The 57,671-nt window shown below is 42.2% G+C and carries 56 protein-coding genes and 2 riboswitches (1 of these 58 running past the window's edge); of the genes, 40 read left to right on the top strand and 16 right to left on the bottom strand.

The window, feature by feature from the left end:
• Positions 1-106: 106 nt before the first annotated feature.
• Both EO126_RS04900 and EO126_RS04905 read left to right on the top strand, forming a co-directional pair.
• A complete protein-coding gene (locus EO126_RS04900; RefSeq protein ID WP_127007794.1) occupies positions 107-1,411 on the top strand; it encodes a hypothetical protein in 1,305 nt (434 codons plus the stop codon).
• Entirely contained in the window at positions 1,402-1,887 is a 486-nt protein-coding gene (locus tag EO126_RS04905) for a hypothetical protein (protein WP_127007796.1), read from the top strand. Before EO126_RS04900 ends, EO126_RS04905 begins: the two co-directional genes overlap by 10 nt.
• 122 nt (positions 1,888-2,009) lie before the next feature.
• Here EO126_RS04905 and EO126_RS04910 read toward each other — a convergent pair whose 3' ends face one another.
• Together EO126_RS04910 and EO126_RS04915 are read right to left on the bottom strand one after the other, a co-directional pair.
• Positions 2,010-2,267 carry a hypothetical protein gene (locus EO126_RS04910; protein ID WP_127007798.1) on the bottom strand — a complete coding sequence of 86 codons (258 nt, stop codon included), beginning with the start codon at positions 2,265-2,267 and terminating at the stop codon, positions 2,010-2,012.
• 82 nt (positions 2,268-2,349) lie between these two features.
• Positions 2,350-3,024 carry an HAD family hydrolase gene (locus EO126_RS04915; protein ID WP_127007800.1) on the bottom strand — a complete coding sequence of 225 codons (675 nt, stop codon included), beginning with the start codon at positions 3,022-3,024 and terminating at the stop codon, positions 2,350-2,352.
• Positions 3,025-3,185: 161 nt separating this feature from the next.
• Between EO126_RS04915 and EO126_RS04920 the strand changes: the two genes are divergently transcribed.
• On the top strand, positions 3,186-4,871 hold the full coding sequence (locus EO126_RS04920) for a glycoside hydrolase family 2 TIM barrel-domain containing protein (RefSeq protein WP_127007802.1): 1,686 nt from the start codon (positions 3,186-3,188) through the stop codon (positions 4,869-4,871).
• A gap of 125 nt (positions 4,872-4,996) precedes the next feature.
• On the opposite strand, the gene EO126_RS04925 is transcribed toward EO126_RS04920, so the two are convergent.
• From EO126_RS04925 to EO126_RS04945, 5 genes are all read right to left on the bottom strand, one after another.
• Positions 4,997-6,256, bottom strand: coding sequence for an O-antigen ligase family protein (locus EO126_RS04925; RefSeq protein WP_127007804.1), 1,260 nt, complete (start codon positions 6,254-6,256; stop codon positions 4,997-4,999).
• Positions 6,256-7,824, bottom strand: coding sequence for a putative polysaccharide biosynthesis protein (locus tag EO126_RS04930; protein ID WP_127007806.1), 1,569 nt, complete (start codon positions 7,822-7,824; stop codon positions 6,256-6,258). Before EO126_RS04930 ends, EO126_RS04925 begins: the two co-directional genes overlap by 1 nt.
• A 293-nt stretch (positions 7,825-8,117) precedes the next feature.
• Complete coding sequence (locus tag EO126_RS04935) at positions 8,118-9,428, bottom strand: L-lactate MFS transporter (protein WP_225723675.1); 1,311 nt, start codon at positions 9,426-9,428, stop codon at positions 8,118-8,120.
• A 145-nt stretch (positions 9,429-9,573) separates the two neighbouring features.
• Positions 9,574-9,655: riboswitch (ZMP/ZTP riboswitch) on the bottom strand.
• A gap of 212 nt (positions 9,656-9,867) precedes the next feature.
• Positions 9,868-10,797, bottom strand: coding sequence for a class II fructose-1,6-bisphosphate aldolase (gene fba, locus EO126_RS04940; RefSeq protein WP_127007808.1), 930 nt, complete (start codon positions 10,795-10,797; stop codon positions 9,868-9,870).
• A 154-nt stretch (positions 10,798-10,951) separates the two neighbouring features.
• Positions 10,952-11,983, bottom strand: a complete 1,032-nt coding sequence (locus tag EO126_RS04945) for an RluA family pseudouridine synthase (protein ID WP_127007810.1) — start codon at positions 11,981-11,983, stop codon at positions 10,952-10,954.
• Between the two features lie 127 nt (positions 11,984-12,110).
• On the opposite strand from EO126_RS04945, the gene EO126_RS04950 reads away from it, so the two are divergent.
• From EO126_RS04950 to EO126_RS05000, 11 genes are all read left to right on the top strand, one after another.
• Positions 12,111-12,605, top strand: a complete 495-nt coding sequence (locus EO126_RS04950; protein WP_006555026.1) for a YajQ family cyclic di-GMP-binding protein — start codon at positions 12,111-12,113, stop codon at positions 12,603-12,605.
• Between the two features lie 85 nt (positions 12,606-12,690).
• Complete coding sequence (gene cbiD / locus EO126_RS04955) at positions 12,691-13,809, top strand: cobalt-precorrin-5B (C(1))-methyltransferase CbiD (RefSeq protein ID WP_006555025.1); 1,119 nt, start codon at positions 12,691-12,693, stop codon at positions 13,807-13,809.
• Entirely contained in the window at positions 13,785-14,411 is a 627-nt protein-coding gene (cbiE, locus tag EO126_RS04960) for a precorrin-6y C5,15-methyltransferase (decarboxylating) subunit CbiE (protein ID WP_127007812.1), read from the top strand. Before cbiD ends, cbiE begins: the two co-directional genes overlap by 25 nt.
• A 70-nt stretch (positions 14,412-14,481) precedes the next feature.
• Positions 14,482-15,096, top strand: a complete 615-nt coding sequence (cbiT, locus tag EO126_RS04965) for a precorrin-6Y C5,15-methyltransferase (decarboxylating) subunit CbiT (RefSeq protein ID WP_127007814.1) — start codon at positions 14,482-14,484, stop codon at positions 15,094-15,096.
• Positions 15,097-15,196: 100 nt separating this feature from the next.
• Positions 15,197-16,009, top strand: a complete 813-nt coding sequence (gene cobM, locus EO126_RS04970; RefSeq protein ID WP_006555022.1) for a precorrin-4 C(11)-methyltransferase — start codon at positions 15,197-15,199, stop codon at positions 16,007-16,009.
• Between the two features lie 18 nt (positions 16,010-16,027).
• The gene (locus tag EO126_RS04975; RefSeq protein WP_420883047.1) at positions 16,028-17,188 is read left to right on the top strand and encodes a cobalt-precorrin 5A hydrolase; all 1,161 of its coding nucleotides are present in this window, start codon (positions 16,028-16,030) and stop codon (positions 17,186-17,188) included.
• A gap of 29 nt (positions 17,189-17,217) precedes the next feature.
• Positions 17,218-17,907 carry a precorrin-3B C(17)-methyltransferase gene (gene cobJ / locus EO126_RS04980; RefSeq protein ID WP_006555020.1) on the top strand — a complete coding sequence of 230 codons (690 nt, stop codon included), beginning with the start codon at positions 17,218-17,220 and terminating at the stop codon, positions 17,905-17,907.
• Complete coding sequence (gene cobK, locus EO126_RS04985) at positions 17,904-18,695, top strand: precorrin-6A reductase (protein ID WP_006555019.1); 792 nt, start codon at positions 17,904-17,906, stop codon at positions 18,693-18,695. The genes cobJ and cobK overlap by 4 nt, the downstream gene beginning before the upstream one ends.
• Positions 18,682-19,356, top strand: a complete 675-nt coding sequence (locus EO126_RS04990; protein ID WP_006555018.1) for a precorrin-8X methylmutase — start codon at positions 18,682-18,684, stop codon at positions 19,354-19,356. The genes cobK and EO126_RS04990 overlap by 14 nt, the downstream gene beginning before the upstream one ends.
• A complete protein-coding gene (locus tag EO126_RS04995) occupies positions 19,349-20,398 on the top strand; it encodes a FecCD family ABC transporter permease (protein WP_006555017.1) in 1,050 nt (349 codons plus the stop codon). The genes EO126_RS04990 and EO126_RS04995 overlap by 8 nt, the downstream gene beginning before the upstream one ends.
• Positions 20,398-21,225 carry an ABC transporter ATP-binding protein gene (locus tag EO126_RS05000; RefSeq protein WP_127007816.1) on the top strand — a complete coding sequence of 276 codons (828 nt, stop codon included), beginning with the start codon at positions 20,398-20,400 and terminating at the stop codon, positions 21,223-21,225. The genes EO126_RS04995 and EO126_RS05000 overlap by 1 nt, the downstream gene beginning before the upstream one ends.
• 209 nt (positions 21,226-21,434) lie before the next feature.
• Here EO126_RS05000 and EO126_RS05005 read toward each other — a convergent pair whose 3' ends face one another.
• Together EO126_RS05005 and EO126_RS05010 are read right to left on the bottom strand one after the other, a co-directional pair.
• Positions 21,435-22,385, bottom strand: coding sequence for an ABC transporter substrate-binding protein (locus tag EO126_RS05005; protein WP_127007818.1), 951 nt, complete (start codon positions 22,383-22,385; stop codon positions 21,435-21,437).
• Positions 22,386-22,662: 277 nt separating this feature from the next.
• Positions 22,663-23,682 (bottom strand): sirohydrochlorin cobaltochelatase, encoded by a 1,020-nt coding sequence (locus tag EO126_RS05010; protein ID WP_006555014.1) that lies wholly within the window; start codon positions 23,680-23,682, stop codon positions 22,663-22,665.
• 236 nt (positions 23,683-23,918) lie between these two features.
• A riboswitch (cobalamin riboswitch) is annotated at positions 23,919-24,087 on the bottom strand.
• A gap of 223 nt (positions 24,088-24,310) precedes the next feature.
• On the opposite strand from EO126_RS05010, the gene EO126_RS05015 reads away from it, so the two are divergent.
• From EO126_RS05015 to nrdG, 21 genes are all read left to right on the top strand, one after another.
• Entirely contained in the window at positions 24,311-24,628 is a 318-nt protein-coding gene (locus EO126_RS05015) for a hypothetical protein (protein WP_006555013.1), read from the top strand.
• 523 nt (positions 24,629-25,151) lie between these two features.
• On the top strand, positions 25,152-26,024 hold the full coding sequence (locus EO126_RS05020; protein ID WP_006555012.1) for a sirohydrochlorin cobaltochelatase: 873 nt from the start codon (positions 25,152-25,154) through the stop codon (positions 26,022-26,024).
• Positions 26,025-26,156: 132 nt separating this feature from the next.
• Complete coding sequence (locus EO126_RS05025; protein ID WP_127007820.1) at positions 26,157-27,011, top strand: sirohydrochlorin cobaltochelatase; 855 nt, start codon at positions 26,157-26,159, stop codon at positions 27,009-27,011.
• Between the two features lie 183 nt (positions 27,012-27,194).
• Entirely contained in the window at positions 27,195-27,902 is a 708-nt protein-coding gene (cobI, locus tag EO126_RS05030) for a precorrin-2 C(20)-methyltransferase (RefSeq protein ID WP_006555010.1), read from the top strand.
• 4 nt (positions 27,903-27,906) lie between these two features.
• Positions 27,907-29,307 carry a cobyrinic acid a,c-diamide synthase CobB gene (locus tag EO126_RS05035; RefSeq protein WP_006555009.1) on the top strand — a complete coding sequence of 467 codons (1,401 nt, stop codon included), beginning with the start codon at positions 27,907-27,909 and terminating at the stop codon, positions 29,305-29,307.
• Complete coding sequence (gene cobO, locus EO126_RS05040; protein WP_006555008.1) at positions 29,300-29,866, top strand: cob(I)yrinic acid a,c-diamide adenosyltransferase; 567 nt, start codon at positions 29,300-29,302, stop codon at positions 29,864-29,866. The genes EO126_RS05035 and cobO overlap by 8 nt, the downstream gene beginning before the upstream one ends.
• Before the next feature lie 166 nt (positions 29,867-30,032).
• The gene (locus EO126_RS05045; RefSeq protein WP_040770711.1) at positions 30,033-30,425 is read left to right on the top strand and encodes a class II SORL domain-containing protein; all 393 of its coding nucleotides are present in this window, start codon (positions 30,033-30,035) and stop codon (positions 30,423-30,425) included.
• Positions 30,426-30,595: 170 nt separating this feature from the next.
• A complete protein-coding gene (locus EO126_RS10720; RefSeq protein ID WP_006555006.1) occupies positions 30,596-30,739 on the top strand; it encodes a hypothetical protein in 144 nt (47 codons plus the stop codon).
• A gap of 246 nt (positions 30,740-30,985) precedes the next feature.
• Entirely contained in the window at positions 30,986-32,215 is a 1,230-nt protein-coding gene (locus EO126_RS05050) for an aspartate kinase (RefSeq protein WP_006555005.1), read from the top strand.
• 178 nt (positions 32,216-32,393) lie between these two features.
• A complete protein-coding gene (locus EO126_RS05055) occupies positions 32,394-35,306 on the top strand; it encodes an insulinase family protein (RefSeq protein WP_006555004.1) in 2,913 nt (970 codons plus the stop codon).
• Positions 35,307-35,469: 163 nt separating this feature from the next.
• A complete protein-coding gene (locus EO126_RS05060) occupies positions 35,470-36,873 on the top strand; it encodes an MATE family efflux transporter (protein WP_127007822.1) in 1,404 nt (467 codons plus the stop codon).
• 203 nt (positions 36,874-37,076) lie between these two features.
• The gene (locus tag EO126_RS05065) at positions 37,077-37,520 is read left to right on the top strand and encodes a hypothetical protein (protein ID WP_006555002.1); all 444 of its coding nucleotides are present in this window, start codon (positions 37,077-37,079) and stop codon (positions 37,518-37,520) included.
• 83 nt (positions 37,521-37,603) lie between these two features.
• Complete coding sequence (locus EO126_RS05070; protein ID WP_006555001.1) at positions 37,604-38,767, top strand: hypothetical protein; 1,164 nt, start codon at positions 37,604-37,606, stop codon at positions 38,765-38,767.
• Positions 38,768-38,793: 26 nt separating this feature from the next.
• Positions 38,794-40,338 (top strand): LptA/OstA family protein, encoded by a 1,545-nt coding sequence (locus tag EO126_RS05075; protein ID WP_127007824.1) that lies wholly within the window; start codon positions 38,794-38,796, stop codon positions 40,336-40,338.
• 103 nt (positions 40,339-40,441) lie between these two features.
• Positions 40,442-41,308: a UTP--glucose-1-phosphate uridylyltransferase GalU gene (gene galU, locus EO126_RS05080; protein WP_006554999.1), complete on the top strand. Its 867-nt coding sequence runs from the start codon at positions 40,442-40,444 to the stop codon at positions 41,306-41,308.
• Positions 41,309-41,531: 223 nt separating this feature from the next.
• On the top strand, positions 41,532-42,071 hold the full coding sequence (locus EO126_RS05085; RefSeq protein ID WP_127007826.1) for a hypothetical protein: 540 nt from the start codon (positions 41,532-41,534) through the stop codon (positions 42,069-42,071).
• 129 nt (positions 42,072-42,200) lie between these two features.
• Positions 42,201-42,725 carry a biotin transporter BioY gene (locus EO126_RS05090; RefSeq protein ID WP_006554997.1) on the top strand — a complete coding sequence of 175 codons (525 nt, stop codon included), beginning with the start codon at positions 42,201-42,203 and terminating at the stop codon, positions 42,723-42,725.
• A gap of 21 nt (positions 42,726-42,746) precedes the next feature.
• Complete coding sequence (locus EO126_RS05095) at positions 42,747-43,877, top strand: thiolase family protein (RefSeq protein ID WP_127007828.1); 1,131 nt, start codon at positions 42,747-42,749, stop codon at positions 43,875-43,877.
• Entirely contained in the window at positions 43,870-45,243 is a 1,374-nt protein-coding gene (locus tag EO126_RS05100) for an AMP-binding protein (protein ID WP_127007830.1), read from the top strand. The genes EO126_RS05095 and EO126_RS05100 overlap by 8 nt, the downstream gene beginning before the upstream one ends.
• Before the next feature lie 202 nt (positions 45,244-45,445).
• Complete coding sequence (nrdD, locus tag EO126_RS05105; protein WP_127007832.1) at positions 45,446-47,596, top strand: anaerobic ribonucleoside-triphosphate reductase; 2,151 nt, start codon at positions 45,446-45,448, stop codon at positions 47,594-47,596.
• Positions 47,597-47,724: 128 nt separating this feature from the next.
• Positions 47,725-48,222 (top strand): anaerobic ribonucleoside-triphosphate reductase activating protein, encoded by a 498-nt coding sequence (gene nrdG, locus EO126_RS05110; protein ID WP_006554993.1) that lies wholly within the window; start codon positions 47,725-47,727, stop codon positions 48,220-48,222.
• Between the two features lie 106 nt (positions 48,223-48,328).
• Here the strand turns inward: nrdG and EO126_RS05115 are convergent, their stop codons facing one another.
• The 3 genes from EO126_RS05115 to EO126_RS05125 form a co-directional block, all read right to left on the bottom strand.
• Positions 48,329-48,877, bottom strand: a complete 549-nt coding sequence (locus tag EO126_RS05115; RefSeq protein WP_006554992.1) for a gamma carbonic anhydrase family protein — start codon at positions 48,875-48,877, stop codon at positions 48,329-48,331.
• An 83-nt stretch (positions 48,878-48,960) separates the two neighbouring features.
• On the bottom strand, positions 48,961-49,902 hold the full coding sequence (locus EO126_RS05120; protein WP_127007834.1) for a nitronate monooxygenase: 942 nt from the start codon (positions 49,900-49,902) through the stop codon (positions 48,961-48,963).
• A 156-nt stretch (positions 49,903-50,058) separates the two neighbouring features.
• The gene (locus EO126_RS05125) at positions 50,059-51,018 is read right to left on the bottom strand and encodes an Abi family protein (RefSeq protein WP_127007836.1); all 960 of its coding nucleotides are present in this window, start codon (positions 51,016-51,018) and stop codon (positions 50,059-50,061) included.
• Between the two features lie 683 nt (positions 51,019-51,701).
• Here EO126_RS05125 and EO126_RS05130 point away from each other — a divergent pair.
• The 4 genes from EO126_RS05130 to EO126_RS05145 all read left to right on the top strand — a co-directional run bounded on the left by EO126_RS05130 (position 51,702) and on the right by EO126_RS05145 (position 54,265).
• Positions 51,702-51,836, top strand: coding sequence for a rubredoxin (locus EO126_RS05130; RefSeq protein ID WP_006554990.1), 135 nt, complete (start codon positions 51,702-51,704; stop codon positions 51,834-51,836).
• Positions 51,837-52,087: 251 nt separating this feature from the next.
• Positions 52,088-52,606: a YceD family protein gene (locus EO126_RS05135; protein WP_127007838.1), complete on the top strand. Its 519-nt coding sequence runs from the start codon at positions 52,088-52,090 to the stop codon at positions 52,604-52,606.
• 37 nt (positions 52,607-52,643) lie between these two features.
• Complete coding sequence (gene rpmF / locus EO126_RS05140) at positions 52,644-52,826, top strand: 50S ribosomal protein L32 (RefSeq protein WP_006554988.1); 183 nt, start codon at positions 52,644-52,646, stop codon at positions 52,824-52,826.
• Between the two features lie 302 nt (positions 52,827-53,128).
• On the top strand, positions 53,129-54,265 hold the full coding sequence (locus EO126_RS05145; protein WP_127007840.1) for an acyl-CoA dehydrogenase family protein: 1,137 nt from the start codon (positions 53,129-53,131) through the stop codon (positions 54,263-54,265).
• 163 nt (positions 54,266-54,428) lie between these two features.
• On the opposite strand, the gene EO126_RS05150 is transcribed toward EO126_RS05145, so the two are convergent.
• The 3 genes from EO126_RS05150 to EO126_RS05160 all read right to left on the bottom strand — a co-directional run bounded on the left by EO126_RS05150 (position 54,429) and on the right by EO126_RS05160 (position 56,611).
• Positions 54,429-54,998, bottom strand: coding sequence for a DNA glycosylase (locus EO126_RS05150; protein ID WP_127007911.1), 570 nt, complete (start codon positions 54,996-54,998; stop codon positions 54,429-54,431).
• Between the two features lie 166 nt (positions 54,999-55,164).
• A complete protein-coding gene (locus tag EO126_RS05155) occupies positions 55,165-55,992 on the bottom strand; it encodes an alpha/beta hydrolase (RefSeq protein ID WP_127007842.1) in 828 nt (275 codons plus the stop codon).
• Positions 55,993-56,080: 88 nt separating this feature from the next.
• On the bottom strand, positions 56,081-56,611 hold the full coding sequence (locus EO126_RS05160) for a phenolic acid decarboxylase (RefSeq protein ID WP_192496427.1): 531 nt from the start codon (positions 56,609-56,611) through the stop codon (positions 56,081-56,083).
• Between the two features lie 212 nt (positions 56,612-56,823).
• Between EO126_RS05160 and EO126_RS05165 the strand changes: the two genes are divergently transcribed.
• Positions 56,824-57,372, top strand: coding sequence for a PadR family transcriptional regulator (locus EO126_RS05165; RefSeq protein WP_127007846.1), 549 nt, complete (start codon positions 56,824-56,826; stop codon positions 57,370-57,372).
• Positions 57,373-57,446: 74 nt separating this feature from the next.
• On the opposite strand, the gene EO126_RS05170 is transcribed toward EO126_RS05165, so the two are convergent.
• On the bottom strand, positions 57,447-57,671 hold the end of the coding sequence (locus tag EO126_RS05170) for a DUF438 domain-containing protein (RefSeq protein WP_127007848.1). It continues 1,416 nt past the right edge of the window; only the last 225 of its 1,641 coding nucleotides appear in the window; its start codon lies off the right edge, out of view; its stop codon occupies positions 57,447-57,449.

Here is a 57,671-nt window from a genome sequence, read left to right on the forward strand (position 1 = left end):
GTGTTATGATTAATAGAGTCCATAGTGATATCGATACCTCGTGTATAAGATTTGTTTTAGCGACATTAATCATAACACAAATCGGTATTCACTATGGATTTTTTATATGTTCAATTTCAGTTTACAATTAACCATTTTAATTCCTTATTTAAAGAGCGTTCAAAAAAAGAGAATTCTGTATTACTCTTTGTATGGTAAGAAAAATTGTAATCAAATTAAAACTGAATTAGTATATCAAAAACTTTTAGGTGAAAAGGATGACGATAGTAAAAGATCTAAGATACTTTATAAAATAAAGAACCTAATTCCAAAGGGAATATCATTTAAATCTAATATTGGCATAGACATGAACATTGATGTTACATCTATGATTGGTAATTTTATTAAATTAGAAAATAGTATTATTATATTAGATGATTTTGAGCGTTGTAATTCGGATACAAAAGATATAATGGGATTAGTTGATGATTTATCTAAAGGAGATGGAAATTTTCTTATTGTCGTAGGGAATAAGAAAGAATTATATTATCGTGAAAATGATATTGTAAGAAAAATATATATTAAAAATAATAACAAAAATAATAAAGAAGATTCGGAATGTGTTTTATTTCGTAAAAAGTACTTGGAGGACTTTGAAAAAGTATTTAAATTAGAAATTCATCTAGATACGGATATAGAGACTGTATACGATGAAATATTTATATCAAGTAATAATGATTTGGCAAACTTTTATAAAGAAAATAAGATTAAAGTTATTCAAGAGTGTGAAAATTTAAACTTTAAAAATATAAGGATATTAATAAGTGTAAAGAATTCCTTTGACAATATTATAATGGAATTGCAGCGACTAGATAATAGATTTAGTATTGTTCGATATAGCTATAAGTATGCGGATATATTTATTTATTTACTGGTAAGAACTATACAATTTAAATTGGGTATAATTGATTTAAATGATTGTGATAGTACTGTGAATAATTTTCAAGTAGTAAAGAACAGTGCAGAAAAAAATTATGATATTGATAATTATATGTTTAGTTTTGGATTTATTGATTATTTTATAAAAACGGCTACATTTGATCGATTGTCGATTGAACGATTTATTGAAGAAGAACTTAGTAACAACGAAAAATCTAGATTGTCTATATATAAGTATGAAAGATGGGATATTCTTGACACCGATAGAGATATTTTAAACTTTTTAGAGGAATTATTAGTTGAAATTAATAATAATATGTATTCTGTAGATGTATTTGGTAGGATTATTAATATTTTAGTTACTATTAAATATTGGGCTAAAATAGATTTTAATATTGATGAATTTATAAATGCTTTAAAAATTTCGGCAAAAAAATTGAATATAATGAAGATGAGCTTAATAGATTTTCTTGGTCACAGCGGATGTTTATAGATGTTTACAGGGAAGAATGTAGTAATATATTTTTAGAAGTAGAAAAAATTTTAAAAGAGCGGGATAAAGTTAATAAAAATATTAAATTATCACTGATACCTTTTTTTGAGAAGCGAAGTTTATTTGATTCGGATTTTTACAAATTTTGTATAGAAAATAGGGAACTTTATTATAGTGAGCGTTCATTTGCAAATTATCTGCCAGCAAGTGATAGTGCTATTGACTTTATTAATAATTCTTGCACTGCTGAAATTGATAGTTTTTCTCATATTTTAAATTATATATATTTACAAATAAATAATTCTGATGAATACTTAATTAATGATGTAGAATATTTAAAGCAGCTTTTACAGGGAGTTAAAAAAATTATAGTAAATGAAAAGCAACAAATAGAAAAAGTAAAATTAAATCAATTGGTAGAAACAATAAAAAAATGCATTTCCAAATTATCAAAGGATGAATTATCAATTGGGTAAAAAATAGACCATAATTAAATTTTAAATTTAATTATGGTCTATTTTTAAATTTATAACTATTATAGAAAATAATGGAATGTTTTAGTATTGCTTCTTAGTGATTAAAAAATAAATACGGGAATTTAATGGCAATACGTTGAGTTTGAATTGTTGTTATAGTTCATCATATGATGATAACCATAGCCATTGTTTCCGTCATTGTTATACATCATGTTATTACGATTATTATCGTTGTTCCCATAATTATTGCCATTATATCCGTAGCATGGACCGCCGTACTGATAACCGTTCATTTGGGAGTTACCGTATGCTTGAACCATAGGATACGCTGCTAAGCCAATCACAGCGGTAAGTACTAGTGCAGATAACCATTTTTTCATAATAACAACCTCCTTATATAATACCTTCTGATTAAATTATAAGTCTTTCGGAGTTGAGAATCAAGGAGGGGGTATAGGCATTCTATTTATTTAATCTCTCTATAATCTCCAACACTTCCCCCGGCGTATGAGCCACATGTTTAGCCCCCAGTTCTCTAAGCAACTCCTCATCTCTAAATCCCCAAGTCACAGCAATAGGGAGGAGTCCGGAGTTCTTAGCGGTTTGTAGATCCACTTCGGAATCGCCGATATAAACAGCTTCTTCCGAGGTGCTGTTAAGTTCTTTCAAAGCGGCATTAACCATATCCGGCTCCGGTTTACGTTTTCGATCCGGCGTTTCGCCGATGGCTACGTTGAAGTATTCTTTGAAGTATTGGTCGTTTAAAGCGGTTACGCCTTCTTGCACTTTATTAGATACAACGGCCATTTTGTAGCCTTCTTTTTTCAAAGCAGCAAGTAGTTCATAGAGTCCGTCATAAGGAGCAGTTTTGTCGTTGTTGTGTTCAGCATAATATTCTTTCAGTTCTGTCAGCATGGTATCGAGCTTTTCTTGTGGTACGGTAAGGTCGGTGCCGGTGAGAACGCTGCGTTCTACCAATTTGCCCAGACCATTGCCGACGAAACTGCGAATTTCCGCTAATGAACGAGTCGGATAATTATGTTTTTTCAAAATATAATTCATGGAATCCATGAGATCGTCCAATGTATTTAAAATCGTTCCGTCGCAATCAAAAATTATAGTAGTATGGCGTTTCATCAATAAATCTCCTTACATTTTTTGCATAATCCCTCGAAATTGCATATTTATTTTAGTATAGGTGAAAAAATGTGCATTGTAAACAGAATTTCCTTCATAAATTCATTGAATAGATATAGGTATTTAGTATATACTTATAAGAGATATAGGAGGAGTCTTTGATGAGTACGATGGAATTATTGCAGCCTGTAGCAAACGCATTTCGAGACCGTATAGATTTGCGTGGCAATTGGTTTTTTGCCTTTGATAAATCAAAGGATAAAACCTATGAAACCGGCGTGGCGCGACAGATGTCGGTACCGGTACCGGCGGCTTTGCAGGATTTATTTGTAAGTCCTGAGGAGCGCAACTATTGCGGTACTATGTGGTATGAACGCAATATTTATATTTCGAAACGATGGCTCGGTTCGGATGTCTTTTTGCGTTTTGACGGCATCGGCAATCGTGCGGTTGTGTATGTCAACGGCATGGAGGCGGGCCGCCATGAAGGGGCGTTTGTGTCGACGGTTATTAACGTGACGCGCCAATTACGCTATGGCGAAGAAAATCGCATTATTGTAAAAGTAAATAATGAATTGTCCGCTTATACGCTGCCGGCGGGGCAGGCTGTTACATCACCTAAAGGACGTCGCATAAATCAGCCGAATTTTGATTATGAAGTACCGGCCGGTATCTATGGCAATGTTACTTTATATACTGTGCCGACAACGCGTTTGACGGATGTTATGGTTCAGACGGTTGAATTGTCTACTGAACAGGCTGTGGTGCAGTATATGGCTCATGTACAAGGCAATTGCTTGGTGACGGCAACACTACGCGATCGAGATGGTCGCATTGTAGCTACCGGTGTGGGCGGTAATTCCAAGTTGACTGTTGAAAAACCGCATATTTGGACTGTAGGCGACGGGTATTTATACACTTTGGAACTTGAAGTGAGCCGTTTGGGCAAACAGCATGATGTGTATCATCAGCGTATAGGTATTCGTACCGTAGCGGTTGAAGGCGGTAACTTGATGCTTAACGGAACCGTTGTTCGGTTAAAAGCTACTGAGTTGGTAGCGCCGAATATGGCCTTAGCTGCGAATCCCGTACAGGTTAAACAACAATTTCAACAGTTGCTCGCTATGGGCGGTAATTGTATTTTCAGTAGCGGTCGTCCGGTTTCACCGGAAGTATTACAGCTGGCTGATGAAAACGGTATTCTGGTTGTGGCGGAAATGCCGGCAGCCGGTTTATTGGCTAAAGATTTGCAACCGGGCGAGGCGAACTTCAGTAAAGCCGATGTTAAATCCAGATTATTGGATACTCATAAAGACACGATAGACTCCTTAATAACTCGTGATAAAAATCATCCGTCCATTATTAGTTGGTCATTGTTATATACTCCGTTAACGATGATGAAAGAGGATGAAACATACTTTACCGATATTGCCGAGACGGCTCTTCAATGTGATTGGGAAAAACGCCCATTGGCGCTTACTATTACTCAATCCCTCAGCGATATTTGGGCCGGGAATATGAAAGCATACTCCTTATTAATCTTAAAAACTTGGACTAAGCAATGGAGTGCTGATGTTGAGATCTTGCAAAGTACCATGTATAAAGAATTGGTTGATTGGGAAGCTAAGCAGCCGGAGAAAGCTCTTGCGGTAGTAATGGGGGCAGATTTATCTTCTGAGTGTTTCGGCATGGAACATTCCTTTGGCTCGTATGCAACTTACCGCGTAGTTTCTGAAAAAGTACAGGAATTGATTACCATGTTAAGTTCAATGCCGAATGTACAGGGGCATTTTCTACAAGGTGATGCGGCAAAATTAGCCGACACATTGAAACAAAGTTGGAATTAAATATATTGAAACGCTATAATTTTTAAATTTTATATTTCTTAATAAACTAAAAGAGGAAAGATAAGTTTTGATTCTTATCTTCCCTCTTATTTTTTTATTCTGTTTTTTATTTCTATAAGTAGATTTTAAGCTTTTTCCAAAACCCTATCGTCAGATTTAGAAGGTTTGTTTTCTGCAATTTCGGCAACAGAATTATCTTCAGCTAATGCCTCTAAACTCAAGCTGATAGCGATATAGTACCAGTAAAGCTTCATGATGGCTGAAGCATCAAAGGTATAATCGATAAGACCGAAAAGCAAATAGAACGTGGTAGCAGCCAGACGCATGTATGCATATGGATTGCCTTTAAAGGTATCTTTTAGCGCACGTACTTCAATGTAGCCGAATAAGATTAAGAAAGCTAAAAGTCCGATAACACCGGATTCTGTTGTAACCTGAATGAAGTTGTTATGGGTATGTACCATCCGTTGTGTATTTTCAGGCAATTCATAATGTGCTTTATATATTTCGGTGAACTCCCCGGGGCCAACGCCAAGGAGAGGATAATCATGTATCATCATGGCGGCGGATTCCCATACAACGATACGATCCGCATTAGAACGGTCTGTCGTCATATTGGTAGTCGATATAATTCGTTGTTGCATGCTCGGGCTGGAAGCTACATAAGCACCGATAATGGCTGCTATTACGAGATAGGCAATCGGGAAGTATTTATTTTTACGCCAATACTTAAACGAGAAGAACGGTGTGAATGCTAACAGTAACCAACTGCCGCGGCTTTGACCACCGAACAAACCAAGGATATTTGTAAAAATAGAAACAACTGCTAATTTTCGTAAGCCCATAGGGAAGATAGTTTCCGCCATAATAATTACCTGTACCGGAATGGTCATGGCGAGAATCGCAGCTAAGTTCAATGGGTTATTACTAAAGCCCGAAGGACGCGGATTTTTCAAAAATACATGCTGGTAGAAAGCCAATAAAGAATCGAGGTTTAATGAGATAAATACCGCACCTAAGAGCCAAAACATTTGTTTTTTGCTTTTAGCACAGAACGGAATGATAAATAACGGTAAAGCTCGATAAAGCCAAATTTCCAGCAATGCTTTAAAAGATTTTCCCAAGTGTTCACTTACAAATACAGACGGCACTATGAGGAGAATGGCAATCCCTAAGATTTTTAAATAGGGAAGAGCTTTTTTGATTACAAAATTATCTCTCAACGTGTGATTTTTATATTGTTTGTATAGGCTGATTAAAAAGAATAAAATCGCCAGACCATACAACACATTACCGGCACCCATGGAAATTCGTTGCATAAAGAGGGCAGCTCCTACAAAGAATATTGCATAGGATTCAGTCGTTTTTGTTTTAAAAAAATTCATTACTCTTTCCCCCTAAAAAACTTTCCAATTAGAGGCATCCGTTCGCCGTCGTGACGGTTCAAGCCTTTTAAGAGAACCATAACGATGACATAGATTACACCACCCACAAAGGCGCTGATGGCCATGGCAAAGAATTTATGCATGATGCCTTCAAGCGGCGGGTAGAGGAAGAACATGGCCACGCCCATGACGATGGCACTGATGATGTTTTTCCAAAGTAGGGAAAAATCAAGGAAATATCCCGTATATTTTTTGATCCAAATTAAGTTTAAAAGGGCAGCCACGCCGATGTCGGCAACGGTTGCATAGGCAGCCCCGCTAATGCCGAGCCAAGGAAGAGCGGTTAAGTTCCAGTTTAAAATAACCTTGGAAATAGCGGCAATCCCCATGTTAATTACCGGCAGAGTCGGTTTGCCGAGACCTTGTAAAACACCGGTTGTTACTTGGTGCATGCCTAAGAAGAAAATGGCAATAGCCGTAATCTGTGTAGCTTCTGCGGCACGCGGTGCGTTATAGATAACGCTTACTACCGGTTCAGCCAACACGTAGAGCATTAAGGTAAATGGCACAGTTGACATAAAGGTAATGCGCATAGCACCGGCCGTGCGGTAGTACACGCCTTTTTTATCGCCCGTCGCATTCGCATTGGAGATGGCAGGTACGATACTGGTTGCCAAAGCAGCCGTAATAATTGTTGCCAAGTTGATGAGTGGCACCGCCATACCCGTTAAATAACCGAAGAGTTCGGTTGCTTGGCTAGTGGTAAAACCGGCTACTTCCAAACGACGCGGCACGATAAACAAATCAAGGTTTGCCACTAACGGTAACATTAAGCTGGCTAAGGAAATCGGAATGGCCAATTTGATAAGGCGTTTTACAATCGATCCGGAGGATTCGCCGGGACCTTCCGGTTGTTTATGAGCGTCTTCCGGGGATTTCGGTAATTTATAATAGTAGTACATAAGTACTAAGAGGGCACCGAAGGCACCGATACCGGCCCCCATGCTGGCACCGCCGGCGGCGGCTCCGAGACTGTAAGAAAGGAGCATATACGCAGCCCCGAGCATAACAACTACGCGAAGTAATTGTTCAATAATTTGGCTCACAGCAGTTGGCGTCATTAATTGCCAACCTTGTAAATAGCCGCGGTAACACGAAATGAGTGTTACAAAGAAAATGGCCGGAGCTAAGGCGAGTAAGGCTAAATAAGCTCGGTCATCAATGATATATCCTGATGAAATAAGCCAATCCGCACCGAACCACATCAGGATACTGAATAGCAGGCCGGTAGCAAAGAGAAGGTAGAAGGATAGTTTGAAAACCTTCTGGGCTCCGCGATAATCGAAACGGGCAAGTTTTTCCGCAGTTAAAATTGAAATTGCAATCGGAATCCCGGCACTGGATAGTTGCAACGACAAGAGGTAAATAGGGAATGCCATCTGGTAAATCCCAATACCTTCACCGCCGAGTACACGGGACAGCAAAATCCAGTTGATGCTGCCGATGGCCTTGACCACAAAGCCGGCAATGGTAAGAATAAGAGTTCCTTGTAAAAATCGGTTAACCATTTACTATACTCCCAACTTGATATTCATATGGTAGTTAATATTTTCAATCGCATTTAAGGCTATATTTAACTTCAGCCTATCAATATTTAATTTTAACATACATTCGAGTAACCTGCATTAGGATTTTGAGAAAGAAGTGATTTAACTTATGGTCAAATAGAATCAAGAGTTTCTAAAATCTCTGAAAATACTATTTGGGATTACAATTCGAATAAAGAGTAAAAAAAGACGAAAACAACAGGAATGAATGCTGATGTTTTCGTCTTTTGATTTAATATGTTAATATTTTAAGTTTATGCACTCGTTACAGACGTGTTATTCAATGATTCTTCAACAACTTTTTCTTCCGCTTCAAAGTGATGATCTTTAGTGAACACTTTAAGTGCCACAGCTACGGCCAAGTTCAATACGAACAAAGCACTGAATACGAAGAGCGGACCGCTGTAGCTGTTGGTGCTTTCACGAAGGAAGGATACGAGCATAGGACCGGCGATACCGGCGAAGCCCCAAGCTGTTAATACGCGACCGTGAATGGCGCTGAGTGCTTTGGTGCCGAATAAATCGCTGAGATAAGCCGGCATGCAGGCAAAACCGCCTCCGTAGCAGGTAATAATGGCAAATACGAGGAATTGGAAGAAGAACGAATTGCTCGTATGGCCGAGGGCAAAGAAAGCCAAGATTTCAATGAGGAAGAACAACATGTAGGTAAAAGGTCGGCCGATGTAGTCGGAAATAGTGGACCAACCGATGCGGCCAAGACCGTTCAAAAGACCGATAATACCAACCATGGAAGCGGCTTCCGTAGCGTTCATGCCTACGATTTCCTGAGCCATTGGGGAGGCTACGGCTAATAAGCCGATACCGCAAGTGATGTTGATGAAGAAAATCCACCATAAAGCACTGAACTGCCAAGTGCGCATGGCTTCATGAGCGTTCATACCGCGATTGAATAAAGTGTTAGCCGGGCGAGCAGCTGCAGTAGTTTGTGCTTTTTCAGTACTGTTTGTAGCAGTTGCATCAGTAGTTACAGTTGCTGCATGGTTTGTTGGTGGTTTTAAATATAAGGACGAAAGAGCCATAATGATGATGTAGGCTACGCCCAGAATTTGGAATGTTTGCACCAAGCTGTATTGTGCCGTTAAGTATTGCATTAAAGGACCGGCGATTAAGGCCGCAAAACCGAAGCCCATGATAGCCAAACCGGTGGCAAAGCCGCGATTGCGCGGGAAGTATTTAACGAGAGTGGACACCGGTGTGATATAACCGACGCCGAGGCCGATACCACCGATGACACCATAGAAGATGTAGAGCAAGGTAAGGCTGTGAGCTTCTAAAGCATAGCCGGTGCCCAACATACCGATCCCGAAGAAGAGGGTACTCCATAAACCGCTCTTTTTAGGTCCCATTTTTTCAGCCACACTGCCGAGTAAACCGGCGGAAAGACCGAGGAATAAAATAGCCAAGGAGAAGGTCCAAGTTGTTTCTTTAAGGGACCAACCCATAGCAGCCATGATAGGGCGTGTTAAAACGCTCCAAGCATAGACACTGCCGATAGAAATGTGAATTCCGATAGCCGCCAAGGCAATTAACCAACGATTTCGCATACAATCATCCTTTCTGTAATGAAAGAAGTTGCTCAAAGTCTTTTCAGAAGAGTTATAAATACTTTTAAATAGGCTTTACTAGTAGTCTTTTGATGATTGAAAGGCAGGTAAAGGCTTTCAAAATATGCAAAAGACCGCCTGAGCAATCTTCTGCCCAGACGGTCGGCGTTTCTTCGCATACAATACACGTGGTTAATTCCACTAATCCGTCAGCATTGTATGTTGTTCTTAATTGTGAAGTCATTATAACAGTAAAAAAAGAAGCAGTCAATCTAAAGATTTAGATAAACTACTTCTTTTTTAGTTATGGATTATACATTTGTACATCTAATAAAGAGTTTTAGGATATATACTTTGTCAGTATTTGTCCCGACTTCAGGTTACTCGGTAGTTAATTGTGCAGTGGATTTTAAATAACTGTAGCCTGAGAGTTTTACGATTATAATTTACCGGAGGAACCCAATACGTTTTTAATTTTGTGCTGTACCATGCCTTTGATCGCATCGCGAGCAGGTCCCAAGTATTTACGAGGGTCAAATTCGGATGGGTTGTTAACAAAGAATTCACGAATGGAGGCTGTCATAGCTAAGCGAAGGTCGGTGTCGATGTTGATTTTACATACGGACATGGACGCTGCTTTGCGAAGCATTTCTTCAGGAACGCCTTGGGCGCCCGGAATGCTGCCGCCGAATTTGTTACATTTTTCAACAAATTCAGGCAATACTGTGGAAGCACCGTGTAAAACGATAGGGAAGCCCGGTAATAATTTACCTACTTTTTCCAAACGTTCGAAGTCAAGGTATGGTTCGCCTTTGAATTTGTAAGCACCGTGGCTGGTGCCGATAGCGATAGCCAAGGAGTCAACGCCGGTACGTTCTACGAATTCGGCAGCCTGATCGGGATCGGTGAAGAGAGCGTCTTTTTCACTTACGTTTACATCGTCTTCAACGCCGGCCAAACGACCTAATTCGCCTTCAACTACTACGCCGTGTGCGTGAGCATATTCAACAACTTTTTTAGTCAAAGCCACGTTGGTTTCAAAATCATGTTTGGATCCGTCAATCATAACGGAACTGAAACCGCCGTCGATACAGGATTTACAGATTTCAAAGTCGTCACCGTGGTCAAGATGTAAGGCGATTGGTAAGCCCGTATCTTCAAGGGCTGCTTCTACTAATTTTACAAGATAAATGTGTTTTGCGTATTTGCGGGCACCGGCGGATACTTGAAGAATCAACGGAGATTGTTCTTCTTTAGCCGCATCAACGATACCTTGTACAATTTCCATGTTGTTAACATTGAAAGCACCAATAGCATAACCGCCTTCATAGGCTTTTTTAAACATGTCTGTTGTTGAAACTAATGGCATAGTATTTCCTCCTTGTAATGGAATACTGATAACTGATAAGGAATGTCATACATCAAGTTAAGTATAGCAAGAAGACTCTTAAACGGCTACTGCTATTTATGCATAATAGTGGGGCTCTATGACTGTATAGCTGTGGGGCACAATGAAATTTTTGTCAAAAAGAATTCTTGTTGGGGCTTAAGTACTGTGAAATCAAGGGTTCCCAGGCTTTGGGGAGCGGAGCGGTCACCGTTATGAACGTATGCGTCATAGGGTGGACAAATTGTAGCCCAATGGCGTGTAATGCTTGATTTTGAAGTAAATTGAGCGAACCGCCATAGAGGTCATCGCCCACGAGTGGGAATCCCAATTGTGACATGTGTACGCGAATTTGATGGGTTCGGCCGGTGTGAAGGACAAAGCGGACGAGGGATAGCCGTTTATGACGGGCTAAACAGGTAATGTCCGTGTGGGCCGGCTTGCCGACGGAGCTGACGGTGCGTTCGATGATACTGCCTTCTTTGCGTGCAATGGGCCAGTGAATGGTGGCATAGTCTGCCGGGAAAAAGCCTTCACACAGTGCCTCATAGATTTTGCGGATAGGCGTGTGCGTTTTGGTAAAACTGTGCTGCACTAAGGCGTTTTTGGCAATAATCACGAGGCCGGATGTGTCCTTGTCGAGGCGATGAACGGGGTGGAAAGCAGCTTGTGTTTGCTTCGTTTTTTCAAAATAATGAATGAGTGCATTGGCTACCGTATGAAAACGCTCGGTCGATGTAGGATGCATGAGGAGTCCTGTCGGTTTATTGATTATGAGCAGGTGCTCGTCTTCGTAGATGATAGGAATTTCATAGTCCCAAGGCGTGAAGTTTGGTTCCTGCTTTGGCAAGTAAAGTGTTATCGTATCGCCGGGCACGACTAAACTGTGCCATGAAGAGGTTTGATTATTTACATAAACGAGGCCTTCTGTCCGTAAACGACGCCGCATGGCCTGTGATACGCCGGCTCCACGCACTAAATGATTGATGGACAGGCGCATTGCCTTTGGAGCATTTGGCTTAGCTGGAACAACTAAATGTAAAAGCGGCTCGCCGAGCACGGCTGTATTTGCCGGTTCTTTTGTATTTGTGCGGCTGTCATTTTCGATGGCTGTATTTTGTTGTAATGTGTTTTTGGCAGTCGTGGCTGCCTCTGGTGTCTGTTTCATATCTCTATTGTAGCAAAGGTATAAAAAAATTTCATACAAAGTTCAATTTTCCAAACCTTTCTATGTGAGGAACGGGGCCTATATGATATAATAATAGTACTATTTAAAAAGCAAAGGAGGCATATACATGGCCAAAGATTGTTCGTTTGACGTAGTGTCTGAAGTAAATATGCAAGAAGTTGATAACGCAGTTAACCAAGCAAAAAAAGAAATTGGTACTCGTTATGATTTTCGCGGCAGCAAATCCGAAATCAGTCTTGAAGGGGAAACTATTAAGGTGATTTCTGATGATGAATATAAATTAAACGCCGTAATCGACGTTATTAAAGGCAAGATGGTTAAGCGTAATGTGGCGCTTAAGAATCTTGATTACGGTAAGGTGGAACCGGCATCGGGAGCTACCGTTCGCCAGGTGATTACCATTAAAAAAGGTATTTCTAAAGAAACCGCTAAAGATGTGGTTAAATTAATTAAAAATATGAAACTTAAAGTAACGGCACAGATTATGGAAGATCAAGTGCGTGTTACCGGCAAAGATAAAGACTCCTTGCAAGAAGTTATTCAAATGTTGAAACAACAGGATTTACCGGTAGAATTGCAATTTGTAAATTTCCGCTCCTAAGTAGAGCCCACAAGAGCAGCGTAATATTGCTGCTCTTTACCATGATATCAAGCTGTGAAAGATTCTTTCACTAAAGGAGGTATAAATGGATATTGAGGCTATGCGAGGCGGCTATACGACCGGTTCCTGTGCCACGGCCGGTATGAAGGCAGCTTTAATGGCATTGTTGCAGGAAGAGTATCCGACTCGTGTGACGGTGATTAATCCGCAAGATACGCCGATTGAAGTGCCGGTTAAGTCGGTAGAGGTGCTATCCGATACTGAAGCGCGAGCTACTGTGGTTAAAGATGGCGGCGACGATCCGGATGTAACACACGGCACCGATGTGGTGACTACGGTACAGCTGACGGATGACGGCACGTTGCAGTTTCGAGCCGGTTTCGGCGTCGGCACTGTAACGAAACCGGGCTTGGCTATGCCACCGGGAGAACCGGCCATTAATCCGGGACCACGCATCATGATGACCACCGTATTTAATGAGTTTTGCACGGCCGGTCAAGGCGTTATCGTGACGGTATCGGTGCCAAACGGGGAAGTACTGGCGAAGAAAACGCTGAACAGTACGCTCGGCATTGAAGGCGGTATTTCCATTATCGGCACAACCGGGATTGTGAAGCCCATGAGTGAAGAAGGTTTTAAAAACTCTTTGGTACCTCAGCTCACAGTTATGAAAGCGGCCGGTTATGAAACGGCTGTGTTGGTACCGGGGCGTATCGGTCAGGAATTGGCCAAGAATGTGCTGGGAATTGCCATTAATCAGATGGCGGAAACGTCTAATTTTATCGGCTTCATGCTGGAGCAATGCGTGAAAGCCGGTTTTAAAAAGATTGTTATTATCGGTCATATCGGTAAGATTATAAAACTCGCGTCCGGCAGTTTTCATACCCATAATCGTATGAGTGACGGCCGAATGGAGACTCTCGTAGCCTATGCGGCACTGGATGGTGCTTCTACTAAAGTGGCTAATGAAATTATGGAGTGTCGCACCACGGAAGCGGCTATGCCGATTCTGGCACGCGAGCATTTGACGAGCGTTTATCAGCGTGTAGCAGACAGAGCATCTATGCGCTCGGAACGCTATATTGCGAATGAGGCGGAAGTCGGTATTATTATTGCTACGTTGGACGGCGAAATTTTGGCGGTCGATGAAACGGCTAAGCGTATCGGAGGTGAAGAGCATTGGCAAATACCCTCTACGTTGTAGGTATCGGCCCGGGGAATCCCGATTATGTGGTACCGCGCGGTCTTAAATTAATTGAAGAAGCCAAGGTACTCGTCGGGAGTGAACGGTCTTTATTGGATTTTGCTCACGAAGGGCAGCTCACGCATTCGGTTACCGGTAAGCTCACTGAATTAGCTCTTTGGATTGAAGAACAGCTTAAGAGCCATGATGTAGTTGTCATGGTAAGCGGTGATACGGGCTATTACAGCTTATTGCCGTATCTTAAGAAGAAGTTCCCTGATACGCCGATTGATGTGGTGCCGGGCATCAGTTCCATGACCTTTGCCTTTGCTCGTATCGGCGAAGTGTGGCAGGATGCGGATTTGTTGAGTTTTCACGGTCGTGTCCCGAAAGAGGAATCACTTCGTTATGAAGCGGGGCGTAAGCTTGGCTTTTTGACGGATAAGGAACATAATCCGGCGGCGATTGCTCAAATTTTAATGGAGCACGGCTGGCCGGCCGATACGAAGTCGGTGGCTTTAGAACGACTCAGCTATGAAGATGAACGAATTGAGCACGGTACTTTGACGGATATCACAAGACTTTCGGGTTTTGAGCATTCCGTATTTATAGTGCTGGGGTAAACTTAGGATTATCGGTGAGCGTTGAAGCTCATTTATGACTTTTGAATCTTAATATATTAAGGAGGTATCCATGCGGCATTTTTTCGGCATTGAAGATGAAGAATTTATTCGCGGCGATGTGCCTATGACGAAGCGCGAAATTCGTATGGCCGTACTCAATGAAGCGCGTGTGCAGGAGGAGAGTTATGTTCTTGATGTTGGCGCCGGTACGGGTTCCATTTCCATTGAAGCGGCATTGGGGGCACCGCAAGGGCATGTATATGCTATTGAACGTTTTGCCAAGGGCATCGAACTTATCAAGGCGAATATGACGAAGTTTGGTGTTAATAATTTAACGGTAATCGAGGCAAAAGCACCGGAAGGCATGGAAGATTTACCGGCCCTTGATGCCATCATTATCGGCGGCAGTGCGGGCGGTATGGATGCGATTCTCGATGAATCCGAGCGCCTCTTAAAACCGGGTGGCCGTCTTGTCGTAACGGCGGTAACCATGGAAACCGGTTACACGATTTTGAAAGCGTTAAAAGGTCGTCCTTTCACCTATGAAGGCTATCAGATGCAAATTAATCGTTTCCGTAAAGCCGGTCCGTATCATTTGTTGAATCCATTGAGTCCGATTTTTATTGTAACCGCAGTTAAACAGGCTGAGACCGAAACGGCTAATGCTGAAGAAGCAACTAAATAGGTTACTGAGAACAGATATAAATCGTTCGTCTGAATATGTCGTTTAGGCGGATGAAGTATATATAACTTGAGGCCGTAAGGCCGGGGAGGTAAACTGTCACATGAGTACAGATAAAACAATGTCGGGCGATACTGCCATGACGAATCAAGAAGTACCGGTAGTTCATTTTGTGGGGGCCGGCCCGGGGGATCCGGAGCTGATTACCCGCAAAGGTTATCGTTTGGTCAGTGAAGCGGATATCGTAATTTACGCCGGTTCTTTGGTAAATCCGGATATTTTGGCGGCTTGTAAAAAAGGTTGCGAAATTTTTAACAGTGCAACCATGAACCTCGATGAAGTAATCGAAGTTATGAAGCGCGGTGCCGCGGAAGGCAAAGCCATCGTTCGTTTGCACACCGGTGACCCTGCTATTTACGGGGCCATTCAGGAACAGATGGACCGCTTGAAAGAATTGAACATTACCTATGCGGTAATTCCGGGCGTAAGTTCGTTCCTTGCTACGGCGGCTGCTTTAAAACAGGAATACACCTTACCTAATGTATCCCAAACAGTTATTATTACGCGTATGGAAGGCCGTACGCCGATGCCACCGAAGGAAAAATTGGGTATGCTCGCCGCTCATGAAGCAACCATGTGTATTTTCCTCAGTGTGCAGATGATTGATAAAGTAGTGGAAGAACTTGTTAACGGCGGTTACAGCCCTAAGACGCCGGTTGCGATTGTGGTAAAAGCATCCTGGCCGGATCAACGCATCATTCGCGGCACTTTAGAAACGATTGCCGATATCGTGAGTCAGGAAGGCGTATTGCGTCAGGCCATGATCGTGGTAAGTAAAGTTCTTGACAGTGATTATGAATTGTCCAAGTTGTATGACAAGGGCTTCAGTCACATGTACCGTAGTGCCAAGGACTAATAGCGGAGAGTGAGTACTTTGGATATACAGGATAAAAAACCGACCCTAAAAACGTTTATTCAATATTCGACCGTTTCCGAACAGATTGGTATTATTTCCGTAACGGCTCACGGCGCCAAGTTGGGGCAGCGTTTGCGCAAGTATTTCCTGGCGACATCGCATCATATGGTTGAATGTTTTGAAAAAGAAGGCCGTCAAAGTGGGGAAGCGGCTACGCTGTTCAGCTCCATGAAGCCTCATATGGAAACATGGTTTAAGACCTATGATAAGCTGCTTTTTATCATGGCTACGGGTATTGTGGTGCGTATGATAGCCCCGTATATTAAGCATAAGTCGGAAGATCCGGCGGTGGTGGTCATGGATGAACAAGGGCATTTTGCCATCAGCTTATTATCCGGTCATTTAGGCGGCGCCAATGAATGGACGGCGGAGATTGCTCAGGTTATCGGCGCTACGCCGGTTATTACGACAGCTACCGATGTGAATGGTATTCCGGCGCCCGATGTATTGGCGCGTAAGCTTGAATGCAAGGTGGAAGATTTTGACGCGTTGCGTGAAGTCAATTCGGCTCTCGTAGCCGGTGAAACGGTGAAATATTATGTAGATGATACGCTGTATTTTTTCCATCAGTATGAAGCGGCAGCGAAGGCACAGGGGATTACGCTCATTCGCTTCAACCCGCATACCGTTATGGGCAAGTTCTTATGCGAAGAAGGCGGTGAAAACGTAGCGCGCGTTATCATTACCGATTTATTCCTGCCGGTAGGACCGCGGACGTTGGTACTGAGACCGCCGACTATGGTGGTAGGTATCGGTTGTCGCCGCGATACGCCCAAAGAATTAATTTTGGAAGCGATTAAAGATTCACTGCTGAATGTGAATCGCTCGCCTAAGAGTGTGGCTGCCGCCGCTTCGGTGAATGTCAAATCCGATGAAGTCGGTTTGCTGGCGGCTGTAGAAGAGTTACAATGGCCCATTCATTTTTTCACACAAGAAGAAATGGCGCCTTTTATAGAAGCAAGTCATATTGAAGAATCTAATTTTGTTAAACAGACGATAGGAGTAGGCAACGTATGCGAAACAACAGCACTATTACAGGCCAAGAGCCAAACATTACTACAAAAGAAAACGGTGTATCCGCGAACAACGGTAGCCATCGCCCAGGTACAATCAAAGTAATCGGTATCGGACCGGGCAACGAAGAATTCATGACGCCGCAAGCTCGCGAAGCTATTTTGGCGGCTGACCGTGTGGTAGGGTATTTGACATACCTCGACCTCATTGCCGATTTAATTGCGGATAAAGAAAAAGTGGGCACCGCTATGATGCAGGAAGTTGACCGTTGTCAACAGGCTGTAGACTTAGCCATTGAAGGCCACGAAGTAGTGGTTATCTCCAGCGGTGACTCCGGCATCTACGGTATGGCTGGTCTCGTTATGGAACTGGCCAACAAAGTACCGGCCGAACAACGTCCTCAAGTTGACATTGTGCCGGGTCTCAGCGCCGTTAATGTGGCTGCTGCCGTATTGGGTGCTCCTTTGATGCACGACTTCGCCGTTATTTCCTTGAGCGACCTTATGACGCCTTGGGATTTAATCAAAAAACGTGCCGATTTGAGCGCTGAAGGGGATATGGTTATTGCCCTTTATAATCCTCGCAGTAAAAAACGTGTAACTCATTTGGATGAAGTACGTGAATTGGTTCTTAAACATCGCGATCCTAAAACACCTGTGGGTATCGTACAAAAAGCCGGTCGTCCGGGCCAACATATGGTAATTTCCGACTTGGAAAACTTCACTAAAGAAGAAATCGATATGCAGACTTTGGTTATCATCGGCAACAGCCAGACCTATGTTGAAAACGGTCGCATGATTACGCCTCGAGGCTATAAATTATGATTTGGGTCATTGCGGGCACATTAGATGGTCGCAATTTAGCAGTAACCGTTCGTGAAACGACGAAGGAACCTGTATTCGTATCGGTCGTCAGCCAATATGGGGCGCAGCTCGCGGCTCACGAAGGCATCGAAGTACATACGGGGCGTCTCGACAAAGAGGCGATGAAAGAGATTATTGCCGATAAAAATATTCGTCTTTTGATTGATGCCAGTCATCCGTACGCGGCCGTAGTTACCGCTACGGCACGGGATGCGGCGGCTGAAATGAATATTCCGTTCCTTCGTTTTGAACGCAAGGAAGTACCGTTGCCTGACTATGATAAATTACATCATGTAAGCAACGAAGCAGAAGCGGCTCAATTGGCCGGTGAACTGGCTAGCGGGCTTAATAAGCGAGTCTACTTGACGACGGGCAGCAAAACCATGGGGATTTTTGCGAAAGCGGAAGCCCTTCGGGATATTGATGTTTGGACGCGCGTGTTGCCGACGGCGGAAGTGCTTGGCATCATGGAAGACCTCGGGGTGTCGCCGAAACGGATTATTGCCATGCAGGGTCCGTTCAGTTATGATATGAACAAAGTCATGTTCGCCGATACAAAGGCGGATGTGGTTGTTATGAAGAATTCGGGCCTCGTAGGCGGTTCCGATACGAAACTTCAAGCGGCTATTGATTTAGGTTTACATATAATTGTTATTGATCGTCCGGAGCCTGCCAAAGGGGCTATGACCATTTCCACGGCTCAGGAGTTCTGTGATTTATGGGAGGACAAGACAAGTGGAGTACATTAAAAATCCTAAAGCTATTGAAGATAAAAGTATGGAAATCATTTATCCATACGTTAAAGATTTAAATCTTACCGATGATGAAGTGCGTGTATATTCCCGCACCATCCATGCATCCGGTGACGTAGAATACGCTCAGCTCGTGCGTACCAGTCCCGATGCGGTAAAAAAAGGGATTGAAGCGTTGCAAAACGGTGCTCATGTGTACTGCGACGTAGAAATGGTTCGCACCGGTATCAATAAACCGGCCTTAGCCCTTCGCGGCAGTGAAGTACATTGCCTCATTAAAGATGAAAAAGTTGCTGAATTGGCTAAAGAATTGGGTGTAACCCGTTCCATCGCCGCTATGCGTACGTTCGGTAAACAATTAGACGGTCAGATCGTTGCTATCGGTAATGCACCAACTGCTCTTTATGAAGTATTGCGTCTCGCCTTGGAAGAAGGCGTTAAACCGGCTCTTATTATCGGTATTCCGGTAGGCTTCGTCGGTGCTGCTGAATCTAAAGATTATTTGATGGAAGTATCGCCGGTACCGTACATTACGGTAAAAGGCAATAAAGGCGGTAGCCCGATTGCCGCTTCCGTTGTAAATGCCTTACTTTATACCGGCGTAAAACGTGACGGTATGTTGTTTGTGCAAGACAACGAGTCCAAGAAAAATGACTAATCAGAGTAATCATCCGCAAGAAGCGAGTACCGTAAATAAAGGCGGCCGGTCAAATGAACGTCATCGCAATGTGACGCGCAGTTTTATAGTACTCAGCTTTTTGGCATTGGCTGTTGCCGCTATGATTATTTCACTTGTGTTCGGTTCAGCGGATATAACTTTGAGCAAAATTTGGCAAACCTTATGGAGCTCCGAACTAAAAGATACACAGGATATGGTTATTTGGAATATCCGTTTTCCTCGTAATATTGTAGCCGCCTTAGTAGGTGCCAATTTGGCGGTAGCCGGTGCCATTTTGCAGGCTGTTATGAAAAACCCGTTGGCTGATCCTCAGATTGTGGGGGTTTCCTCCGGTGCCGGTTTGGCCGGTGTTATTATCCTGATTCTCTTCCCAAGCTGGGAATATTTGGTACCGCTGGTGGCCTTCGTAGGTGCTTTGGCGGCAGCTCTTATGGTATATGCCTTAGCTTGGAAAAACGGAATTCGACCGACCCGTATTATTTTGGCCGGTGTGGCGGTAGCGGCCTTTTTAGGCTCCGGTATTTCCGCTTTACTGGTGTTCTACGGCGACCGCGTGCAAGGTGCCTTACTGTGGATGGTAGGGGGCTTATCGGCACGCAGTTGGCCACAGGTATATCTGTTGGCACCGTACACGGTTATCGGTTTAATTACGGCCTTCTTGGGCTCACAGCGACTCACAATTCTGAGTCTTGGTGATGAAACCGCCAAGGGGTTGGGTTTGCCGGTAGAACAGACGCGTTTTACTATGACGGCAGTGGCTGCTTTTTTGGCGGCCAGTGCGGTCAGTGTGGCCGGTCTTATCGGGTTTGTGGGGCTTGTCATTCCTCATGTGGCACGTATGCTTATAGGAACCGATTATAAATTCTTACTGCCCGGTTCGGCGTTCTTGGGGGCCGCTGTTCTTGTTATCAGCGATACGCTGGGACGTGTGCTTTTTAGCCCTGTAGAAGTGCCGGTTGGCATTATCATGGCCTTCTTCGGTGCACCGTTCTTCTTATATTTGTTGCGGAGGGATGCTTAATGACTATGAGTAATCAAGTACAAATATCTGCAGCAACAGGAACGGTTCCGGCTATTGCTGTTGAAAACATTGTGGTTTCCTTTGAACAAAAAGATGTGTTGAAGGGCATTACCTGGGAAGTGCCGACCGGTGCAATTACGACGCTTATCGGACCTAACGGATGCGGTAAAAGTACACTATTAAAATGTATTACCGGCAGTGTTAAGCCGATTAACGGTACCATTTATATCAGTGGTCAAAAAGCATTGTCCTATTCGCCACGTTCCTTGGCACAGCGGATGGCCTTCTTACCGCAATCCCCGGAAGTTCCTCGCGATATGGTGGTGGAAGAACTCATTTATTGTGGGCGTTTTCCGCATCAGAATTGGTGGCGTAATACGGCTGGTGAAGACCGTAAAGCCGTGGAAAGTGCTATGGCGGTAACAAAAACGACGCATTTGCGTAACCAACCGGTGTCATCATTATCCGGTGGGGAGCGACAGCGCGTTTGGATTGCGATGGCCTTGGCACAGGAACCGGATATTTTGCTCTTGGATGAACCGACGACGTATCTGGATATTAATCATCAGTTCGAAGTGATGGAATTGCTCCGTCGTTTGAATCGCGAACAAGGACTTACCGTAGTTATGGTGCTTCATGAACTTAATCAGGCCGCTCGCTACTCCGATCAGGTGGCGGTGCTTCATCAAGGGCATTTGGCAGCTATGGGCAATCCAAAGACGGTTATGACGGCTGAACTTTTGAAAACTGTATTTTCAGTGGAATCTGTTATCGAAGAGGGCCCCGATAACAGCCCGTATATTAAAATCGAAGGGCTTGTGCCGTAAGCTGAGTGATTCGATTGTGGGAATAACAATCGAATACCGCTAGAATAGCAATAACATAGCAATAACATAACAGAACAGGCGATAGAATCTTATAATTGCCATTAAAAAAGAGGCGTTACCGAACGGTTGATGAATGTCATCAGCGTTCGGTAGAGCCTCTTAGTTTTTTTGTATGGTACAGAATCTGTTGGTTTTAGCTATGTATCAAATTAGAATGTTACATCGATGCCGTAGGCCATTTTTACAAGTTCTGCCATAGCGTCCGGCGTATGCAAGCCCGGATTCAATAAGAACCAATTGGATGGCAAGTAGAATACCTTTCCGTTTTTAACAGCTTTTAAATTCTGCCAAGCAGGATTGCTCGTCATTTCTTTTTCCATTGTTTTGGTTATTTCGTCTTTTTTGCCCATTGTAGCGATGAAGATGATGTCAGGATCGTCTGAAGCCAAGGTTTCTAAAGAATATGGAATCGTTTTGGCGGATTTGTCAAAATCGCCATGTTGTAATACCACATTCTGCATGCCCAATTCTTCAACTATAGCGGCTGTTACAGCTAAGGTGGTTTCGGCGGTTACGGCTTTACCGGTAGCGCGTAATACGGCTACACGGGCAGGGGGTACATCTTTAATGGCTGCTTTTACTTTGTCAATTTTACCGTTATATTGAGCAATGACTTCTTTGGCTTTATCTTCGTGATTTGTCAATTGGCCTAAGAATTGTAAAAGAGGCACATTGTCTTTAATGCCGTCATAGGCAATTAAAATATACGGTAATTTATTGCTCTGTAATTGACCTTCATATTTACCGTGCTGATTGCTGAGGCCGATTACCAAATCCGGTTTTAAGCCTAAAAGTTGTTCCATGTTGATGTTGGCGGTTTGACCCAAGGATGGTAATTCTTTAAGATTAGCCGGCAATTCATCGGTTGTTTCTACTCGACTTACGGACTTACCGTCAACGGCGTCAAGAAAGTAGAGTAGGGAGTTGGACAATACGGCGATTCGTTCGGGTTTAGCCGGTACCGTATACGTTTGATTTTTGTACGTCAGAGTACGGGTTTCATTAGACGATGTTGAGTCTGTTTTGCCACAGCCGGCAAGGAGGGTCATAATGACTGTCATCGCCATTACAATGATGGTTAAACGTGAAAATTTTTTCATAATACACCTGCCTGATAGATTATAGCGAATTTAGTTCGTAAAGATAGAAGTACGATTACATGTTGTACTGCTTATTTGTACTATACCACAGGTTGTATCGCTTGCCTATGGCTTTAATATAGTTGAATTCCGTAAAAGACAATTTTAATGGCTTTACAATTTATAAGACAATCAAAAGAGGCTGCAAGTAAAATGTGATATACTCTACATTTTCTTACAGCCTCCTTATTATTTGACTTAACCCTTACGGTAAAAAGTAACGGGTTGGTTACTTATCTTATTTAGCGTCGTTTTCAAGGGCTTCCCAAGCTTCTTGAGCATGAGCGGCAAACAAGTCACGGACTTTTTGATTTTCGCCAAGACCATGAATGTAAGTGTCTACTTTGAAGCCGTCAGCCATCAAGATGGATTTATGGGAATCAGGTTCGTCACCGGACATATCATTGTTAGCATGGTCACCGGCTACCATCATGAATGGCATAAGGGTTACATGGTTAATGCCTTTAGCTTTTAATTGAGGGATAATGTCTTCAAGACTTGGCCAACCTTCTACAGTGTAGATGTAAGTGTTTTTAAGACCTGCAGATTCCAAGCGATCTTGGATTACAGCGTAGTAAGCGTTGGAAGGATCAGGAGTACCATGAGCCATAATAAGAACAGCGTCTTTAGGACCAACTTTAGGGAACTGAGTAGCTACAGCTTGTACTGTTTTAGCGATATCGTCAGTTTGACCTTCCTGGCCCATCCAGTACATGAGTGGTGTACCGAATGTCATTTTTTTGAAGTTATGTTTGTACTGGTTGTAAACAGCGGTTTTGTAGTTGTATTCGATACCAGGGATTACGTCAAGAGTTGCCAAAGCAACGCGAGTGTAACCTTCAGCTTTTAATTGATCAAGAGCTTCTTCAGGGGTAGGGTAAGTGATACCTTCTTTAGCTTTGATGCGGTCGATAATGATATGGGATGTGAAAGCAGTTACTACTTTTACGCCCGGATGTTGTTCCTGAATTTCTTTAACGGTAGCACCAATTGTTTTAGCACGAGTGTCAGTGAAAGTAGTACCAAAGCTCATTACTACGATAGCATCTTTGTTTGGTGCTTTAGCCAATACAGGATCGGTTGTGTTGTAAGTACGAACACCGATTTCAGTTGCTTCCAATAATGCAGGTGTAGCCGTTGTTACTTCATCACTTAATTTGTAAGCTGCATCTGCTTGGGTACCAAGGAATCCGAAACCTGTTAATGCGGCCACTGCCAACGTTGTAGCTAATGCTTTCTTGAAAATTTGTTTACTCATTTCATTCACTCCTCGTGATAAAAAGAAGATTAAAAAAATAAAACTAAAAAATAAAATTAAATACAAAAAAACCTCTGCCCACGCGAGCAGAGGAATAATACACTAGTGATGCTAAGCACCTGACGGAAATCATTAGATAATAAGCTTAATAAAGTTTATTATAAATGTATAAATTATTGTATGTCAGTGTATAGTACAAGTAGTGACATTGATTAACCTCGCCATCGTTCGTGGGTTATCGGCAATCCATCAAGGCAGGTCTTCTGGCTCAAGTTCAACGCAACAATCACCTTCCCGGAAAGTTCCAGTGGCATCTTGATTGTGCTCCCTCTTACAGCGGCGGGACCGCGGCAGCTTTTACTGCTCTTCTCTTTTAAGTCGTGCACCTTGAAGGTCGTATTCATTTGATAATCATTATAGTGGAATAAATGTCCACTGTCAATGCAATACCGGGTAGGGTATACCTGGGGAGAATGAGTAATAACTTTTGGTTATTTGTGTCGTACTTTTTTGTTTATACATAGGCAAAGCCGGCAAAGTTTGGTACTATGAATATAGAATATTATTTGTCATACGGCAATTGTACTCTATGATTAATGACAATTATATTACAAAGGAGGTCCATATAATGGATCAATTTACAAATGCTGCCGGTCCTCGTGAAGTATCGGAATCGGTATATGAAGTGGCGTTTACGCCTGCATTGGAACGTGAAGAATATCAAACAGAACCGTTACATTCTAAATTATTGGAATTGCAACAGGCCATGGGTGAAGATGATTTCAACGAATATATTAACAGTTTATTACGTATCACGTATAACGGTAAGCAATTGTGGCTCATCACGAAGAGTGAACGTAAACGTACCTTAATTGAAGGTAAATATTTGCCTATGATTGCTGAAATTTTTGGTGTTGTAGCACCGCGTGTGTTCTCGCAACCTTAATTGTTATCAGTAAAGCTATAGCATTTTCAGTTAGTTATACATATACGGATTATTTATTAAGTATTGAATTACATAAATAATGTATATAGTTGCATAAAGATTCAAAAGCGTAGGATGTTAATCATTTAGTAATGTCAGTACCTGACTATGACCGTGGTTAGTACAGTATTATCTGAATTATTAATATAATACCTGCAAACAAGTGGTAGACTTTGTATTTGTAACTTACGATAAATCTTCTTTAAATCGATGAAAATAGAAGTAAATCGTTAAAGATAGATTTAGTCGATGAAAATATAATTAAATTTTTGATTTATCGTTGATAATCACTGATAAAGTTAAAAATGAGAGAAGTTCTCATTGACTGAAAATAAAATCTAACGTATCATTATACCAACAAATAATAATCAACATATATTTCGAATGTTTTCGATAATGTGAAATATGACAAACTTTTGTCTGATTAAGATGTTCGATTATGGTAACAGGTTAGAGGTATTCTTGATATCGGAGGATTTTAAATATGAGTACAAAGGGTATTATCTTAGCAACATTTGGTTCAATTTACGGCGAAGCCGTCGAAAAATCCGTAGGCATAATGGAAGCAAAGATTAAAAAATCATATCCCGATGCCGTGATTCGCCGAGTTTTTTTGGCTGAAGCATTGGTTGAGAAGTGGAATGAAAAATATAATAATCCGGTGCAATCCTTGGAAGCAGTGTTGGCCGAATTTAAGAATACCGGCGTGCGCGATGTTTTTGTCTTACCGTTTGCCTTAGTAGCCGATCAATGTTATCAAAAGATGCGCAAAGCTATCGCCGTATTTACCTATAACATGGAGCGTAATGCTATGCGGATTCACGTAGGAAAACCGTTATTGAGTTCCTTAGGTGTGAAAAACTACGCTGATGATTATGTGGCGACCATTGATGCCATCATGAAACATGTAAATATTCGTGCTTTAAATAAATCCATCTTATTGATGGCTAACGGCCAAAATCAATTGGAATTCAGTGCTTTGCAGTTGAAATGCCTATATGGCAACGGCCAGAATGTAGCGGTATTTACATCTAACGGGTTCCCGAACTTCAAACAGGCTTTAACTTTGCTCGATCGTTTGGATCATAAGGAAGTATTGGTAGTGCCGTTGGCGCTTATCGGGTCAGAACACTTAATGGATTATCTTGGTGGTGATCGTTCCGATTCAGTGGCTACACTGTTGACTGAACAAGGTTATGGCGTATCGATTTGGAATGAAGGCTTAGGCGAGAATCCGTTTATTCAGGACTTGTTCTTGAAGCATTTGGCACAATCCATTCGTATGATTGAGCGTAAACAGCAGGCGTATCAACAGGCTAAGTCTGAAAACGAAAGTCGTGCAAGCGTAGCTGTTTAATAAAGCTGGGCCTGAGATAAAAGATTTTAGAGTCGGTTCCATATGGGCTGTACAATATAAATTGAGAAATGATAATAAATTTAATAGTTAACGGTCCTCGCTTTGGGGACCGTTTTTTATAAAGGAGGGTCTATGAAGCAAGCTGTTTTAGTGGTGGCTTTCGGCACTACGGTGCCGACGGCAAGAACCAATCAGATTAATCCGGTGTTTGAGTTTATTAAAGATCAATACAAAGATCAAGAGGTTCGTTTAGCCTTTACCTCACGTATTATTGTTAAACGTTTACGTGAACGGGGCGAGACGATTGATACGGAACAAAGCGCTATTGAGTCACTCATTGCGGAAGGGTATGAATCAATTGTGGTACAACCGCTTCATATGATTGGCGGTGAAGAATTCGATAAACTGAAAGCCAATATTATGGCGTTTGAAGGTCAAGGCCAATTACGTCATATTGCTATCGGTCGTCCTTTATTATATTTCATTGGTCAGGAAGAACGGCCGGATGATTATGATACGTTGATTGAGCGTTTTATTAAAAAACTCAATGTACCGGAAGAAGAAGGCCTTTTGCTGGTCGGTCACGGCGGTATGGCCGCTGGTAACACGGCGTATGCGGCTTTGCAATTAAAATTGTGGCGTGCCGGTCATACCAATATTCGTGTTACCACTTTGGAATGTTTCCCACATTTAGAAGATACGGTCATTCCGTGGGAATGGCTTGATGGCAAACGTCCGGGCCGTATTCATGTGCATCCGTTGCTCTTGGTGGCCGGTGATCATGCGTTAAATGATATCTTCGGAGATGAAGACGACAGCGTCCAAAGTATGCTTGAAGAAGCAGGCTTTGAGGTGGTTCGCCACTTGAACGGTCTTGGGGAATATCGCGGTATTCAGGAAATTTTTGCTGAACATTTGGCAGATGCCATAGTCGGTCGTTATGAAAAACGAAATACTCATCGCCCGTCAATTCCTAATGTCAAGTAAATGTTAACTTGTTTATATTTTTAAAATTGGGTTTTAAAGATTCAACGTTGTGTTTTTTGCAATTTAATAAATAAGGCTTGCTCTTTAGAGCAGGTAACGCATACAATAATAAAGTATGACCATAAGCATGAATCATTTTTTATAGTTAGTTTTGTTATCAAGTGTTAAGAAAAGGAGTTTATCATGAAAGGTAAATTATTTGGTATCGGTGTAGGCCCCGGGGATCCGGAATTAATGACAGTAAAAGCAGCTCGTATCGTTGGGGAAGCAGATATTATTATTACCCCTAAAACCGAAAAGAAAGACGGTTCTGTAGCCCTTAATATTGCTAAGCCGTACATTCAGGAACACACTGAAATCGTGCCGGTAGTATTCCCAATGGTCCTTGATGACAATGCCCAGGCCGAAGGCTGGCAGGAAGCTAAAAAAATCATCGTCAGCTATTTGGAAGCAGGCAAAAATGTAGTGTTCTTGACCTTGGGCGATCCAATGTTCTACAGCACTTACATGTATGTATATCGTTTGATCGAAAACACCGGTTTTGAAATTGAAACAGTTCCGGGCGTAACTGCATTCTGTGCTATCGGCTCCCATTTAGGCTATCCGATTGTAGAAAAAGAAGAAGTGTTGGCTATTGTACCGGCTACCGCTCCTAAAGAAAAAATCGACAAAGTATTGGCTGTAGCTGATGATGCGGTCATCATGAAAGTATATCGCAACTTCCACGAAGTTCAGGAAGTTTTGAAAAAACACGATATGGCTGACGAAGCTGTTATGATCAGTCGTGTAGGTCTTGACGGTGAAGAAGTATATCGTGGTCTCGACAAATTGCCTGAAGACTTGAAATTGAATTATTTATCCACTGTATTGGCTAAGCGTAAGGATCGCTAATATTATGAAATCATATGCCATTCCGAGAGTTGTCATAGCCGGCACCAATTCAGGTGTAGGAAAAACGACCATTGTAGCCGGTTTATTGGCGGCTTTCCATGAACAGGGTAAGGCTGTACAAGCCTTCAAAGTAGGCCCTGATTATATTGACCCCGGTTTTCACAAGTTGGCCAGTGGTCGTGATTGTTACAATTTGGATACATGGTTGGTTCCGCCTCATAAAATGAAACCGTTTTTTGCCGATATGGCAGGCGATGCGGATTTGGTGATTGTGGAAGGCGTTATGGGGCTTTATGACGGTGGTCGTGAAGGCGTGAGCTCCACCGCTGAGATTGCTAAATCGCTTGATGCACCGGTAATTCTCGTTATCGACTGTAAAGCGATGGGCGAAAGTGCGGCGGCAATTGCCAAAGGTTTTAAAGAATATGACCCGGCCGTTAATTTAGCCGGCGTATTACTTAACCGCATCGGCTCGGACAATCATGAGCATATGATTCGTTCCGCCATGGAACGACTTGGCATTCCCGTTATCGGTGCTATTCGCCGCGATGAACGGATGCATTCACCGGAACGTCATTTAGGGCTTACGCCGGTGACGGAAACAGATCCGCAATCGGCGTTGACGACGATACGTGAAGCGGTGAAAGTAAGTGTTGATTTAGCGGCGTTAGCTAAGCTTGCTGAAGAGGCACCTGTCTTGATGGTACCGGAAGCAACCGTTAAAACGGTTACGGGTGAAAAAGCCAGAATCGGTGTGGCCTATGATGAGGCCTTTTCCTTCTATTATCCGGCGAGCCTTCAGGCTTTGGCGGCTGAAGGTGCCGATTTGGTGTATTTCAGCCCGTTAACTGACAGCGAATTGCCTGATGTGGATGCTTTATTCTTTGGCGGCGGTTTCCCCGAAATGTTCCTTGAAACCTTAAGCCAAAATACAACGATGGCACAGGCTGTTCGCAAGGCGGCCGCTGACGGTATGCCGATTTATGCGGAATGCGGCGGGCTCATGTATTTATGTGAAGCCGTTACCGATTTTGAAGATATTACCCGTCCTATGGTGGGTCTTGTACCGGCTAAAAGCGTTATGCAGGCAAAACTTCAAAAAGTGGGTTATGTGACGGCCACAGCATTAGAAGACACGTTGTTGGCACCTAAAGGTGAATCTTTGCGTGGTCACGAATTCCATTTTTCCACTATGGAGTTGACTGAAAATGCCGATGAAGCCGATTTTCCATGGGCGTTCCAATTTGAAGGCGGTCGTAAGCCGCAATCGTATAAAGGCGGTTACAGCAAGGATAATATATTGGCCAGCTATTTACATTTGAACTTTGCCGGTAATGAAGACGCTGCCGAACGGTTTGTGGCGGCCGCCAAAGCATACCGTGCCAAGGAGGCTCGCCATGACTGATAATGCATCGAATGCCAATCGCGGTTTAATTTTGGTGAATACCGGTGACGGTAAGGGCAAGACCACAGCGTCGCTTGGCGTGGCTTTACGTGCCGTAGGGAACGGCTTTCGGGTACTGATCCTTCAGTTCATCAAAGGCGGTTCTGCTTATGGCGAATTGAAGGCGATTGCGGCTTTGCAAAAAGCCGGTATGCCGATTGAGATTCGCCCTATGGGTAAAGGCTTTATTTTTCACAATAAAGAAACGTCCGAAGCCGATTTACAGGCTCATCAAAAGGCCGCTCGTGAAGCCTGGCAAATGTTGACGGATGAAGTTATGTCCGATACGTGGGACCTCATAATTTTTGATGAAATCAACTATGCCGTAAAATTTGGTTTACTGTCGGTTGAGCAGGTGGTTGATTTATTAAAAAATAAACCGCAACGTCTACACGTTGTTTTGACCGGTCGTGATGCGAAGCCGGAAATCGTTGAAATGGCCGATACGGTTACGGAAATGCGCGTAGTTAAGCATGCGTATCAGCAGGGCATCAAAGCAGCTCGCGGCATTGAGTTTTAGTAAAATCCGTGTCAAAGGCTTGTTTATAAATCGAAAAAATTCGCATTTCGTAGTTGAAAAAATTCGGGTAAATGATATAATTATGTTATAGATAGTAATTATTAATTTATTTACTATAAGATAGTTCTTATAGGATATAAGTTTTATGACCAAGGGGGTTATATCAATGGCAGTAACAAACTATGTAAAATCCGCAGACTTTAAAAACGAAAAACACGTTCCTGTAATTACTGCACCTGATACTGTAAAAGCAGGTGAAAAAGTTCACATCGAATTGGAAGTTGGTAAAGATATTGCTCATCCAAACACGACTGAACATCATATTTCTTGGATTAAATTATACTATGTTGAAGAAGGCACAACTCTTCCTTACGAAGTAGCTCGCCTCGAATTCAACGTACATGGTGAAGCCGCTGCCGGCGCCAACGAAGGTCCTGTATATGCAGAAGCAGCCGGTGTAGTAGTAGCTTCTTTCAAAAAATCCGGTAAATTGATTGCTACTTCTTACTGCAATATCCACGGCTTATGGGAATCTGAAAAAGATATCGTTGTTCAATAATAACTTTTTCCGATTTACCGCGTTGTAAATTACAGCTAATAAGCGCCAAGACTTCGGTCTTGGCGCTTTTTTACTACCGCAGACCGGGGACCTTGGGGTTATACTTTATAAATGCAGATCTTTAAGCGTTTGGCCGGTATAAGATTCGTTTTTATGAAAGGCGGGATTCAATGATTTCAATTGTGCAATACGGTTCCGATACCTGCCAGCCTTGCGGCGCCTTAGAGACGAAACTGGGCGCTTGGGTAAAGGAACATGAAGGTATTGATTACAGCTATGTATCCGTTGAACTCGAACCGGCGAAAGCGGCGTAGCAGAGTGTATTTACGGTGCCGGCTATCGTTGTGTATATGGACGGCAAAGAGCTTATGCGTCGGGCCGGCTACTTCAATATTGATGAATTGCTTGAACAGGTAGAGGCTGTTAAAGCCAGAATAGACGGTTGATAAGATACTTCAAAAAGGGAGTTTTCGGCTTTTTTACTTTACATCCATGGCCGTTATATGATAGAGTATCTTTATATATTTTATAGTTATTGTAGAGATAAAGAGGGATGCATAGTGGCCTTAATTGTTAAAAAGTTCGGTGGCAGTTCTGTGGCTTCACCGGAAAAAATTTACAATGTAGTCAATCGCGTTTTGCGCGACAAAAAAGAAGACGACCGCGTTGTAGTCGTTGTATCCGCTATGGGCGATACGACCGATGATTTAGTGTCATTAGCACGCGCTGTTACATCAAGACCTTTCGGTCGAGAAATGGACCGCTTGTTATCAACCGGTGAACAAGTATCCATTGCGTTGGTGGCTATGGCATTTATGGAAAAAGGACAGCCTGCCGTTTCGATGACGGGGGCACAAGCCGGTATTTTAAGCAGCGATAATCACGGGAAAGGTCGTATTTTGACGATTGATCCGAGCCGTGTGTTCAAAGCACTTGATGAAGGCAATGTCGTTGTAGTTGCAGGGTTCCAGGGTATTACCGATTGCGGTGATATTACAACTCTCGGCCGAGGTGGTTCCGATACGACTGCTGTTGCATTGGCGGGGGCTATGCAGGCAGATGTATGTGAAATCTTCACCGATGTGGAAGGTGTGTATTCGACCGATCCTCGAATTGCACCGAATGCGGTTAAATTGGATGAGATTACTTACGGTGAAATGCTGGAAATGGCTCGCTTGGGGGCGGGTGTTATGCAGCCACGTGCCGTAGAAATGGGCAGCCGTTACGGTGTACCGATCCATGTACGTTCTACATTCAGTGACAATGAAGGGACCATTATTCGGGAGGACTATACGATGAAAGCAAATGAGCATGTAATTCAGGGCGTAGCCGATGATACCAATGTGGCGAAAGTTTCAGTGGTAGGCGTTGAAAATAAACCGGGCATTGCCCATCATATCTTCCAAAGTTTGGCAGATAAAAATGTAGATGTGGATATGATTGTACAGAGCATTCGTACCGTTGAAGATCAGAAGACGGACATCGTATTTACCATTACATTGGACGATGTTGTATTAGCACGCGAAGTGTTGGATAATCTTAAAGCGGAAACGAAGATGGAAGAATATGTTATTAATGAAAAAATGGCAAAAGTATCCATCGTAGGTGCCGGTATGTTGGGTGAACCGGGCGTAGCGGCTCAGATGTTCGGCATTTTGGGCGAAGAAAATATTAATATTGAAATTATCAGTACATCTGAAATCAGCATTACCTGCTTGATTGCAGAAGATCGTGTTAAAGATGCGATTCGTGCTATTCATGATAATTTAGTAATCGGCAATCGCGGTTAATAGATTGACTTTATACAGACTTTCTTAGGTTATTTGATGAGTAACCTAAGAAAGTCTGTTTTATTTTGAAAATATTACTCAACTTTAGTATAATATACATTGTGCACAGTTTATTTGAGCACACAGTAATTCAATTAACACATAAATTAACCATAGATTTTTGTAAAAGGAGTTTTATATGAAAGAACAAACTGTATACAGCGGCTTTAAAGTCGAACGGATTGAAACTGTTCAAGAAGTAAACGGCACGGCCTATTTAATGAAGCACGAAAAGTCCGGCGCCCGTTTGTTATATATTGATGCGGATGATACGAATAAAGTATTCTCCATTGCGTTCCGTACACCGCCTAAAGACAGCACCGGTGTGGCTCATATTATGGAGCATTCCGTGCTTTGCGGCTCCCGTAAGTTCCCATTAAAAGAGCCGTTTGTAGAACTTGTTAAAGGTTCTTTGAACACATTTTTGAATGCTATGACATATCCGGATAAAACAATGTATCCCGTAGCCAGCAAAAATGACAAGGACTTCCATAATTTAATGGATGTATACTTGGATGCTGTTTTCTACCCGCGTGTGGCTACCGATAAAGAAATCGTAATGCAGGAAGGTTGGCATTATGAGCTTGATAACGCTGATGATGAATTGACTTATAAAGGCGTTGTTTATAACGAAATGAAGGGCGTATATTCCTCGCCGGATTCTGTTTTGGAAAATCATATGATGACGGAATTATTCCCGGACACAACCTATGGGGTTGATTCGGGCGGTAATCCGGATAATATTCCGGACCTCACGTATGATGCGTTCCAAGAATTTTATAAAAAATATTACCATCCGTCCAACAGCTATATTTTCTTATACGGCAAAATGGACATCGAAGAACAGTTGAAATTCATCAATGACGAATATTTGCAAAACTTCGATGCCATTACGGTGGATTCCGAAATTACTATGCAACAGCCGTTTGCGGAAGGTAAAGTTGCATCCTATCCGTATAGTATCGGTTCCGATGAAAATGAAGCGGGCAAAACCATGCATGCGCTTACCTACGTAATGCCGGAAATGACCGTTGCCGATAACTTGGGCTTTGATATTTTGACTCATGCTTTGTTGACTTCGCCGGCCGCACCGCTTAAAGAAATGCTTGTTAAAGCAGGGGTGGGCAGTGATATCAGCGGTTATTTCTTGGATAGCGTACGTCAACCGATTTGGAATATTTCCGTAACCGGTTCTGAAATGAAAGAACAGGGCCGTTTGCAGGAATTGGTGGAAACGGAATTGGCTCGTTTGGTTAAAGAGGGCATTGATCCTACTTTATTGGAAGCGTCCTTAAATATTACGGAATTTTCCTTGCGTGAAGCTGATTTTGGCGGTCGCCCTATCGGTCTTGCTTACGGTATTCGCGTCATGGATCAGTGGAATTATGACAAAGATCCGATTGAAGCTTTACGCTACGAAGGTGCTTTAAAACAGCTTCGTGAAGGCCTCACAAACGGTTATTTTGAAAAATTGATTGATCGGGCTATTCTTAAAAACTCGCATAAAGCATTGGTTTCCATTTATCCGGAAAAAGGCTTGCAGGAAAAGAAAGAAGCGGCTGAACGTGAAAAATTGAATGCTTTGAAAGCCACGCTTTCCAAAGCAGAAATTGATGAAATTGTAGCGCAGACAAAAGCTTTAAAAGCACGTCAGGCGGCACCGGATACGGAAGAAGCATTGGCTACGATTCCTCTCTTGGAATTAAGTGATTTGTCTCCTAAGGTTGAACGTGTTGAACGTATCGACAGCAAGTTGGGTGATGCTACGCTTCACTTTGTACCGACTAAGGCAAAAGGCATCAACTATACGGCTTTTTATTTCCGTTTAGATTGTCTCACCGAAGAAGAACTTTTCTATGCTAATTTATTGAGTGAATTTATTTCTCGTGTGGATACAGCCAAACGCGGTTATGATGAAATTGCCAAAGATATCAATTTAAACTTAGGCGGTTTCAGTTCCGCATTGTCGGATTACACCAAATATAACGAACGTGATGCGTTTACGCCGTTATTCATTGTTCGTGCCAAAGCTTTACATGCTAAGTTGGCAGACTTGGTGCGCATCGTTTCGGAATTAATTATTGACAGCACATACACGAATGTGGCTCGTTTGACTGAACTTATTAAAGAAACTAAAGCTATTTGGGATACGGAAGCATTCCGCCGCGGTCATACGATTGTATCGAATCGTGTTATGGCTCAAGTATCGGAAGTCGGTAAATTCCGTGACTTAAACGGTTTAGGTTACTTTGAACAATTGGCAGAGTTGGCTAATGATGAAGCAGCCCTTAAAGCATTGCCTGCTAAGTTGGCGGCTGTGGCAGCTAAATTATTCCGCCCGTCTAATGTGGATATTAACTTTGTCGGTGAAGGACAGGAATTTGAAGTTTTTGAAACATTGCTCGGTGATGTTTTACCGCAGTGGACAAATGAAGCAGTACCGGCTGACCAATTAAAGATTACGAAGCAGTATGTTAATGAAGGGATTGTTACTTCCGGTAAAGTACAATATGTGGCTCAAGGCGGTAACTTCCGTGATCACGGTTTCAAACCGAGCGGTGCCATGAAAGTGCTTGAAACGGTATTGCGTTATGACTACTTATGGACTCGTATCCGTGTTCAGGGCGGTGCGTACGGTGCTTTTGTAAACTTCTACAATAACGGTAACTTTGTGCTTTGCAGTTATCGCGATCCTAATTTGACGGAAACGTTGAAAGTATATGAAGAACTCAGTCAATACTTACAGAAGCTTGCTATTTCGGATCGTGAAATGCGCAAGTATATCATCGGTACTATGAGTGGTTTGGATGTTACTTTGACACCGTCTTTGCGCGGTCCGCGTGCTATGAGTGAATATTTCGGTGAAGCAACACCGGAAGATGCGGAACGCTTGCGTGAGCAGGTTATTGCCTGCAAACAGCAAGATTTGACGGCTTTGGCTGAAGTGGTAGCTTCGGTTATGAAAGATAGTCATATCAGCGTTATGGGCAACGAACAAAAAATTAAAAAAGCAGGTGATATCTTTACGGATGTCATTTCTTTACCTCAGTAAGTTTACTTTTCTGAAGTGGTTTTGCTTGTATTCTTGAAACCGCAGACTTTGCGATAAGTCGGTTACTGTGTATAATTAAATATGAGTAGATAACACTCCTAGGCAAGGGCCTTGACCTCTGTTTAGGAGTGTTTTTTTAATTAAATTATAAAGAGGAGCAGTCATGTTTTTAGGCTTAACGGGACGATTAGGCATAGATTATATTTTGCCGCCGGCTAAACGTTTGGGGCCGGTACCGACGACAAAAGAAATTTATAGGGAATATATCGATGTGGCCTGGCCGGCTACGATGCAGGGGCTCTTATTGCAGCTCATGACGGCTGTTAATCTGGCCATGGTCGGGGCTCTTGGGGCCGATGCGTTGGCAGCAGTGGGGATTATGAGTCAACCGCTTATGGTCATGCTCGTTTTCGTGCGTTCCGCGGCGATTGCCATTACCGCTATTGTGGCGCGCCGTAAAGGGGAAGAAGACTATGAAATGATGAATTCTGTGCTCAAACAGGGGATTTTATTGACCATATTATTTTATGTACCTTTACTGTGTCTGAGTTTTTATTTTTTAGAACCTGTTTTAACCTTTGCCGGTGCGCAAGCGTCGTATATTGATGAAGCCGTCGGTTATGGTCAGTTCGTTATTATCGGTTTATTTTTCTCCGCTATCGGTGTTATGCTCGGGGCGGCTCTTATCGGGGTAGGGAATACGAAGGCCATTTTTAAAGCCAATGCCATCGGCAATGTGCTGAATGTAGTTATGAGTTTTACTTTAATTTACGGGCTAGGGCCGATTCCCGCCTTGGGGATTAAAGGGGCCGGTATAGCGACTATGACAAGTTATACTTTGATTTGTTTTCTGTTGCTCTATGCTATTCATACCAAAGATTCGCATCTGTCTTGGCATCGCGGGAGCTGGCGTTTTGACCGCAATATTTTAAGCTCTATTTACTACATTGGCGGCAGCTCTTTGGGGGAACAGGCATTTGAGCGTTTCGGCATGTTTGCGTATACGAAAATGGTCGCCTCTTTGGGGGTTGTTGCATTGGCAACGCATCATATTTGTATGAATTTAATCGATATTTTTTACTATTTTGCCATGGGACTCAGTTATTCCGGCGCGTCCTATACAGGGCAGTCGCTTGGTAAAAAACGCCCTGATTTGGCAGAGGCTTACGGACAGATCGGGGTACGCATTGCGCTCTTTATTTCGGTTATCGGGTTTATCGTTTATTTCGGTCTGCGCCATGTGGTATTTGATTTTTTCACTCAGGATTATGCCGTTTGGCAACTGGGGGCGGATATTATGATTTTGATGGCTTTTGCCAGCTTTCCGCAAGCCTTGCAATTGGTGTATTCCGGCGTGCTTAAAGGGGCGGGCGATAACTTCTATGTTATGAAGTATTCGCTCTTTGTTATCGCTATTTTCAGACCAATCATTACCTATCTGCTTTGTTTTACATGGGGATTCGGGCTTTACGGTGCCTGGGTGGCGCTTTTAATCGACCAAAGTTTACGCACCGTTTTTTCGGGGTGGCGATTTAGAACAGGTGTGTGGCAGCATATAAAAATTTAAGGTGAATAAAGCCGGTATATCGTAAATCGCCATGGGCGTGTCAGGCACAATATGAACAATGTGTGACGGTATATAAAAATTTGATAAATTATACAAAGAATGGCGTATTATCGTCGTTTAAGCAAGGACAATCGCTTTGATTTGTGATATAATAACATCAGTATAAACAGCTTATTATGTATACGATAGAGGAGGATATAGATATGAAAAAGAAATTATTGGCTACGGTTATGGCTGTATCGATTGCTACACTTTCTACCGGTGCATTTGTAAATAACACACAAGCGTTCAGCTTGAATTTGGGCAGTATTTTAAAAGTCGGCGGCGTAGGTATTTTAGTTGACCGTTTCGGTGGTCAAATTAATGACTTTTTGAACAAAATTTTGGCTCAAAACAATTTGAGCACTACCTATACAACTAAAGTTGTACCGATTGTCAGCGTAGGCACAAACGGTTATATCGGGGCTGCTCAGGTAACAGGTCCTGCTTCCGAAGTGGAACGTGTTGAAGCGGTAGCTCAGATTGAAGCCAGCTTTAACAATGTAGCTCGTGTTAAGGGATTAGTACCGATTGACAGCAAGAACCCGGTTAATGCTTCCCGTATTCAAGGGGTCGGCGTATCCGCTATTATTGATATTAAAATCTAATGCTTTGAAAACAGGTTGATTTGAAATCAGAGCTGACATATCAAAATATCAATTGTAGTTCAGTTCTTGTAATTGGAGGAAGTATGAAAAAACAAATGCTTTTGTTGGCGGTAGCAGCACTTATGTCAGGCCAGGTATGGGCGGCGGCTCCGGAAACAGTACTAGAGAAAACAGATGCTTTAGAAAATACCGTTTACGGTTCAACACAGGTAGGGGCTTTGGTCGACCGTGTACAACAAATCAGTCAGACCGTGTATGGTAAAGACTCTTCCGGCACTTTGAATTCACAAGTTGATTCTTTATATAATTCTATCGACGGTAATGTACGCGGTAAAGTATCGGTCAGTCAGGAACTTTCCATGTTGGAATGGCATTATCAGAATAAAATCGGTACCGGTTCTTTGATATCCCGAGTGGAACAATTGGAACGCAGTGTAACCGGTCGTATTGGTACCGGTGCTTTGGATGCGCGTATTAATTCTTTAGCCAAAACGATTAACGGCGCACCGTTGAAATTGACTTCTCAAGTCGGTTCGGCAGCTTCTACTGATGTATTTGCGGTGACCTTAGATACGCCGATTAATACGGCTACCAATAAATTAGGCGATAAGTTTACCTTTACTGTAGCCGAAGATGTTATGGACGGTAATATTTTATTGGTACCGGCCGGTACTGTCGGTGAAGGTCATATTTCCGAATTGAAAAAAGCGTCTTCCTTTGGTCGCAGCGGTAAATTGGATTTAATATTTGATAAAGTTCCAGCTTTGGATGGTACTGAATTTACGGCTGTTCAAGGGGACGAAGCCAAGGCTCGCACGCAACAGGAATTGAAAGCAGCCGGCGCTTCTGTAGCAGGTGCCGTATTATTGGGGCCTGTCGGTTTGGTAGGCGGTTTCTTTGTAAAAGGTAAAAATATTGATTTACCGGTAGGAGCCACTATTTACGTACAGCCGCAAGAAACGGTAACGGTTCAAGGCATTGTAATCGGCGGTGACGGTCAGGCTCATAATTCGAGCGATCCGAATTCACAAGATTCCTATGATCAATATAATTTAGGTGACGCATCCGAACCGGTAACTTTAGTTCCGGCAGATTCCGCTGAAGATTCCGAAACTCCGGTTACTACAGTGGAAGAGTCCGATAATTCGTCCGGTACGGTAGAAGAATCAGATTCAGAAGCAGAAGAATCATCCGATCAAACAAGTGTATCGCAATCACAACCGATTATCGTTGTGAAACGCAACTAATCCAATGAAAATGAGGTAGGTAAAAGATGGTAATGAAAAAGGCTAAGTACGCATTGGGTGCCGCTTTAGTCGCCATGCCTTTATTAGCCGTGCAGGCTGCTGATGATAGAGGCTTGGTTTATGAAAATGCTCAAGATATATCAACCGATTCCAATCCGGTATCGATAGTGCCTATGAACGAATCCGATGGCGGACTCATCCGTGTAGTGCGCCGCGGTCAACCGGTAACAACGGTCAGTGACAGTGAAATGCCGGTTAAAGTGGATGCGGACAGCATGTACTACAGCAGTGCTACCGGTAATGTGGTAGCTGTCGGTAAAGTAGATGCTTACCAGGGCAGTCGTGAAATTCATAGTGAAAAATTGTTAGGTAACACCAAGTCCCAAGAGTATACGACAGACGGCGAATTTCATTACCTTGAAAATAAAGGGGCTACCAAAGATTTACGCGGTCAAGATTTGGTGTTTAACAGCGGTACCAATGCTATGACGACACCTAATGTTACCGGCTTTGCGGATCCGTACTATTTAAAAGCGGAGAAGGCTGAGTTTGACGGTAATCAGGGCCTCATTACGAACGGTTGGGTTACGACCGAACATGCCATGGCGTATAAAGGAGTACCGGATTATCGTATTGAAGGCAGTACGATTGAAGTATATCCCGGTGATAAAGCGATTATTCACGACGCCAAATTATTTATTAAAAACGGCAAAATTTTAAGTACCAAGAAATATGTAGTGTCCTTGCGCGGTGACCGTAAAGGCAAATTTAATGTGTTTAATTTGATTCCGAGACCTTCATATACCAGTGATGACGGCTTCGGCTTAAAAGGCAGTATTGCATACCCTGTGGGTGATAGCGGTGAGTTATTCTTCCGTTATCAATGGATGACCAAAGAAGGCTTTAAGCCAAGTTACGGTTATCGTCATTACTTGCCTTGGGGCGTTGCTACCTTTGGTGTAAACCGAGAATCGGCCACTTTAAATGCCCGTACCGTTTGGGTTGAAAAGAAACCGGAATTTTCTGTATATACCAATGTATATCATATCGGCGATACGCCGTTTACTGTTCGCGGCGGCGGTAATGTGGGTTACTGGAAGGAAGATTACATCAAAGGCAGTCATTATATGTACTTTGGTGAAGTCAGCCATGATCCGATTAAATTGGCCAAAAATGCTAATTTAAGATTCTATACAGGCTATCAACGTGACTATTACGGTTATAACGACCACGTTCGCAGTATGCCGTACTGGGGCGGTAATGCTAACTGGCGCTTAAATTCTCGCGTAAATTTATTTGCAGGCTATCGCCAGAATAATATTAATGCGAAAGATAATTCACCATATCCGTTCGACCGTGAAGATATTCTGCGTAACTTCCGTGCCGGTGCCTCTTTCCGCTTAACACGTCTTGATACTTTTGTTATTTCGACGCAGCGCGATGTGCAGTCCGGTGAATTACGTTATGTAGACTATACATGGCATCGTGATATGCACTCCTTTGAAGGTTGGCTCACATATCAGTCTAAACAGAAAAAATGGTCTTATACAGTCGTTGCCAAAGACTTCTAATAAGCCATTTGGGCAATGGATTGACGTTTACTGTTGAATCAAACATCGTTTTATAATTTTATGTAACCGCTATTGTCAGCAGATGAAGAGAGGTCTTTCTAACATGGGCAAAGTTCGCAAAGCCATAATTCCGGCCGCCGGTTTCGGTACTCGTTTCTTACCGGCTACCAAAGCACAACCGAAAGAAATGTTACCGATTGTCGATACACCGGCGATTCAATATATTGTGGAAGAAGCGTTGGCCTCCGGCATCGAAGAAATCTTGATTATTACGGGGCGCAATAAAAGAGCCATCGAAGATCATTTTGACACCAGTGTTGAATTGGAGCAGTTGCTGCAACAACAGGGGAAGAAAAAACAATTGGCTGTGGTTCGTTCCTTGGCGGATATTCGTGTTCATTTTATTCGCCAAAAAGCACCGCGCGGTTTGGGCGATGCTATTCTTTGTGCGAAAGCTTTCGTAGGTAATGAACCGTTTGCCGTATTGCTCGGTGATGATGTGGTATATAATCCCGAACATCCTTGCTTAAAGCAATTAATGGATTGCCATGACCGCCTGGGCGGAACGATTTTAGGTACCCAGCGTGTGGCCGAAGAAAAGGTAAGTTCTTACGGTATTGTAGCGGGCCATGAAATTGAACCGCATATTTATAAAGTGGACGGCTTGGTTGAAAAACCGTCACGTGATTTGGCACCATCGAATCTGGCCGTTTTGGGGCGTTATATTTTGATGCCTGAAATCTTTGAGGTACTCGAAAATACACCGCTCGGTGCAGGTCGTGAATTACAGCTCACCGATGGCTTGGCCGGTTTGCAGAGTGATGTGTACGCTTTGGAATATGAAGGCCGCCGCTATGATATCGGTGATCGTTTGGGCTATTTGGAAGCCACTGTGGAATACGGTTTGCGGTCTGAACAATGTAAAGACTTATTCCATAAGTACTTGAAAGAATTGATTAAAACTTTGTAACAAATTTTATTTAATGAATTGTTTGATTCAGTTTTGATCCGATTGTTGTTTGATTTGCAGTTATTAAAGTTGTTTAAAGCCTTTTTCAAAGTAAGTACTTCACAGCTTTTGAGTACGCTTTGGGAAAGGCTTTATTTGTTAACGACGAAATATGATACAGTTGACGAAAGACTATGATTTTTATATAATTTTAAGTAGATTTGCGAAAGAGGGAGGCTCCAAAATGCGTGAGTTATTTAGGGCTATGATTGATGCTGATAAAGAATTACCGCGTACTATGGTGATTGCGCAATTGAAATGGCGACAGCTTGATACATCAACGGAACGTACCGAGATTCGTCAGAACGGCGAATGGTATGAAACCGATTTGGCACGCGGTGAGGAAGGGCTTACCGTTTTGCTGAAGGTGTTAACGGCTGAATCAATACCGGTTAAACCGAAACCGGCGAAGGCCGAATACCACATACCGGTTGATGTAACGCCGTGGCGGGCATTCAGTCGCACTGAGATTTTGGACTTTGTAACCGATGTGCGAGATATGAACAGTATTCACCAACAGGAAAATGCAGTGGTGCCCGGTTGTTTGATCATGGAGGCTATGGCCGAGTATTTGCAAAGCCGGACATTGGCACCTGTTTCCGCTATTAAAATTCGATTCCGACGACCAACCTTTGTAAATGAGTTGATTTCGTTAGAAACGAATGGCCGTACTATTCAAGGCTTTACAGAACACAGACCGGTATTTACTTGTACCTTCAAGTAATATAATTAAGAAGCTGTCTTAGCTGAATGAGATGTCAGGGGACTTATTATGTAGTATGACAGCTGTTATAATCATTGGCTGATATTTCATACGGTGTATTATTATTTATTTTTTGTGAGGTTTTTTATTATGTCGGATACTCGTAAATTGACTAAAATGGCGTTACTCGTGGCTTTAACCTGCGTGTCCGCTTATATTTCATTCCCGATTCCGTTTTCACCTGCTATGGTAACGGCTACGACTTTGGTATTATGCTTAATCGGATTTTTATTACCGCCAAAAGAAGCCTTCATTACCATTTGTGTGTATTTGTTATTGGGGATTATTGGTGTACCGGTATTCTCGGGCGGTACCAGCGGTCTCGGTAAAATTTTAGGACCTGCAGGCGGCTATTATATCAGCTATCCGATTGCGTATACTATCCTCAGTATGTTTAAAGGCAAAACGCCTTCTTTCTTCGGGTATTTCTGGCGTTCTGCGGTGATTACGATTCCGATTACTTACATTTTCGGTATGATTGGTGGCATGATTGTTACGAATATCGGTTTGGAAGCCGCTATAGCAGGCTATGTATTGCCGTTCATTCCGGGCGACCTTATTAAATGCGGTATTGCCGCTTGGTTAAGTGTTAAAGCAGCGAAATTAAATATTTAAGAGACAATTGTTGGAGGCATAATGAAGACACAACAAACATTGTCTCCGGTGTACATAATGGGCGGCCTTAGGACGCCCATTGGTTCATATAAGGGGCAATTTAAAACTATAAAACCGGAAATATTGGGAGCTCGTGTGTTGGATGCTTTGTATGCACAATATCCTAAGGCGGATGAAATTATCTGCGGTAATGCAGTGGGCACGGGCGGTAACATCGGTCGCTTGACTGCTATGTATTCTCGTTACGGTGAAAAAACGCCGGCCTATACGGTGGATATGCAATGTGCCTCGGCCGGTGCTGCTATTATTCAAGGGTACCGGGCTATTCGCAGCGATATGGCCGATTGTGTAATTGCCGGCGGTACGGAAAGTAGTTCGTTGCAGCCGCTCAGAACATATGCCGACGGTGACGACAGAGTCGGTGAATATAAAGTGGCTCAGTTTTCACCAAAGGAAAATGATGCCTTGGCCATGTTAAAAGGGGCTCAACGGACAATTAAAAAATATAATGTGAGCAAAGAAGAGCTGGATTATTGGAGTATGCGCAGTCAGCAGGCGGCCGGTAAAGCCCGTGATGAAGGAATCTTGGCTCCTTATATTTTGCGTATGGGTGAAGAATATGTTGATGAATCTGTACGGCCCGGTTTGTCACAGCGACTTTTGAACCGCATGAAGCCAATTTTGGGGCCGGGTACTTTGGTGACGGCCGGCAATGCCTGTTTCACTCATGACGGGGCGGCGTTTGTCGCTTTGAGTAATACGCCGGGACCGTTTAAAATGGCGGATGCCATTACTTTTGCCGGCGATCCTTTATATAGCCCCGAAGGCGCTTGGCAGGCAACCGAACAATTATTGGCCAAAACAGGGCTCAACATGGCTGATATAGACGCCGTTGAATGGAATGAGGCTTTTGCGGTTATTGATGTGCTGTTTGAACGCAATTATAAGCCGTATACAGATCGATATAACCGACTGGGCGGTGCATTGGCTTACGGCCATCCGTATGGCTGCTCGGGAGCTATTATATTGCTTCATTTGATGGCTGCCTTAGATCACTGCAACGGTCGTTACGGTATTTGTGCCATTGCCGGTGCAGGCGGTATGGGGACAGCTATGCTTATTGAACGAATGGAGGCGGTCAAAGGTGAGTAAAAATGATACGTGGAGTTCCGTGGAGCCGGTGAGCGAATCAAGTATATTAAGCACCCCTCAGCTGTCGGGCCTCACGTTTTGGCAGCGTCTTGATTATTTAGCCGTTAATTATCCGAATAAGCCGGCTATAGTGGTTGATGATGCGGTCTATACGTATGAAATGCTAAATAAAGCTATTGCCGAGACAGCACAGCAATCTGTCAAAGGTTCATCGATTAACTATATCCGCTCCGGTTCGGTGTGGACGCAATTGACAAAGTGGATTGGTGCCATGAAAGCAGGGCAGTTACCGATTCTGTGTCATCCCGATTTGAGTGATGAACGCATGACACAATTGCAGGCTAAATACGGCTTTGTCATTGATCGTAAAGTTAATCCGAAGGCTGATTTCGGCGTACTTACTTCGGGGACCACGGGGCTGCCTAAAATTTTATGGCGTCCTTTGCCGAGTTGGGTAGATTTTCTCAAAGCTCAGAATGAAATTTTTAAAATAGATTTTGATACAATAATCTTTTTGCAGGGAAGTTTGAGCTTTACAGGTAATTTAAATACACTCGTGTCGGTTATCTATGAAGGAGGAACGGTCATTACCGCGTCTCACATGTCACCGCGTACGTGGCTTACTTTGAGTGAAAAATGGTCTGTTACTCATTGGTATTTGCTGCCTACTAAATTGCGTTTGGTTACGGCTGTATGGCAGGATAATTTACCTAAATTGCGGATGATATTTACCGGTTCACAGACATTGGATGCCAAATTACTTCATAAATTAAAGGCTTTGCAGCCGGCTACAGAGTTTATTCTCTATTATGGAGCCAGTGAGCTCAACTATATTTCTTATTGTTCCGGCGAAGAATGGTTGGCTGAGCCGAATACGGTAGGGTATCCGTTTCCCGGCGTTCGTGTAACTGTGGGCGATGACGGTTTTATTTATGTAGATACACCATATGGTATAGAAGGTCTGACTTTGCCGTTCACGGTCGAAGATACGGGGTATATCAGTGACAGCGGACGCCTTATTTTTACGGGACGCAAACAGGCTATGATTAATCGGGGCGGCTATAAATTGTCGATTCCGTATTTAGAAAGCCGTTTACTGGCCATTGACGGGGTGACGGCCGGTGCTGTTATCGGTGTGCCGGACGAACTTCGTGGGGAACAACCGGTAGCTTTTTTAGTAAAAAGTGAAAATGCCGCTATACAAGATATAGTAGGTGCTATTTCTGAACGACTGCTTACAAAAGAACGCCCGAAGGATATTATTTGGCTTGATGAGTTGCCTTTGACAGCCTGCTCGAAGGTTGATATTGTGCGTTTAAAGCAATTATACGGGCAAAGTCTTGTCAAGCATGAAAATAATATATAGTATAAAATATTGCAATCAACTACAAGATATTGTATAATAAGCAAGACGAAAGCAACTGGTGACTGTATGGTGCCGGTTGCTTCCATTTATAGGTAAGTACAGGGGTATTTAACTATATGACCGGATGGTCATTGCTTATTTGTCAATATCTTTTTTTAGTTTACATACTATATTTAGTAGTATCTGTTAGGGAGGCTTTACCGTGTTGGAGGTAATTAAGCGCGATGGTCATAAAGTACCATTCGACAAAACGAAAATCGTAATAGCTATCGAAAAAGCTATGAATAGCAGTACCGGTTTGTACGAAGAAGGCATGGCGGATCGTATCGCTGATGAAATCGAAGAGTATGCCCATAAAATCGGTAAAACATTGACGATTTATGCCATTGAAGATCAGGTATATTACAAATTATTGGAATACCACAATCCTGCTACAGCTCGTGCCTATGAAAATTACAAAGCTGTTCAAGCTTTTAAGCGTAAAGAAAATACCACCGACAAAGATGTATTTGGCTTATTGGATCGCAGTAACACTGCTTTGCTCGATGAAAACTCCAACAAAGATGCAGCTATCGTATCCACTCAGCGTGACTTGATTGCCGGCGAAGTGAGCAAAGATATTGCCCGTCGTAAATTGATTCCGGCCGATATCGTACAAGCTCATGACAGCGGCGCTATCCATTTTCATGACATGGACTATATTATTCAACCGATGTTTAACTGTTGTTTGATTAATTTGGAGGATATGCTCAACAACGGCACCGTTATTAACGGCAAAAAGATTGATACACCTAAGTCCTTCCAGGTTGCTTGTACCGTAACAACTCAGATTATTGCACAGGTTGCGTCCGGTCAATACGGCGGCCAGAGTATTAACGGTATTGATCGTATTTTGGCACCGTTCGTACGTAAATCCTATGAAAAGCTGTTAGCTAATGTTTTGGAAGAACAGGTTGAAATCTACGGCATGAAACCGAATATGGAAAAAGCCCGAGAAATCGCTTGGAAACGTACACGCAAAGAAGTTAAAGACGGTATTCAGACGATTCAGTATCAAATTAATACTTTAATGACTACGAACGGTCAGGCTCCGTTTGTAACCTTGTTTATGCATTTTGACCCTAACAGTGAATATGCCAAAGAAGCAGCGCTTATTGACGAAGAAATTTTGAAACAGCGTATTGTAGGCGTTAAAAACGAAGCCAATGTGTATATTACACCGGCTTTCCCTAAATTGATTTATGTATTGGATGAACATAATATTCATCCGGATGCGCCATATTATTATTTGACTGAATTGGCTGCTAAATGTACGGCTAAACGCATGTATCCGGACTATATTTCCGCTAAGAAAATGAAGGAAATCTACGAAGGTAATGTATTCAGTCCGATGGGTTGCCGTGCCTTCTTGTCCCCTTGGAAAAATGAAAAAGGCGAGTATGTATTCGACGGTCGTTTTAACATGGGTGTTGTAAGCCTTAACTTACCGCAGATCGGTATCTTGGCTCGACACAGTGAAAAACGTTTTTTCGAAATCTTGGATAAACGTTTAAAATTGGTTGAAAAAGCATTGTTATTGCGTTATGAATTATTGAAGAACGTAACCAGTGATGTTTCACCAATCCATTGGCAGCATGGTGCAATTGCCCGTCTGAAAAAAGGTGAATCCATTGCGAAATTCCTTAAAGGCGGCTATGCTACGATTTCCATGGGCTACATCGGTATGTACGAAGCGACTAAGCTTATTACCGGCGAATCCAATACAGGTGAAAAAGGCCGTGTATTTGCCATGAAAGTTATGGATCGTTTGAATGAAGCCATTGAAACATGGAAGAAACGTCATAACATGGGTTTTGCCTTATACGGTACACCGGCTGAAAGCTTGACGAATCGCTTCAGCTCCTTGGACCGTGCCCGTTTCGGTGAAATCGAAGATATTACCGATAAAGGGTACTACACTAACAGCTATCACGTAAATGTACGTGAAGAAATCAATGTGTTCGACAAATTCTCCTTTGAATCGGAATTCCAGAAAAAATCGACCGGCGGTTGTATTTCCTATGCGGAAATTCCTAATATGACCAATAATATTCCGGCCGTATTGACTATGATTAAATACATTTACGATAATATTTCCTATGCGGAATTTAATACGAAATCCGATTACTGCCATGTTTGCGGTTTTGACGGTGAAATTAAAGTTAATGATGACAATCAATGGGAATGCCCACGTTGTCATAATACGGATCGTGATAAATTAACAGTTATTCGCCGTACTTGCGGGTATTTAGGTGAAAACTTCTGGAACGAAGGACGTACTAAAGAAATTAAAGACCGAGTAATGCATATTTAACACTCAAAAACAGGTCATGATTTCATGGCCTGTTTTTTATTTAGCATAGAGTTTTAATTAGATAAGAATGAGTAATTAGGTGGTACCACCATTCTTTGAATATAGTTAGGTAGAGGAGGCGAGCCGTAATGAATTATGGACAAATTCGCAAATTAGATATTGCCAATGGATCCGGTATCCGTACGTCTATTTTTGTTACCGGTTGCACACATAAATGTTTCAATTGTTTTAACGAAGAATATCAGGATCCGACAGCGGGAAAACCTTGGACCGATAAGGAAACAGCAGAAGTATTGTCTTATGTAAGTGATCCTAATGTGGCCGGGTTAACTTTACTCGGTGGGGAACCGTTCCAAAACGTAGACGGTTTATTACCGGTGGTGAGAAAGGTGCGTGAAACAGTGCCTGAGAAGGATATTTGGGCGTATTCCGGTTATACTTGGGATGAACTTACGGCTTGTCCTTCCAAACGCCAATTATTGGAACAATGCGATATTTTGGTGGACGGTAAATTTGTCGATGCTTTGCGTGACCCGAGCTTGCGTTTCAGAGGCTCAAAGAATCAGCGGATTATCGATGTGAAAAAAAGTTTGGCTAAGGGCGAAGTTGTTATTGCCATGGACTGATAAAAAATAAAAGAGGCGATGGACTCAGTTGTTAGCTGAGTTCATCGCCTCTTTTATTTTATGGTTTTTTAGTTTTGACGGTTGCTTCGTTAAGGGACGTGTCGTATTAAACGATTTTAGCACCTTTTTTATATTGTTCGCCGCCTGCATCAGGTAATAAACCATAGCGTTCAGTCCAAAGGTTTTTGTATTTTAAAGCTTGGTTGTGAATGCGTTCTACCTGAGATTCATCGGTACGAACTACTTTTGCCGGTACACCGACAACGAGAGAGTAAGGTGGGATAGTGGTGTTTTCCAACACAACTGCGCCGGCTGCAATGATGGAACCGGTACCGATGTGACAACCGCTGAGTACGATGGCACCCATGCCGACGAGGACATTGTCTTCCAAGGTGGAAGCGTGAACAATGGCCCCGTGACCGATAGTCACGAAATCGCCCAATACGCAGGCTTTGTCGTCATCTACATGAAGTACGGAGTTGTCCTGTACATTGGTGTAACGACCTACGATAATTTTATTAACGTCACCGCGAGCAGCTACGTTTTGCCATAAGGAGGCATATTCTTTAAGCTCTACATCGCCGGCTATTTCAGCACCGGGCATGAGGCAACTTTTTGGATCTAATTTTGGGTATTTTCCGTTAAAAGGTAACATAGTAAAACTCCTTTGTTAAATAAGACATGGCCTCGGAACAATGAAAGGGTTCGTTGAGGCCATGGTAAGGTTAATACTAAAGCTTAAGCAAAACGCTGTGCTTTTTTAATCGCTTCTTTAGCTTCGGCAATTACGGATTCAACGATTACTTTAGCCGGTTCAACTTTAGTCAAGCGGTTTAAGCTTTGCCCGCATTGTACGGCACCGTTTACGATGTCGCCTTCAACAGCCGCTTTGCGGTTGGTGCCGATGGACATAGTCGTTAATTGATCTTTTGGAGCACAGCTGAATTCAGCTTCCAAGTATTTCTGAGTAAATTCATTTTTCAAAGAACGTACGCCGCCGTGACCGCTGGTTAAGCCGGTAACCGCAGAGTCAGTGTCGGTTGCATTGATGATGGCATCTTTACAGTTCTGATGCATCTGGCATTCTTCGGCCAAGATGAAGCGGGAACCCATTTGCACGCCTTCGGCACCCATAGTTAAGGCAGCTGCGAGGGCACGACCGTCAGCGATACCGCCGGCGATAATTACCGGAATGTCGATTTCAGGCAATACGTTTTCCATAAGAGCCATAGTAGTCTGAGTACCGATATGACCGCCTGCTTCCTGACCTTCGATGATGATGGCATCAGCACCGGCAGAAGCAACGCGTTTAGCAAGTTTTACACTTGGTACAACCGGAATAACTTTGATACCCGCTGCATGCATCGGTTGGATGAAAGGAACCGGATTGCCCGCACCCAAAGTAACGAAAGCCGGTTTTTCTTCTTTAATAACGGCTACGATTTCATCGATGTTTTTAGCCATTAACATAAGGTTAACGCCGAAAGGTTTGTCGGTTAATTTCTTAGTGGCACGGATTTCGTCACGTACCCAGTCAGCTTCACGACCGCCGGTCGCAATAACGCCGGTTGCACCTGCATTAGCTACGGCAGCTGCTAAGATATGTTCAGATGTCCAAGCCATGGCGCCTTGGATAATCGGATATTCGATGCCAAGAAGTTCAGTCAATTTTGTTTTCATATTCTACCTCCCGTGATTTGTAGATTGTTATTATAAAAAGTTATGATTTATTTCAATAAAAGAAGTAACTGAAAATTACTTTTATTTCCACTAATAATTATAAAGGAATTTAGTGAAAAAGTCTATAAATAGAGATATGTAGAAATAGGTTATAGTTTAATATGTTATTTTCTTCGTATTTTTATGCCAATCATTCGGAAATCCTAATTTACATAGTATATCGTTTCCTGTAATTGTTTTCAAAGCGTTATCCAAATTAGTTATTCTTTTTAGTAGTTTATTGTGTAGCGTACCGTATTCCACTTGGTTTAAGAAACATTGAAGCGAGAGAATTACAGAATATACTGTAGATCTAGGTGTTTCTTTATTTATCTGGTATTTGGAATGTAGGGGATTCCAAAATTTGCTATCTCGCCTACATTTAAAATCTAATAAACGGTTATTGTGAGCACATATATTACGGACATCGTTTATGTTTTCTATAAAGCTCATCATAGTTTCAGGAGGGAAAATTTCTGTGGTATTTATATTTACCTTAATAAAAGATGACAAATCTCTGGCAACTGAATTTTGTAGTGAGGTAGTTGAATTAATAAGCATGTATTTTAAGTCTCCAAATTCTAGGTGACCTGCTAATACCCAAATAGGAACATCATTATGCTTTTTTATATAGTGAGCTATACTATTATTTCCAAATTTTTCTTTTTTAGAAATTAATTTGCCTAGATTTGAAATGTTCTGAACAATATTTAATCTTTTTTTCTGATCAGCACAGTCATAACAATTAATATCTAAATAAGCATATGGCTTATTTTGATAAAGCTCGGCAAATCTGTATGAAAAAATGGATTTTAAATGAGTTTCAGCATCTATAATTGCCTGAAAAATTGCTTGCTTTATTTCTCTTTCGAATGTATAAAGTTTGGAAATTTCTTTGAAATTTGGATTATTAATGTAGTTATCGCCATCATGGGGAAAATAATTTCCATAGCCATTAATGATGTTATAATAATTCTGAGTTAATAGAAATGCTTTAGCTTCTTCGATACTATCAATTGCTAAATTTCTTTTTTGCAGTAATTCAATTTGTTCATCAATAGTTTTAAATTCTTTCAAAAAGAAAAGCCTCCTCCATATAATGGAGAAGGCTATATCTCGCACCGTTCCCCGTAGAGATAACGGCACTCACTTTTCTATCCCCATTATAGATAATATATACAATAAAGTCAATAAATCTTGAAAAATAATACAATGGATTAAGTGAAAAGAAGAAACATCATGAAACATCATGAAACAATATGAAACATTTGGCAAAGTTATTCACTCTCTGAAATTTACGAATAAATATACAGAGCAAAGATTGAAAAGATATGATTGTATTTTGATAAAAAACTTATGCCTGATATAGTGGTATGAGTTTTAGTGTTTTATATATTCATGACTATTATAGCATAATTTAATTGAAATTCTGTTTTATTCATATTGTTTTAAGTTTTATAATAAAATTATCATTGGCCAATTAGCCTCATATAAATTTGATCATATAACTATTTTCAGGGGATAAATAGGCTTAGCAAATTTATGGCAAAACGATACGAAAAAAATACCAAAAATAATAATAAGATTAGACTGTACTTTGTAAGGTGTTTTTCATGACAGAGTGGTCGAAAGGCTGATAAAATAAGGCTTAGCAAGGTTTTAATAAATTTTGAAAAAAGATATTGAACATAATCGATATTTATGATACACTTAGGTTGTAGATACAAGTGTCTATTCTAAGATGAAAGGAGGAACAAGTGATGGAAAAATACGTATGCGTAGTATGCGGTTGGGTTTATGACGAAGCCGTTGAAGGTGTAAAATTTGAAGATCAACCTGATGATTATGTTTGCCCAATCTGTGGTGTTGGTAAAGATCAATTCGAAAAAATGTAATTGATTGACATCTGAATCAGAAATAAAAAATATAAAGCCTCCTTGCAAAAGGGGGCTTTTCTCATCATTTTAAACCGACCTTTAACGGCGTAGAGGGCCTGTTACGGGCGGGTATTTGCTTATCTTAACTCTTTATCGTGGGACACGAATCAGACAAGGCTCGTTTTTCTTAGAAAAATACGGCAAAAATGTAGATAACAATTTGACAAAGACATGTTAGATAGCTATAATATTATAGTCGAGGTAAAATTATGAAACTGCAAGTAGAGCAAGCAAAAGAACACATAGGAAAATCGTTTCCTTTTCAATTTACTGAATCGGCTACAGTGCTGGGGGATGTAACTGCTTTTCCTTGGAGCCGTCATGATATAACCATTAGTGGTGATTTTCGTTACGATGGACAGGATTTCATCGTAGAAGGAACCATAACAACCAATGGTGATTACGAATGTACACGTTGCTTGACGGAAGTAGCGTATTCGCAGACTACACCATTCAATGAAACCTATGGCGTCCTTAAAGAATGGGACGATGTTGAGGAAGCCGAGGTTGTTCCTTTTGATGGTGAGACCATTGATTTAACGGATCTCATTCGGGATACATTAATCATCAATGAGCCATCTCAAGTGTTATGTCAGGATGATTGCAAAGGATTGTGCGTTCATTGCGGAGCAAATAAAAATGTTTCACCTTGTTCTTGTGAATCCTTTGTAGTGGATCCTCGATTGGCAGTGTTACGTACACTGCTCGATGAAAAAGATGATGATTAATTAAAGTCCCAGTGATTATGTTAAGGAGGTGCAGATAATGGCAGTACCAAAGCGTAGATTATCCAAATGTCGTCGCGACCGTCGTCGTGCGAACTGGAAATTAACTGTTCCAGGTTTTGTAGCTTGTCCGCAATGCCACGAACCTATGATGCCTCATCGGGTTTGCCCTACATGCGGTCATTATAAAGGAACTCAGGTTGTTAACAACATCGCTGAATAAGACCTGCTGAGCTGGTGAATAGCTCTTATCAAAGCGCGGTTATCTATAGAGATAACCGCGCTTTTGTCATTTCTAACCTGTAGACGGTGCTATACATTTATGTTATAGTAACAGTGAAATGTCTTGATAAAAATATTCTGTTTATGTTAATTGTATTAATGTTGATATTGGCAGCAATATTTGAATAACAGCGGCTTGGAAATGTGGAATGAAACGAAATCTTAACTATATATGGCTGTTTGTATGAGCATTAGGCTCTACTGATTATTAGGTTTTGTGAGAAGAAGCATAAGGAGGTTATTATGCATCCGTTAACAGCAACACAAAAAGCTTGGCAGGAAAAAGTAAATGCATTTTGTCGTGAGTTTGTGGAACCTACCGTAATTGAACGGGATCAAGCGCAAATTTTCGACCGTCAATTGGTCGATAAAGTAATGGCTTTAGGTATACCGCAAATTGCATGGCCTAAAGAATATGGCGGGTTAGGCGAAGATTATATCAGCTATATGGTGGCTCTTAAAGAGCTGGCCAAATTTGATGACGGACTCGCTATTACTTTGTCCGTTTGCATGGGTTTATGTTGTGAACCGTTGGTTCGCTTCGGCACCGATGAACAAAAAGAAAAGTTTTTAAAACCTTTGGTTGCCGGTAAGATTTTGGGCTCCTTTGCGTTGACTGAAAAAGAAGCCGGCACCGATGCATCCGGTGTGCAGACTATGGCTGTAAAAGAAGGGGACTTCTATGTCCTTAACGGTCAAAAAACATATATTACCAATTCCGGTGAAGCCGGTATGTATATCGTGTTTGCCAAAACAGATCCGGAAGCCGGTGCGAAAGGTATTTCCGCCTTTATCGTAACGCCTGATATGGACGGCTTTACGGTTGAAAAACGAGATCCTATGATGGGGCTTCATACGTCCACTTGTTCCGGACTTAGCTTTAAAGATGTAAAAGCACCGGCCGCTAATTTATTGGGCAATGAAGGTGAAGGTTACAAGATTGCCATGTATGCTCTTGACAGCAGTCGTATCGGTGTAGCGGCTCAAGCTACGGGGCTTGCGGAAGCAGCTTTAGCGCATGCAATTGCTTATACGAAAGAACGTGTGCAGTTCGGTAAACCACTCAGTAAGTTCCAGAATACGCAGTTCCAATTAGCCGATATGGCGATTAAAGTGGAAGCGGCTAATTTAATGCTTCATAATGCCGGCCGGGATAAAGCAGAAGGCAGACCGTATACGATTTCGGCTTCGATGGCTAAAAAATTCTGCAGTGATATGGCTATGGAAGTGACAACGAAAGCTGTTCAGCTTTTCGGCGGTTACGGCTTCTGTGAAGACTACCCGGTAGCTCGTTTGATGCGCAATGCTAAAGTTACGCAGATTTACGAAGGTACCAATGAAGCGCAACAAATGGTTGTGGGCGGCTCGTTGTTGCGTTAATAGTCAATATAATAGTCGATATATAAGTTAAATATAGTATATATATCGGGCAAAATATGGTGTAAAAACGAAAAGAGCGGAGAAATCTGCTCTTTTTTAATTGCTATTATGTAGTTGAATAGTTTTTATTGCTGACATTCAAAGTAATACTAATCGACGAAGCTTATTTTAATACGCCGATTTGTCGGAAAAAGCCTTCATACGCAGCCGCTTTTTTAGCCAAACTTAACGGATAAGCTCGTGAAGTAGATGGCAACCGTGTTAGTGTTACTGTGCGTGTGCCAAAGGTGACGGTTATGGTTTCACCTGTTTTAGGAAGTTTTACTTTTTCCGGTAATAAACTGAGCAATACTTCGGTCGCTTTGCCACCGGTAGTACCTATATGTTGACAGTTCGGTAATTTTGCCAAGACATCTTCGATGGGGACCGGCTTTACTACTTTTAAAAACGCATCCGATGCATTGCCGTGCTCGCGAATGGCTTGCCATACAGTAGGGCAGGAAGCGATGCCGGTTTCAGACAAAAAGGCTTTTATTTTATCGGAGTCAAAGGCTTTTTCTTCGCCCTTACGGAAATGGTCGGAATCGTTGAAGAAAATTATGCCGTAAACACGCCACATGTCGTTTTGAAAATTAGGATAGTGAAACTGCATGGCCCGTTTGTCGGCGGCAGGAGGGAAAGTACCCATCATCATAACTGTCGCATTGGCCGGCAATAATGGGGGAAAGGGCATGCTTTCTACAGCCGGGGCTGTGCCCGTTGTTTCCGCAGTATTAACTTTATTTTTATCGGTAGTTTGATTAATTTTTTTAGTAGGCATAATAAAACAACTCCTTTTATATGACTGTCTATAATTAAGTATAGCACAGCCGATAGAAGGAGTTGTTGCATTTAACACATTATTTATTGCTCTGTGGAGCGTTCAATTTGTCTGCAATCCATTTTATCATGGTTTCATTAACTAATTGACCTTGGTTGCCGTGAGGTGCTTCGGAGTTGGAAACAAAAAGGTTTTCCACGCCATTGGCAATTAAAGCGTCACGCAAGCGATAGCTTTGAGCAATCGGTACGAGTGTATCACGGCCGCCGTGAGCAATAAACATTGGTGGCGTTTTTGGTGTTACCTGATATACCGGGCTGCCTTGTAAAGCCAATTCTACATAAGACCAGTTGGGCGACTGCGTATTATGTGTTTCGTAGAGTTTACGTAAGACGCCGACCCCTTGGCCCGGTTTATCGAAGCCTAAGAGGATAGATTCGTTGGCATCGGGTGCATCATGCGTTTTAGCGGCATCGGTTGCCGATTGTAAAGATGTACTCATTTCAGGAGCCATCGTCAATAAATCGGTAGGGCCGTAATAATCGACAACAGCAGATACCGCACTGGAGTATTGAGTGTTACCGCCAACTGTGCCTTCATAAGCAGGATTGCTGTTGGTAGTAGCCAAAAGAAGAGCTAAATGAGCACCTGCCGAGGTTCCGCTCACAGCAATACGATTGGGATCAATGCCGTATTCCTTGGCATGAGCCCGGATAAAACGTACGGCGCCTTTTACATCATAGATTTGAGCCGGATAGGCGGCTTCGGAATTTAAGCGATAGTCGATGGAAACTAACGTGATTCCGTGACGAACGACTTGTTTAAATACTTCTAAGGATGAACGGTTATCGTTAGCCATGAGTTGGCCTGTAGTATTGCCATAGGTCTTGGCCGGAAGACTAGCCATTGAGGCAAGTGTATTACCTTTTCGAACGTAAAATGGTATTAAGTATATCGCAAAAAGTCTATGTGATTATATTTTACTATAATTCGGATTACTTTTTAATACGTTTATATTCACTGTCAAAATAACGACCTTCACGAATGTCGTCGGTCATGCCTTTATAAGGGGCTTCGGCGATGACTTCCTCGTTGTTTTGACCGGCTTTGCCCATGTAGGTAATGGTGGCGAACTCAGGAACCAATAATTTAGGATAGGTGGCGTATTTTTCACGCGATTCACGCATTAAATCCAAGTGTTCATTTTGGTAACAAACGGTAATTTCCGGATGTTCTTCAACCCAACGTGGGAAGAAGATGGTGCCGTGCATAATTTTTTCGTTAGGCATGAAGTCGAGGGCAACATCGGTGCCGGTAGGTTCGGTCCAGGTGACTTTGAAAACACCGTCCGTTAATTTAACGATATTGGCCGGTTGATCGGTTACCCAATGTCCGGCCACCATGCCGCCGTGGATGCGATAATCGACTGTGTGGTCGTTTTTGGCATACCATTCATATTCCCAACCGTTGTCATAGGTGTAAATAAAGTGAGTGCCTAAAAAATCATCTAATTCTTTGAATTCCATAGTAATGACCTCCTAAATATTAACGTGTTATTAAGTGACTGATTGATGTTTTAATATTAAAATAATGACATGTAAATAAATACATGTTTATTTACACTTAGTATGTTATACTTATGAATAGGAAAAGTCAAGCGATTGTTATGGAGTGACAGTTTTATAATTAAAAAACTGCGAATCTGATAAGTAAAGAACTGTTGAAAGAGGTGAGTTGTATGGCTCAAAAGAATACATTGCGCTATGTAATTTTGGGTTTGTTGTCAAAAGAGCCTATGGCCGGCTATGATATAAAAAAAGCGTTTGAGGGAGAAATCGGTGATTTTTGGTATTCCAATCACAGTCAGATTTATCCGGAGCTTAATCGGATGGAACAAGAAGGCCTTATAAGCGGTCATGAAGAGATTGTAGGAAGTAAGTTGACGAAGAAAAAATACAGTATTACCGATTCCGGGACGGTTATATTTGGTGAATGGCTGTCAGAGTCATTGAATGCGTTGCCGCCTACACGCGACGAGTTTGCCATGAAGGTATACTTTATGGATTCGGCAGATCATCCTTTATTGGTGACTTTATTTGAGGAAGAAATTGTGCGGCATGAAGAAAAGTTGGCGTATTTAGAAGCTCGTTGGCAGGCCTTGTTCGCCCATGGGGATTCGCAGCAGCATCATTTTGGTCATGCCCTGATTTTGGAACGGGCCATTCATCGTGAAAAAGATCATTTGGCGTGGTTACACGAGGCATATAAACGATTGCCGGTAAAATAAAAGAAGGAGTTCACAGCCCTTATGAGCTGTGAGCTCCTTCTTTTTATGAGTAATTTAATTTAGGTTTTAAAGTTTTAAAGGTTGGCTTCAATGTATTGTGCAATCGCTTTTATTAAATCGGCTTGGTTCATACCGGATCGGTCGGACGCTTTGGCAATGGTTGCTTTTTTAGCCATAATTTTGCCGAAGGCGGTGTTGAGCATAGCGAAATTACTGTTGATCTTCGGCATGTGCTGACGTAAACCCGGCACCCGATCGAAGAGGTCAAACAGTTTGGTATCGCCGGTGATGGTGATGCC

It is taken from the genome of Veillonella seminalis (assembly GCF_003992065.1).
Lineage (GTDB): Bacteria > Bacillota > Negativicutes > Veillonellales > Veillonellaceae > Veillonella_A > Veillonella_A seminalis.

Excerpts from the sequence above, each read along its gene's own strand:
- cobI (WP_006555010.1), top strand. The coding sequence starts at position 27,195 with ATGAAAGGTAAATTATTTGGTATCGGTGTAGGCCCCGGGGATCCGGAA.
- EO126_RS05130 (WP_006554990.1), top strand. The coding sequence starts at position 51,702 with ATGGAAAAATACGTATGCGTAGTATGCGGTTGGGTTTATGACGAAGCC.
- EO126_RS05165 (WP_127007846.1), top strand. The coding sequence starts at position 56,824 with ATGGCTCAAAAGAATACATTGCGCTATGTAATTTTGGGTTTGTTGTCA.
- EO126_RS05095 (WP_127007828.1), top strand. The coding sequence starts at position 42,747 with ATGAAGACACAACAAACATTGTCTCCGGTGTACATAATGGGCGGCCTT.
- EO126_RS05160 (WP_192496427.1), bottom strand. The coding sequence starts at position 56,611 with ATGGAATTCAAAGAATTAGATGATTTTTTAGGCACTCACTTTATTTAC.
- EO126_RS04945 (WP_127007810.1), bottom strand. The coding sequence starts at position 11,983 with ATGAAACAGACACCAGAGGCAGCCACGACTGCCAAAAACACATTACAA.
- EO126_RS05015 (WP_006555013.1), top strand. The coding sequence starts at position 24,311 with ATGGATCAATTTACAAATGCTGCCGGTCCTCGTGAAGTATCGGAATCG.
- cobO (WP_006555008.1), top strand. The coding sequence starts at position 29,300 with ATGACTGATAATGCATCGAATGCCAATCGCGGTTTAATTTTGGTGAAT.
- EO126_RS05055 (WP_006555004.1), top strand. The coding sequence starts at position 32,394 with ATGAAAGAACAAACTGTATACAGCGGCTTTAAAGTCGAACGGATTGAA.
- EO126_RS04925 (WP_127007804.1), bottom strand. The coding sequence starts at position 6,256 with ATGAATTTTTTTAAAACAAAAACGACTGAATCCTATGCAATATTCTTT.
- EO126_RS04930 (WP_127007806.1), bottom strand. The coding sequence starts at position 7,824 with ATGGTTAACCGATTTTTACAAGGAACTCTTATTCTTACCATTGCCGGC.
- EO126_RS05085 (WP_127007826.1), top strand. The coding sequence starts at position 41,532 with ATGCGTGAGTTATTTAGGGCTATGATTGATGCTGATAAAGAATTACCG.
- fba (WP_127007808.1), bottom strand. The coding sequence starts at position 10,797 with ATGCCATTAGTTTCAACAACAGACATGTTTAAAAAAGCCTATGAAGGC.
- galU (WP_006554999.1), top strand. The coding sequence starts at position 40,442 with ATGGGCAAAGTTCGCAAAGCCATAATTCCGGCCGCCGGTTTCGGTACT.
- EO126_RS05115 (WP_006554992.1), bottom strand. The coding sequence starts at position 48,877 with ATGTTACCTTTTAACGGAAAATACCCAAAATTAGATCCAAAAAGTTGC.
- EO126_RS04935 (WP_225723675.1), bottom strand. The coding sequence starts at position 9,428 with ATGCGAAATCGTTGGTTAATTGCCTTGGCGGCTATCGGAATTCACATT.
- EO126_RS05020 (WP_006555012.1), top strand. The coding sequence starts at position 25,152 with ATGAGTACAAAGGGTATTATCTTAGCAACATTTGGTTCAATTTACGGC.
- EO126_RS10720 (WP_006555006.1), top strand. The coding sequence starts at position 30,596 with ATGATTTCAATTGTGCAATACGGTTCCGATACCTGCCAGCCTTGCGGC.
- EO126_RS05010 (WP_006555014.1), bottom strand. The coding sequence starts at position 23,682 with ATGAGTAAACAAATTTTCAAGAAAGCATTAGCTACAACGTTGGCAGTG.
- EO126_RS05150 (WP_127007911.1), bottom strand. The coding sequence starts at position 54,998 with ATGCCCTTTCCCCCATTATTGCCGGCCAATGCGACAGTTATGATGATG.
- EO126_RS05000 (WP_127007816.1), top strand. The coding sequence starts at position 20,398 with ATGACTATGAGTAATCAAGTACAAATATCTGCAGCAACAGGAACGGTT.
- EO126_RS05060 (WP_127007822.1), top strand. The coding sequence starts at position 35,470 with ATGTTTTTAGGCTTAACGGGACGATTAGGCATAGATTATATTTTGCCG.
- EO126_RS05155 (WP_127007842.1), bottom strand. The coding sequence starts at position 55,992 with ATGGCTAGTCTTCCGGCCAAGACCTATGGCAATACTACAGGCCAACTC.
- EO126_RS05075 (WP_127007824.1), top strand. The coding sequence starts at position 38,794 with ATGGTAATGAAAAAGGCTAAGTACGCATTGGGTGCCGCTTTAGTCGCC.
- EO126_RS05045 (WP_040770711.1), top strand. The coding sequence starts at position 30,033 with ATGGCAGTAACAAACTATGTAAAATCCGCAGACTTTAAAAACGAAAAA.
- EO126_RS05090 (WP_006554997.1), top strand. The coding sequence starts at position 42,201 with ATGTCGGATACTCGTAAATTGACTAAAATGGCGTTACTCGTGGCTTTA.
- nrdG (WP_006554993.1), top strand. The coding sequence starts at position 47,725 with ATGAATTATGGACAAATTCGCAAATTAGATATTGCCAATGGATCCGGT.
- cbiD (WP_006555025.1), top strand. The coding sequence starts at position 12,691 with ATGGATATTGAGGCTATGCGAGGCGGCTATACGACCGGTTCCTGTGCC.
- EO126_RS04920 (WP_127007802.1), top strand. The coding sequence starts at position 3,186 with ATGAGTACGATGGAATTATTGCAGCCTGTAGCAAACGCATTTCGAGAC.
- cobK (WP_006555019.1), top strand. The coding sequence starts at position 17,904 with ATGATTTGGGTCATTGCGGGCACATTAGATGGTCGCAATTTAGCAGTA.
- EO126_RS04910 (WP_127007798.1), bottom strand. The coding sequence starts at position 2,267 with ATGAAAAAATGGTTATCTGCACTAGTACTTACCGCTGTGATTGGCTTA.
- EO126_RS05070 (WP_006555001.1), top strand. The coding sequence starts at position 37,604 with ATGAAAAAACAAATGCTTTTGTTGGCGGTAGCAGCACTTATGTCAGGC.
- cobM (WP_006555022.1), top strand. The coding sequence starts at position 15,197 with ATGAGTACAGATAAAACAATGTCGGGCGATACTGCCATGACGAATCAA.
- EO126_RS05005 (WP_127007818.1), bottom strand. The coding sequence starts at position 22,385 with ATGAAAAAATTTTCACGTTTAACCATCATTGTAATGGCGATGACAGTC.
- EO126_RS05145 (WP_127007840.1), top strand. The coding sequence starts at position 53,129 with ATGCATCCGTTAACAGCAACACAAAAAGCTTGGCAGGAAAAAGTAAAT.
- EO126_RS04915 (WP_127007800.1), bottom strand. The coding sequence starts at position 3,024 with ATGAAACGCCATACTACTATAATTTTTGATTGCGACGGAACGATTTTA.
- EO126_RS05120 (WP_127007834.1), bottom strand. The coding sequence starts at position 49,902 with ATGAAAACAAAATTGACTGAACTTCTTGGCATCGAATATCCGATTATC.
- EO126_RS05025 (WP_127007820.1), top strand. The coding sequence starts at position 26,157 with ATGAAGCAAGCTGTTTTAGTGGTGGCTTTCGGCACTACGGTGCCGACG.
- EO126_RS04995 (WP_006555017.1), top strand. The coding sequence starts at position 19,349 with ATGACTAATCAGAGTAATCATCCGCAAGAAGCGAGTACCGTAAATAAA.
- cbiT (WP_127007814.1), top strand. The coding sequence starts at position 14,482 with ATGCGGCATTTTTTCGGCATTGAAGATGAAGAATTTATTCGCGGCGAT.
- EO126_RS04905 (WP_127007796.1), top strand. The coding sequence starts at position 1,402 with ATGTTTATAGATGTTTACAGGGAAGAATGTAGTAATATATTTTTAGAA.
- EO126_RS05035 (WP_006555009.1), top strand. The coding sequence starts at position 27,907 with ATGAAATCATATGCCATTCCGAGAGTTGTCATAGCCGGCACCAATTCA.
- EO126_RS04950 (WP_006555026.1), top strand. The coding sequence starts at position 12,111 with ATGGCCAAAGATTGTTCGTTTGACGTAGTGTCTGAAGTAAATATGCAA.
- EO126_RS04900 (WP_127007794.1), top strand. The coding sequence starts at position 107 with ATGTTCAATTTCAGTTTACAATTAACCATTTTAATTCCTTATTTAAAG.
- rpmF (WP_006554988.1), top strand. The coding sequence starts at position 52,644 with ATGGCAGTACCAAAGCGTAGATTATCCAAATGTCGTCGCGACCGTCGT.
- cobJ (WP_006555020.1), top strand. The coding sequence starts at position 17,218 with ATGACGCCGCAAGCTCGCGAAGCTATTTTGGCGGCTGACCGTGTGGTA.
- EO126_RS05065 (WP_006555002.1), top strand. The coding sequence starts at position 37,077 with ATGAAAAAGAAATTATTGGCTACGGTTATGGCTGTATCGATTGCTACA.
- EO126_RS05135 (WP_127007838.1), top strand. The coding sequence starts at position 52,088 with ATGAAACTGCAAGTAGAGCAAGCAAAAGAACACATAGGAAAATCGTTT.